This window comes from Aneurinibacillus uraniidurans, from assembly GCF_028471905.1.
In the GTDB taxonomy this organism is placed as follows: Bacteria; Bacillota; Bacilli; order Aneurinibacillales; family Aneurinibacillaceae; genus Aneurinibacillus; species Aneurinibacillus uraniidurans.
In genome coordinates, this window is the sequence record NZ_CP116902.1 from 2,490,396 (window position 1) to 2,548,066 (window position 57,671).

Sequence of the window (57,671 nt, forward strand, 5' to 3'; positions counted from 1 at the left end):
ATAAAATGATGAGCAGCCAGAAAAAACATATGATTCTCATCACCTTCTGTATTCTTTTGCTTGCTCTTATTATCACCTATCTTGCTGCTCGTCTCATTGTTCGCCCGCTTCGTCTTCTGTCTCACACTGTACAGAAGATTCGTACGGGAGATTTGACCGCACATTTTGTTCATACAAGTAAAGATGAAATCGGGCAGCTTGCCCATGCATTCGAGGAAATGGTATCCGATCTGAACACGATGATCGGCGGAATCCATAACAGTTCACGTCAGCTAACTGACGCATCTGGTGAGCTAAATGTAAGTAAAGAAGCCGCCGTCAATACAAGTGAACGCATGGTGGAACAAGTAGAGCACCTAAAGCACGGTGCCGATGAACAGCTCCACATCATTCAAGATGTCAATCATACTGTACGGGCGATCTTTCAAGAAATTGAAAGCATTGCAACTCATTCAGAAAGCGTACACCAGCGTTCTGAGTCTGCTGCAGCTCTCGCCCGTCAGGGACATACAGATATTACAGGCGCAGTTGAACAGATGCGAGCCATTCAGACGTTACAAGCATCCCTTGAAGTAGACATTAGTCATCTCGGCCGACGCTCTCAAGAAATCGATGAAATCGTTGTGACAATCAGTCAAATCGCCGAACAAACGAATCTGCTCGCTCTGAATGCCGCCATTGAGGCCGCACGCGCCGGGGAAGCTGGCAAAGGGTTTGCTGTCGTTGCGGACGAGGTGCGCAAACTCGCAGAACAGTCTGGTAAAGCTGCTAGCCGCATTACCTATTTGATTGAGGAAATCCAGACACATACGTCACATGTTGTTGAACAGATGAGCACCTCTACTGGACAAATCGACAGCGGAGCTGTTGTAATTGAACGATCCGGCAGCGCCTTCACTGCCATTCTGGATGCCATTCATATCGTTACACAGCAAATTGAAGAAGTCACTGGATTCACACGTCAACTGGCCGTAAATAGCCGGGCTATTACACACTCGGTTGGCGATGTAGAAGCGATCGCCTCTCGTACATCAGCGGCGACAGCTACCTTCGGAATACTGACAGATGAACAGCAGGCAGTCATTGAAGAATTTACTGCGTCCATTGATGAGTTAACACAGATGTCACACCGGCTGCATGCCCTGATTGGAAAGTTCAAAGTGGAACAAGAGTAAAGAAACCAAAGACAAAATAAAGGCTGTCCCATGAGATAAGGGACAGCCTTTTTGTCGACGATTGTGATATTTATTCGCCTTCTACGAACTTTTTAATACGAGCCAGGCCTTTTTGAAGCTGTTCAAGCGATGTAGCATACGAAATACGAATGTGGTTCGGCGCACCAAAGCCGCTACCTGGAATCAGAGCCACATATTCTTTTGCCAGCAGTGCTTCTGCCCATGCATCTACATCTGAATAGCCGCCTTTTTTCATTGCTTCGCTTACGTTTGCAAACAGGTAGAATGCACCCTTCGGCGCCACACAGTGAATGCCCTCAATGTCATTCATCAGTTCTACTACTGCTTTGCGGCGCTTGTCGAATTCAACACGCATCATCTCAAGCGCTTCCTGTGAACCTTCGAGTGCTGCAAGTGCACCGTATTGAGCAAATGTTGTTGGGTTAGATGTACTGTGGCTTGACAGGTTCGTCATCGCTTTAATAAGCTCTTCGTTCCCTGCCGCATAGCCAATTCGCCAGCCTGTCATAGAGTATGGTTTGGACATACCGTTAATGACAATCGTACGATCATATACTTCTTGTCCAAGGCTTGCGATGCTTACATGTTCAGCACCATCATATACAAGCTTCTCATAAATTTCATCTGATACGATCAGGATGTCTTTCTCCACACATATATCTGCAAGCGCCTGCAGATCTTCACGGCTGTAGATGCTGCCTGTCGGATTGCTTGGGGAGTTGATTACAACCGCACGTGTTTTGTCAGTAATCGCATCACGCAGTTGTTGCGGCGTGATTTTGAATTCGTTCTCTTCCGCACCCTCTACGAATACAGGAACGCCATCCGCAAGTGTAACCATTTCCGGGTAGCTTACCCAGTACGGAATCGGTACGATTACTTCATCACCTGGATCAAGAATCGCTTGGAACAAGTTATATAATGCATGCTTCGCACCGTTGCATACAACGATCTGCGATGGCTTATATGTCAGGTTATTATCGCGCTGAAGTTTATCGCAGATTGCCTGCTTTAATTCCACAATTCCAGACGCTGCTGTGTATTTTGTCAGGCCTTGCTCCATCGCTTTAACAGCCGCATCAATAATATGCTGCGGAGTATTAAAGTCCGGTTCACCGGCACCAAGACCTACTACATCATAACCCTGGCTTTTCAGTTCTTTCGCTTTTGCCGTGATGGCAAGCGTCTTGGATGGAGTAATCTGCGCTACGCGCTGTGCTAACTTCATTACAGGGACCTCCTCAATCAAATCAAAAGTATGTACTATTTTGTAAATTCATAGCTCCTGTTCATTGTACCCTTAATACGTAAAAAAAGAAAGAAGCAACCCGAACTGGCTGCTTCTTTTTTAACAACATGTATGCTGTTCCTATGCCCGTAGCATATGTGAGTCGAGCTCTTCTACATTGTTTTTCTTCGGCAAGCGGCGGGCTTCTTCCAGCATAGCCCGGAATTCCTCGCCATTGAGCACTTCTTCACGCAATAGATGATCAAGCGCATGCGTAAATACCGGGAAATATTCACGAAGCACAGCGCGAGTGCGGTCTAATAGTTCGTTGAGAATCCGCTGACGCTCTTCATGCAACGCTTCCTTGCTCACCATATCAAGCTTCACAATACCCAGGTCAGACAAGCCGGTATCAATAATTGTATTTGCCAGATGCAGCGCCTGCTCGAAGTCGTTACGTGAGCCGGTACTGCGTCCACCGTACAGCATCTCTTCCGCAACCGCACCACCAAGTGCGATCATGATCTGCTGTTCAAGGTTTTCAAGCGTATACAAGTAGCGATCCTGCTGCGGGCTCTGGCGCACATAGCCAAGCGCCTGACCGCGCGGACGCAGTGATACTTGGGACACCGATTTCGGACGAACAACTTCCGATACAATCGCATGCCCTAACTCATGATTCGCCACACGTTCACGCTCTTCTGCTGTCGATTCACGATCTGTCTGCTCACCCATCATAACTTTGTCAATCGCCTGAGCGAAGTGACGCTGCGTAATATCAGAACTCTTATCACGGAATGCATAGATAGCCGCTTCATTCGTTACACTCTCCAGCTGCGCACCAGAAAAATTAAACGTATCACGCGCAATCGCTTCAAGATCAACATCGTCAGCGAGCGGCTTATTCTTCGTATGAATCTTAAGAATCTGTTTGCGGGCTTTCATATCGGGCAGATCGACGACAATCTGACGATCAAAGCGGCCCGGACGCAGCAGTGCATCATCGAGCATATCAGCACGGTTTGTGGCCGCAATCATCAAAATACGTGGACTTTCAGACGTCGTAATCCCGTCCATTTCCGTCAGGAGCTGGTTAAGCGTCTGATCATACTCACGATGCTGATTGCCTTCACGTTTGCCGCCGAGCACATCGATTTCATCAATAAAAATAATCGCGCTATCCTGATTATTTTTCTCTGCTTTTTGCTTCGCTTCTTTAAAAAGATCACGAACACGCTGAGCTCCGACCCCGACATACATCTCCACAAACTGTGAACCAGATGCAGCCACAAAGGCAGAATTCGTGTAATTCGCTGCTGCTTTGGCCATCAGCGTTTTTCCCGTTCCTGGCGGTCCCGTTAACAGCATGCCTTTGAGCGGGCGGATGCCGTACTGTTTCAACGAATCTTTATGAATTAGAAAGTCGAGCGCTTCCTTCAATTCCTGCTTGGCACGCTCCTGCCCGCCAATTTCGCCAAACTGGGTCGTTGTTTGGGGTACTTCTACTGTTTGTTTTTTCTGTGTTAAACTCATCCCGCCTTGTTTAGACAGAAGAAACGCCAAAATACCAAACACAAGCACCGCAATGATGAATGGTGCAATGTTCACACCGATAAACACGAGAAACGCCAGAAGGACCGGGATCACACCAATGATTATCTCTTTACCCATTATTGCGGATCACCTCTTTATAGCGCGGAAGCACCGTATAATATGGATGTTTGCCATCGTTTAAATAAATGTACACATTCTGATCGTCCATATACGAGCTTGCATTTTTCAGATTGTGCTGTTGTTTCATGGTAGCGAGTACAGATGGAATTCGTGAGTACGTATGCAAGTCCATCGCCTCTGCAATCGAAAACTCATACTGCTGCCATACATTCTTCAGTGCATTATTCTCACCGTTCAGTTCAATATCTGCTTTCTTACCGTTCGTTTGTTCTTTTACAACCTTCTGTACTGCTTTATATTGCTCCGCAAATTTATCAGGGTCACTGAACTTCAGTTCAAGTTTAACCGCATCACGTCCCATTGTGATATGGTCAACCTTCACACCCTTCATGGCGGAGATTTCTTCGACAATTGGTTTTTTCACAAACTGATTTTGAAAGATGTACCAGCCACCGAACAAGAGCACACTGCTCACGATAACTGATAAGAATATAGGCATTGCACGAAACTTCATTTCTCCACCCCTCTCTCCAGAAGTGATATATCATTTGTATATCAAACAGTATAGCATACCTGTATCATGCTGGGGAATTATTTTTCCTGCCAAAAAAGAGAGAGTTTGTGTGTTTTGTGGAATGGCGTAACTTTGGTGGGGGAAGGAGAGAAGAGAGAAGCCGTTCGCTCGGGTACGCTTGGCAGGGATGTATGGACTGGCCGCTTCAGGAGCCCAGCGAACGTGCCCGCAAAGAAAAGCACAGGATGTTTTTTCATGGAAGGATTGCGGGCAAAGGCTCGTTGGCCGATCTCCTTCCGCTGGGGGAAAAGCGTACAGACGCTCTCTTGCTTCTCTCTTCTCTCCCTCCCAACAATGTTTCGATTCACAAAAACAAAACTTAGAGTGTACGGCAAAGCCGTACTAAAATCAGTGCTTGATGAGTGACGGATGAACTGAGCGGAGAAGGGAGGCAGCTCGGAACGCCTGTACGCGCGTTGCTCAGCGGAAGGGTTCTGGTGCACGGGCTTTTGCCCACAATTCTTCTACGAAATATCTTCATCGCCCTTTTGTGGGCGAGTGCACCGGGGCCCTGGAGCGGACAGTTCATACATCCCTGCCAAGCGTACCGAAGTGACAGATGCCTCCCTTCCCCGCTCCTCCACTGCACGTTGGACAGATCGATCCATCCCAGCTCTTCAAATGCAAAAAGGAGCGGCCTCATTCGCCACAGTATGGCTTTTGAGATCGCTCCGTTGTTATGTATGGCAGATTGATGGGGGGAAGATCAGAAAATGCTAAACATACGCCCCTGCTGCACGGAGATACTAAAGTCAAGCGCAGGAGGAGGTGAGCGTGTGCAGCAACCGCACCTTGCGCAGTGGATGAATGAGCTGCCGGAAGACGTACGCAAGCTGGTAAGTGAACAATGGACGCCGTCCTGGATGATGCTATCGTCGCCATTTCGTAGCGGACGAGAAGATCGTTCGTTTGCCGCTTTCCGCCAGCCAAACCTTCATGCCTGGGTTACACTTGAAGAACCCGGTTAAGAGCATTTTATTCTGATTTCATTCCCCTACCTACCCGACATTCCCTGCCGCACGATTGGGCAGGGCTTTTTATTTCTTTTCAAGCGTTGCAAACATGCGATTCGCATTCTCGATTACAGCAGTTTCATCCATGGTCAGACACTGGCCATCCTTCACCACTTGTACACCCTGCACGTATACGTCTTTCACATCGCGTCCGCTGGCCGCATAGACGACGTGAGAGATCGGATCATGCGCTGGCTGGAAAAACACTTGCTTCGAATCGATCACAATAAAGTCAGCCTCTTTCCCCACTTCCAGTGAACCGATGCGATCTTCCATAAAGATTGCTTCTGCGCCGCAAATCGTCGCCATGCGCAGCGCCTCTGTCGCTGGAACAGCTACCGGGTCCTTGCGTACACCTTTGTGCAGGAGTGCTACCATTTTCATTTCTTCAAACAGATCGAGGTTATTGTTGCTTGCTGAGCTGTCTGTTCCAAGTGATACACAAATGCCTTTTTCAAGCATTTCTGGTACACGGGCTACCCCGCTGCCCAATTTGAGATTGCTGATTGGATTATGGGATACTTTCACATCATATTTCTGCATAATGTCAAGCTCTTCATCCGTCAAATGCACAGCATGCGCAACGAGTGTTGGACGATTGAATACGCCAAGCTTCTCCAGATGCTCAACTGGACGCGAGCCGTAATCGTTCACATTTTGCTGCACTTCCCATTCTGTTTCAGACATATGAATATGAAGCGGCAGATCAAGTTCATACGCACGGGCTACAATGCGTTCAATATAATCTGGCGGGCATGTATACGCCCCATGCGGCGACATCATCGTCGTGATTCGACCACCAGCAGCTCCGTTCCATTTCGCAGCAAATGCGCTTGCCTCTTCGAGCTTTTGCGTTTGCACATCCGGCGGGCACAGCCCGATTACACCACGGCACAGACGGGCACGCATACCAGATTCGGCTACAAGCTCAGCAACGGTATCCATATGATCATACATATCAACAAACGTTGTCGTGCCTGTTTTTAGCATTTCTACGATTGACAAGGATGTGCCCCAGCGTACATGTTCTGCTGTGAACTGCGCTTCGAGCGGCCACATTTTAGTCTCCAGCCATTCTTGCAGCGGCAGATCGTCCGCATAGCCGCGCAGCAGAGACATCGCTGTATGGCCGTGTGTGTTTACAAGGCCCGGCATAACGATTCGGCCTTTTGCATCGATAACTTCTTCGTAGTCAGACAAATTGTCCGGCGTTGGTCCGACGTACGTAATCCGGCCATTCTCAAACGCAATAGCTCCGTCATATACTACGTCATTTTTTTCATTAACCGTCAACACTGTCGCATGAATGATAATTTTTTTCATAAAGTCCTCCTGTTGTATCTGCCTACAAATAATAGGCAAGACTGTGCAGCTCCATCGTGACATCTGCATCGTGCACGCGAACCCCTTCGATCACTCTAAGGTTTACGGGGGCGAAATTTAGAATGCCAGTTATGCCGCACCGCATCAATTCATCCGCTACGTTCTGTGCAGCTTCTGCTGGCACCGCGATAATGGCGATGCGAATGTTCATCTCTTTGACCGTTTCCGGAAGCGTAGATAACGCCTGAATGGTCAGTCCAGCGATTTTTTTACCGACTTTGTTGGGATCGGCATCAAAAATCGCCGTGATGCGCATGTTATCTTTTAGATAGGCATTATAATTACTAATCGCATGGCCAAGATGACCGGCTCCAATTAGCACGACATTAATTTTTTGATCAAGCTTTAGGATGCTTTTAATTTTTTCGATCAGATAATTCACTTCATAGCCGATCCCTTTGCGGCCAAATTCCCCGAAACAGGCAAGATCTTTACGAATCTGCGCCGGATTCAAGTCAAGTGCTTCCCCGAGCTGCTGGGAAGAAACCGTTCGTACATGCAGGTCCTGCAAGCTATCTAAATAGCGCAAGTATACGGGAAGCCGCCGTACGACGGCTTCCGAAATTCTCGGAACTTTCACCTTACGTCCTCTCCTTCTTACCGCGTTCCTTTTCCCTATGTAGTGGCCAGATTACGGTTTGTCCAGCCAATCTGCAATATCATCAAGCAGTTCTGTGGTGGGTTTCGTTAATACGGTCGTTTCCGGAAGTGACTGTAGGAACAGCCGCCCGTAGCGTGCCTCAACAATGCGGCGGTCATACACCAGTACGACACCACGGTCAGTACTCGTACGAATCAGACGCCCAAATCCTTGTTTGAAACGAATAACAGCTTGCGGAACTGAAAGCTGCATAAAAGCATTTTTCCGCTCTGCCTCAAGCTGCTGATTGCGTGCTTCCGTGAGCGGGTGATTAGGCGGCACGAACGGCAGGCGAACGATCGCCACACAGGACAGGTCCTCTCCTGGAATATCGATACCTTCCCAGAAGCTACTTGTACCGAGCAGCACACACGCCTCAAGCGTTCGGAACTGCTTTGTCAGCTTCGTTCGACTTCCTCCATCGACCCCGTGGCCAAGCACACTAATGTCAGCTTCTTTGAGCCGTTCCTTAAGCGGTTCGTACACGACCTTTAGCATCGAATACGATGTAAATAGTACAAGCATCCGCCCGCGTGTCGTAATAGCTACTTGTGCAAGCGAGTCAATCAGCGCCTGGACAAACTGTGCTTCTGACGAACCTTTGATGCTTGGAATATCGCTTGGAATACAAACAAGTGTCTGCTCTTTATAATGAAAAGGAGAAGCAAGCATAGCTGTGTCCATGCTGCCTTCTGCCAGCAAGTCCGCAAGCCCGAGCCGATCTGACGCATAACGAAACGATGACTGAACGCTCAAAGTAGCGGATGTTAACACAACACTTTCCTTTTTATCAAAAAACAGTTCACGCAGCGTGCCGGATACATCAATCGGTACGCGGTGCAAATATATGCCGCGTCGGGTACTGCTGCGCACATCCAGTTCAATCCAGTATACATACTCGTCATCGTTCTGCAATACCATATTGTGCAGCAGTTCTGCATACGACTGGCAGTCTTTGCATACACCGCCCAGGTCTGTCAGCAGCCCGCGCATGTCAGACGGCGCATCATCGCCATGAATCCCGGCATAAATCAGTTCTAGCTTACGCCCGACATCAAGCAGCATATCGACGCCGTTGCGCACCGCCGATACAGCAGCGCGTCCAAAGCGGCTATTCAAATCATCCGGCTTGTAGCGCATAACCGTATGACCGACTTCCTCCGCTTCTCTGGCACGCTGATACGACCACTGGTACAGCATCTGATACATCTCACGCATCGTATCCTTTGCTTCACGCACAAGCTGGTATGCCGTCTCAATCGCATGTTTGCTTTCTTCATAACTTCCTTGATCCCACGCTTGAACCGCTATCTCCACTTCTTCAAGCAGGCCCACTCCTTTATCAGGATGGAGGCGGGCAAGCATGCCCTCTACCTGATAGGAAGATACCATGTCCCCAAGATGATGGCTTGCCACTTCTTCAAAATGATGGGCCTCATCAATCACAGCATACCCATACGCCGGCAAAATCCGGTGCTCAGCGTGCATATCTGTAAACAACAACGAGTGATTCGTAACGATAACCTCAGCCTGCTGAGCCCGTCGCCGTGCCTGATGATAATAGCAACGGGAAAACCATTGGCACTGGCGGTTCAAACACGAGTTCGAATCGCTCTGCACCTGCTTCCAGTACACTTGCCCACCAGATGGCAGGCTAATTCCCTCCGCATCCCCGGTTTCCGTCTCTGTCAGCCATACAAGCATCTGCGATTTACTTAGCTGCACGTCATAATTATCTTGCGTCTCCTCTAGGCTGTGTGCAAATTTGCGCATACATACGTAGTTGTTCCGCCCTTTGAGCACCGAGATGCGTGGTGCATCCTCGCCAAAAATCGCTGTCAAAATCGGCAAATCCCGGTCATACATCTGTTCTTGCAACTGAATCGTATGCGTAGAGATAACGACTTTTTCCTGCTGCTGTTTCGCCCAGTATACAGCAGGGATTAAATACGCCAGTGATTTTCCTGTACCCGTGCCCGCTTCAACAAGCAGATGCCGCCCTGATTCAAACGATTCATACACTTGTTTCATCATCGTCACCTGTGCCGGACGCAGTTCGAATCCGGGCATGTACGCAGCAAGTGCTCCATCTTCCCCAAACAATCCATCCACAAACGAAAGAAAATCACCATCTAAGGCAAGCGGACTATCCGTTAGGCGCTCGGTCCCCAGTCTGCGCTTCAGACAAATCTGATGAACGGCTTCCAGCATCTCCCCTGGTTCATATTCTCCCGCTCTCACTTTGGCCTGCTCTACATCAGCAAGCAAACTCTCGATATCTGAATGGAAAGATCGACTCATCTGACGGAGCCGCTGAATGGTTAGAAGTGGCAAGCTTCTGAGTTTTTTAAGTAAATGTAGCAAAATATACGCCGTTGCTTCCGCATCAGAATCCGCCTGATGAGGTCGATCGTGCATAATATCAAGACCCACCGCCAAGTCGGACAGCCGATATCCCTCTTGTGCCGGCAGCAAAAGCCGAGAGAGCTCGACGGTATCGAGTAAAGGGCCTGTGAATGAACGATAGCCTGCATCGGCCAATGCATTCTGTAGAAAGGAAAGATCGAAGAAAACATTATGGGCGACAAACACCGCCCCATCAAGCATTTTTAACAGCTGTGGAAGCACGTCTTCGATACGCGGTGCATCTGCCACCATCTCATCTGTAATTCCTGTCAGCTTTTCAATAAAAGGAGAAATGGTCACTTCCGGATTGACAAGCGAAGCAAACCGGTCGACAATCTCGCCGTCTCGTACAAGTACCGCCCCGATCTGAATAATTCGATCTCCTTCTTTCGGACGATTACCTGTCGTTTCAAAATCGACCACCGCAAAAGTATTCAAACGTTTCACCTCTACCTCTTGTTCCCTTATTATTTTCTATTACTTAAAGCAGAAGTGCAATAAAAAGAAGCAGGAAACTTGCCTCTTATGACCAAAATTGCCATGCTTCCTGCTGTTTTCCGCTTGTATAATGAACAAATCCAGCATACAATTCACTCTCTGGAATCATCCCGCTCTCTTTGCTGGCGGTAAAATGACGCAGCGCATCCGCCCCCCGTCCTTCGGCAAGCGCAATGCGACCAAGATGATAATGTCCAAGCGAACGCACATCCTCGTCTTCGTGTTCAAGCAATGCTTCACTCATTGCAAGCGCCTCCTTCATCCGGTGCGCCCGCAATAACAGCTCGATGCGTCCGGCCCGTGCGAGTGGATAGGCATACTCCTGCTCAATCCGCTGAAAAATACGGTCGGCCCGTTCGTAATCTCCATTCTCAAGTAAAACCCATGCATACGAACAAGCATAATCTGGCCGCTTAGGCGCAAGTGTAAGCGCATACTGTAAATACAGGGCAGCCTGTACCTCACGCTTCTCCTGCCAGAGCGACCAGCCAAGCCCGTGCCATACATCGGCGTCATCCCGTCGTCTTGTAAGAAGTTCCCGATAGCAGCGCACCGCATCCGTATACCGATGCAGCTGTTCATACATATGGGCAATATCATCCTGCTGGTCTGCCGCAAGTGTAAGCGACTCAGCCAAACCAAGCAGCTCAGCCGCACGATCCGGCTGCTTCTCTTCCACATAACAAGTCGCAAGAAGCAGGAGAACATCCGCATCCGGATCAGCTTCATCAAGCAATGGTTTCGCTGCTTCTACTGCATCCCGGAAACGACCAGCGTGGGCCAGTACAAGGGCATAATTATACCGGGCATCTGCAAAAGCCGGATACGTTGCCAACGCCTGCTCGAACAGCACAAGACTTTGCTCGATTTGCCCATCCAATGCGGCCATACAACCGAGCGCACTTGCGGAAGCCGCTTGAATAAAAGCATGACTGCTCGTCTGGAGTAACAGGCGGAACTGCGCAGCTGCCACATCCTGATGACGAGACAACCAAAAGCCAAAGGCAAGATACAGACGTGCTATCTCCATATCAGGCGCCTCCTCGACTACACCAGCAAACGACTGTACAGCCTGCTCATACATCGACAATGTAAAATACCCCTGTCCCTGGCGAAACCGCATAGCAAGTGGACGAGACAAATAAATTTCGCTATGTGAGCTAGAAGGAGACTCTCTCTCATCGATTGCTCCTGCTTCACCCGATGCAAAGTACACTTCCTCGTTTTCCTCCTGTTCAAAAGCCCGCTGCACACCGACCAACTTCTCCTCAAACCGGAGCCATTCCTCCACAATCCGGTCACTTGCCGCACGCAAATGTAATACTTCTAAATACAGCGCCTGTCTGCACTCGGAGTTTGCTTGTTTCATCGCTCCTTCAATTTTGACAAGCTGTTCGATTAGCGTAGAAAAATAATGGGTAAGCAGCATACAGATACCACCTTTCGCATTCACTTGTGAATACTTTCAGTGTGTCTCCTAGAAGAGAAGGTATGCGCTTATAAGCAAAAGGGACTGTCCCATTTAGACAGCCCCTCTTCGTAGAACGTATTTACTTACAGCACAGTCGCATGAATTTCTTCACCGATCATCTGAGAAATTCGATTATTTTCATCCATGATCGCTACTTTCGGCTTATACGCGCGAGCATCCACATCCGTCATCATCGCGTATGCAATGATAATCACAATATCACCTGGCTGTACAAGACGGGCCGCTGCACCATTCAGACAGATCACGCCACTGCCGCGTTCGCCTTCGATTACATACGTTTCCAGGCGAGCACCATTGTTGTTGTTCACGATCTGCACTTTCTCATTCGGCAAAATGTCAACCGCATCCATAATATCACGGTCAATCGTAATACTACCTACATAGTTTAAATTTGCCTCTGTAACAGTAGCACGGTGAATTTTAGATTTCATCATCGTACGGAACATACGCTTTCCTCCTTCGCAACCTCAACCAGTATGTTATCAATGAGACGGGTAGTTCCAAACCGGACCGCCAGCGCAATTAGACAGGTGCCTTCGAGTTCATCCGTAAGCTGCAAATCCGGATACGTCCGCAGCTCGATATAATCAATTTCAGCAAGCGAGCTTGTGCTAATTACCGCCTCCATCGCCTGACGCAATACCGCTGTATTACGTTCACCGTCTGCAAGCAATTGTCGTGCTTCTGTAAGAGCACGGGACAATACAAGCGCCTGCGTGCGTGCTTCTTCCGAGAGATATACATTACGTGAGCTTAAGGCTAATCCATCTGCTTCCCGCACAATCGGACACGGAATCACTTCCACCTGCATATTGAGATCACGTACCATCTGCATAATAACCGCAACTTGCTGTGCATCTTTCATACCGAAAAATGCATAATCCGGATTTACAATGTTCAACAACTTCATCACAACCGTTGCCACACCATCAAAGTGCCCAGGGCGAGAAGCTCCGCACAGCGCATCCGTAATCTCGTGCACGGATACGATCGTGCGGCTCCCTGTCGGATACATCTCTTCAACCGACGGGAAGAACAACAAATCCACACCTGCCTCGGCTGCCAGCTGGCTGTCACGCTCTAAATCGCGCGGATAACTGTCAAGATCTTCATTCGGACCAAATTGAAGCGGATTTACAAAAATACTCATCACCACAAAATCAGCTGTCTCTCGTGCCTTTTTGACAAGGCTGATATGACCTTCATGCAAGTACCCCATCGTCGGAACGAAACCGATTTTGTTCGGGCGAATATTTTTCAGCGCTGTGCGCAGTTCCTGAATGGTTGAGACCGTTCTCATTGTTTGACACCTTCTCCGTATAATTGTTCAATCACTTCTTCTTTGATCGTAAATGTATGCTCGGCTGCCGGAAACGCCCGGGTACGTACTTCATGCGCATACTGTGCAATCGCCTGATGTATGATGGCCCCTGCTTCACCGTACCGCTTCACAAACTTCGGCACATGGCCTCCACCATACCCGAGAATATCATGATAAACAAGCACCTGGCCATCACAACCCACACCCGCTCCAATCCCAATGGTTGGAATAGAGAGCTGCTTCGAAATGAGTGTCGCAAGCTGCTCAGGTACGCATTCCATCACAAGTGCGAACACCCCTGCTTCTTCCAACGCTTTCGCATCGTCAAGTAATTTTTGGGCAGCTTCTGGTGTTTTGCCCTGTACTTTATAGCCGCCAAGCTGATGAACCGATTGTGGCGTTAATCCAATATGACCAACAACCGGGATACCTGCCTGTGTACAGCGGCGAATGAGTGGTGCAAGCTCTGCACCGCCTTCAATTTTAACGGCTTTCGCCAGACCTTCCTGCATGATGCGGCCCGCATTGCGCAGCGTCTCTTCTATCGTGCCGTGGTATGTCAAAAACGGGAGATCCGTAACAACAAATGCCCGACTAGCCCCACGGGTAACCGCTTTCGTATGATGAATCATGTCATCAAGTGTAACAGGAATCGTCGAGTCATAGCCGAGGACGACCATTCCAAGCGAGTCACCCACTAGAATCATATCTACCCCCGCTTCTTCTGCTATCTTCGCGGACGGATAGTCGTACGCTGTCAGCATAACGATCTTCTCACCATTCTTTTTTTGTTCTTTCAGTGATGCCGTTGTTATAGGCTTTGTGCTTGCCATTCATTCATTCCTCCTTGTACAATGTGAGCGATGAAGGGAGGTCAACATGCACCCATATAAAAAGCGCCTTCCGCACAGGAAGACGCATCATATCCACATTCGTCATGGGCATGCTTGTCCTCTGTCTCGGTCCTTATCGGCTCAGAGCAGATTTGCATTACGTATTTATAAATGATTCCAAAAATAAAAAAAGGCATGCCTGGTGCCGTTCATATGATACAGCCCTGACATCCCCATTATAAAACAACTTCAAAATAAACCGCAATGCTTTTGCGTTCAACTCAAGCGTGTACTTCTACATCCGCTGCGTACACGTTAGTCAGTTCACCATCATCTTTTCGCACCAGCAATACGCCCGAATCATCAATACCTTCCGCCACACCTGTAAACGAACCGTGCAGCGTACGAATGGTAACTCGCTTGCCGATTGTAATGGCACATGCTTCCCAGCGCTTGCGAATCGGCGCAAACCCTTCAGCTATATACAGATCGTACAACTCTTCTAAACGGCGCAGCACCTCCTGAATGAGCGGCACACGACGCAGCGGTTCTCCTTTCACGATACGAAGCGATGTTGCTACTCCCAATACATCTTCTGGAAACTGTTCCGGCAGCGTATTTACATTAATCCCCATCCCGATGATCAGCCAGTTGATGCGGTCCGCTTCGGCATTAAGTTCTGTCAAAATGCCGCAGATTTTTTTTCCATCTATGAGCACATCGTTCGGCCACTTAATCTCAGCTGGAATCCCATAAGTCGCACGAACCGCTTCGACAATCGCTACCGCCGCCAGAAGAGTCAGCTGTGGGCAGCGCTGCAGTTCAAGCTCCGGGCGTAACAGCAAACTCATCGAGATGCTTGTACCTGGCGGTGAATGCCACACGCGTCCGAGGCGTCCCTTGCCACCTGTCTGGGTGTCTGCGACAACAAGCGTTCCCTCAGGCGCTCCTTCTTTAGCCAGCTCCTGGCACCGATTCTGCGTGGAATCAATCTCAGTATAGTAATGAATATGCTGGCCGAAAACTTGTGTGGCAAGCCCGACTTTAATTTCTTCTGCAATCATCACATCCGGTGTCGATAGCAGACGATATCCTGCACGACGCACCGCTTCAAATACATAGCCTTCCTGACGCAGCTCCTCGATATGCTTCCATACAGCGGTGCGCGAAACGCCCAACTGTTTACTAATCTCTTCTCCGGAAATAAACGCATCCCCGCTCTGTTTCAATAGCGCTAGCATTTTTTCACGTATTGACATCCACAATCTCCTTTGCCCGGATCAGAAGTCCCGCTCTTTCATTTGACCTCTGTCCCTCGTTTACTTCTTCCGCAAGCGCCATGAGCGTCTCTCGAATCCACGGTCCACCCCTGCGGGCAAGTTCTCGCTGCAGATCTGCTCCACTTACAGCAAGCTCGGTCAGCGTGTGGATGGCCATCTGCTCATATTGTCTGCGCACTTCATCTACTAGAACGGCTTGTCCATTCAATACGTCTGCGACCGTTGCGGCACGCTCGACGACTGCAAGGCCGTTTTCGACAAGCAGCTTGCCAATCTCACGCTGATCAGGGCGGGTGCGCAGCACCTGCGCAATGCGCACGATCGATCCACACATCTGAATGAGTTTTTTCTCACACCGCAGCGCCCGAAGCACCGCAGACACTCGCTCTGTTTTTTCTACGCTCAAAAATAAATACGCCCAGCGCTCGGCTAACCCGGACAGACGCGTAATCGCGACAGGCTTCCAGTCTGTCGAACAAGTGACCAAAAGCTCATCAATCCCCGGCATATGTGCTGCAAGCCCTGTCGTAAGCACATCCTGAACGGCGCGAGACGCACCCGAAGCAGCAAGCGCCTTGTTCCATTCTGTCTGAATGCGCTCCACTGCTACATGACGAAGTGTCTCCGCCTGTTTACATACAGCTTTAAATGTCGATTCATCAATCACAAACGCTAACTGGCTAGCAAACCGGATACAACGAAGCATACGAAGCGCATCCTCTGCAAACCGCTCCTCAGGACGTCCGACTGCTCGAATTACACCGCGTTGCAAATCCTCCTGTCCGCCAAACGGGTCGATTACTTCACCACGCAGCCCAAGCGCCATCGCATTCACCGTAAAATCCCGCCGGGCCAGATCTTCTTCAATCTGATCCACAAACGCTACGCTATCCGGTCTCCTGTGATCGGCATAGCCGCTTTCGGTCCGATATGTGGTTACCTCAATGGGCACATCATCAATTAGCACCGTAACGGTACCATGCTGCATGCCAGTTGGCACCGTACGGGCAAACAGGCGAATTACGTCTTCCGGGTGCGCTGACGTGGCGACATCGAGATCATGGACCTCTCGTCCTAAAATCGTGTCACGCACATAGCCGCCCACAAAATATGCCGTATATCCCGCTTTCTCAAGCGCTGTCAGCACCTGCTTCCCCGCTGTGAGCACTCGCTCGTCCATCAGCTTACGCCTCCCGCTGAGTTGTCCTGCTTCAGCACCCGTCGATAAATCGCTTCGTACTGCTCTGTAATCGTAGTATGGCAGAATGTATGATACGCCCGCTCAATCGACTGACGAGCAAACTTCTCATACATACCTGGATCAGATACAAGCTGAATCGCCCGAGCCGCCATACCATCTACATCCCCTATCGGCAGCACAAAGCCTGTTTCTCCATCCAACACAACTTCAGGAAGGCCGCCCGCATTACTTGAAATGACCGGCTTGCCGCACGCCATCGCTTCCAGCGCAACAAGTCCGAAGCTTTCCTGCGCAGACGGAAGCAGCAGCACATCTGCCATGGATAGCACACAGGCGATATCTTCCTGCTTACCCAGGTAAATAACGTCTTCATGTAAGCCAAGTGTATCACTTAGATTACGGACGACCGGCAGCTCTGGCCCTTCCCCAATCATCAACAACTTAGCCGGGATGCGCTTCCGGATGCGATGGAACGTATGAATCACGTCTTCAGGACGCTTCACCGACCGGAAATTAGAAATATGAATGAACACTTTTTCCCCGTTTGGTGCATACTCGTTCCGCACCTCACACATATCACGCGGATAATATTCTCGCTTATCGATGAAGTTGTACACAAGATCAATCGGCTTCTCGACCTGAAGAACTTCCCGCGTCTGCTTGATGAGACTATTCGATACAGCCGTCACCGCATCACTATGCTCAATGCCAAAGCGGATCATATCTTTTAATGTATGATCATATCCAAGCACAGTAATATCCGTTCCATGCAACGTCGTGACCACTTTTAACTGATCGCCGACCATTTGCTTGGCCAAATACGCAGAGATCGCATGCGGTACCGCATAATGTACATGCAGAAGATCAAGCTTTTCCATCTTCGCCACCTCTGCCATCCGACTTGCCAGCGTCAAGTCATAAGGAGGGTATTGAAACACCGAATAACTGCTTACATCTACTTCATGAAAATAAATATTCCGGTAATACTTACCGAGGCGGAACGGCATCCCTGATGTAATAAAATGCACAATATGTCCGCGTTCAGCCAGCAGTTTTCCAAGCTCGGTTGCCAGAATACCGGAGCCGCCTACAGACGGATAGCATGTAATTCCAATTCTCATAATCGTTTGTCGTCCTTCCCCGTTTACAAAAAGCTCGGAAGCAACAGCGGTGTCCGGCTTACGTATCCTTCTGCGTATGCCACACCTACATTCTGCCCAAACCCATACTCACGCGCCCGTACCCGCTCAAGATAGCCTGTTGTCAGCGGAGTTGCCACCGAACCTTCTTCCATCTCAAACTGCGAACGGTACGCGCCAAGCGCAGACATTTTCGCTTCCATCTCTTCACTAATATCAAGCAAAAACTGCGGCTCTGTCTGACCGTTAATAAAATAAGCGAGATCATGTTCGACTTTATGAGTCGGCAGCGATACGGATTCGTTTGTTTCGTATTTGCGGATGCGTGCATTAAAGATCGCTTCCCGTACAAGCATGCTGCACATGCCATGATCAGGATGACGATCCTCCCAATATGGAGAAAGCACAACACGCGGTCGGTACAGTCGGATAACATGGGCAATCGCCCGGATTTGCTCCGGTACGAGCGCAAGCCCCCGATCTGGCAGTCCAAGTGTTAAACGGACATGCAGCCCGAGCGTACGGGCTGCTTCCGCTGCTTCCTGCTGTCTACGTTCTGGCGTTCCGTTTGATGACAATTCGGCATATGTCAGATCACAAATGCCGACTTTCTTTCCTTCTTTCGCCCATTTATGTAGAAGTCCTCCGGCGCCGATCTCCACATCATCGGGATGTGCGCCAAATGCGAGGGCATGGAGCGGTTCCTGGTGCTGATTATTCATGCTCGTGCATCCCCTTTATACTTGTGCACAATATCGCGCCATGCAAAATTCCCCCGTTCGAGCGCATGAATAAGCATCTCGCCCGTCGCAATATTTGTCGCAAGCGGAATGCTATGTACATCACACAGGCGCAAAAGTGCCGTTACATCCGGTTCATGCGGCTGCGCCGTCAGCGGGTCGCGCAGAAAAATGACCAGATCCATTTCGTTCTGGGCAATAAGCGCCCCGATCTGCTGATCTCCTCCAAGCGGACCAGATAAAACACGGTGGATGGTGAGTCCAGTCGCGTCTGCAATGCGCGAGCCCGTTGTTCCGGTTGCGTATACAGTATGTTCTGCCAGTACATTCCGGTAGGCAATCGCAAAATTCACCATCTCATTTTTCTTGTTATCATGAGCAATGAGCGCAATATTCATCGGGTAGGTTTCTCCTAAAACATAATGTTTTCCAGCCCATAGACGAGCCCGGTATATTCCATAACTTTCTTAACAGACAGATTAATGCCTGGCATAAATGATTCTCGGTTAATCGAGTCATGGCGAATCGTCAGTGTCTGGCCAACCGCACCGAAAATTACTTCCTGATGTGCGACTAGACCTGGCAGACGTACGCTATGGATACGGAAGCCACCATAGTAGCCACCGCGTGCCCCATCAATCGTTTCTTTCTCATCCGGGTGACCCTGGCGCAGCTCCTCACGCACGGCCTGAATCATCTCAGCCGTTTTCACAGCCGTTCCAGATGGCGCATCCAGCTTCTGGTCATGATGCTGTTCAATGATTTCAACATGCGGCATGTATTTGGCTGCTTCCTGAGCGAAACGCATCATCAGCACCGCCCCAATTGCGAAGTTCGGAGCGATGATCGCGCCCACATTATTTGCATGACAAAGTTTGTCCAGTTCCTCAATATCCTCTGGCGTAAATCCAGTTGTACCTACTACCGGACGAACTCCCATCTCAATTGCAATTCGCATATTCTGCTTCACAACGTGCGGCGTTGTCAGATCGACGAGCACGTCTGGTTTATGTACGGCAAGCGCCTCACGAAGATCTGCGACGAAAGGAGCCCCAATTTCTCCGATTCCGATGGTCACCCCAACATCTCCCCCGTTGTATTTCGGGTCAATCCCGCACACGAACTCTAAATGCTCACTATCTTTTATAATCATTTTTACCGCTTCTGCCCCCATGCGGCCACGCGGTCCTGCTACTGCAACTTTAATTTTTGTCATGTTCCAAATCCCTCTTTCTCGTTTTCTCTCGCGTTATTTCTTTTCGCCAATTATATTGTAAATCCCTTGCATCGCCACACTTTGTAGCAAGCTTATGATATATGTATACTAGTTTTCAGCCGTATCGATTTTTGTCCATCGGTCTTTATCACGCGTATTAAACTTATGCATCATCGCATGGAACGCTTCTTCGAGATCAATGTTTAACGAGTTGGCGAAACAAATCAAAATAAACAGACAGTCCGCAAGCTCCATATCAATTGTATTCTCCGCTTCGTCTTTGCGCTTCGGTTTCTCTCCATAGTAATGATTTACTTCTCGCGCCAGCTCACCTGCTTCTTCTGTCAGACGTGCCATCAAGGCAAGCGGAGAGAAATAGCCTTCTTTAAATTGCCCGATATAGCGATCGACCACCGCCTGCATCTCCTGCATGGTCATCGACTGTTTCTCCTGCGCCATACTTGTACCTCCTTCCGTATTTGTTCTTAGTTTCTATGTTACCGCACAGGTGGAAGATTGACAAATTTATGGCTATAATAAAAGCGATATGGAACACATTCTGGGAGGACATGCATGAACTACCATATTCGCAATATTACAGCAATCCTGATCGGCTCTGCCATCATGGGTTTTGGCATTAATTACTTTAATATCGCAAATCGACTATCGGAAGGCGGCATAACCGGGATTTGTCTCCTTCTCAAGTATGTATTGAACTGGGACCCGGGTGTAATGAACTTGCTTCTAAACATCCCCCTGCTGTTCATCGGCTGGAAACTTCTCGGGCGTCAGACAGCGATTTATACCATTATTGGAACGATCGCCGTTTCTGTATTTTTGACCGCCTTCGCACCCTTCCGCCACCCGATTGAAAACGATAAACTTCTGGCCGCCCTTTATGCAGGTGTCACCGTCGGGATCGGCTTAGGCATCGTATTCCGGTTCGGCGGCACGACAGGCGGCGTCGACATTGTCGCACGATTGTTTCATAAATATTTTGGCTGGAGCATTGGACGAACGATGTTTATTTTTGATATTGGCGTTATTTCGTTATCGCTGTACTACCTGAATCTCGATCTGGCAATGTATACGCTTGTCGCACTCTTCCTATCAGCACGCGTTGTAGATTTTGTTCAGGAAGGGGCGTATGCCGCTAAAGCGATTATGATTGTTTCTGATCATGCGGAGGACATCTCGCAAAAAATTATGCAGGAAATGGGACGTGGCGCTACCCTTCTAAAAGGGCGCGGTGGTTATACAGGGCTTGATAAGGAAGTGTTATACTGTGTGGTCAGCCGTAATGAGCTCGTTCGGTTTAAAAATATCGTGCATAAAACTGACCCTCATGCCTTTATCACTGTTAACGATGTGCATGAAGTGTTCGGAGAAGGCTTTACGCTGGATGAGAAGAAGCAGCCGCTTGCGCGTTGATGGATGGATGGTGGTTTCTCCAAAGTGTGGTGGAGGAGCGGGATCGGGTGGGACCTCGTCACTTTGGTACGCTCGCTAAGGAGTAAGAGCTGTCCGCTCCAGGTGCTAGGTAAACTCGCCCACAAAAGAGAGCCCACGATGTATTCGCATCGAAGTATTGTGGGCAAAAGCCCGTTCACCTAGCCCCTTCCGCTGGGGATCGCGTACAGGTGTTCCGTTGCCCCACCCGATCCCGCTCCTAACACGCTTTGGATAAACACCATCAAGCAATATCAAGATGCTTAGCTTTGCTATGTAGGTAAAAAATAAGGAAGCCTTCTCTGGAGAAGTCAGTGGTGATCGAGCAAATACGTTCTGGCGTGCATGTTTTTTGTAAATCAAAACGTTGTGCGGGGAGTGGGAGAAGGGAGGAGCAAGAGAGTGCCTGTACGCGCCTACTCAGCGGAGGGAGAACGGTGAACGAGCTTTTGCCCGCAATCCTTCACTGAATCAACATCGTAGGCTCTTCTTTGCGGGCACGTTCGCCTTTCTTCCGAAGCGGACAGTCATCGCTTCCCTGCAAACGCGTACGGAAACGAACGGCTCCTCCCTTCTCCTACTCCCTCACCACTACACGTTGTCGATATCACAAAAAGCTATCAGCATCTCTATATACGCTGTAATTTATCCGGGTTCCGCACAAAATAAAGACTCGCAATTGCATCATTCTCTACATGGATGAGCACCACAGTCTGGATCACACCTGCTGCTCGAATGACCAACCCGGTTTGACCATTCAGCTGGGCCAGCTCGATTTGAATACCTTCTTCATAATAAGAGACCTTTTGAATCAAACCAAAGAGGAAGTGAGCCACACGCTCAGACGTTTCGATCGGATGAACTGCAGCGGATGCTTTTCCACCACCGTCCGATACAAGTACAACATCCTCAGCAAGCAAAGACAGTACGGAATTGATGTTGTTTTGCGTAAGTGCTGCAATGAACTTCTGTACCCATTCTTCTCCCGCTGCCTCAGCTCTAATCAGTTCTTCTTCAGAAAACCCCATTTTCCCCCGAGCACGGCTCATCAACTTGCGGCAGTTCACCTCGCTTTTATTAACAAATTCAGCAATGACCGGGTAATCAAAGCAAAGTGCTTCTCGCAGAACAAATATCGTTCGCTCGGCTGGAGATAATCGCTCAAGCAGCACAAGCATGGCATACGACAACAAATCGCTGCGAACGACGGACTCAAATCCATCTCCATCCGGGGTTGCTATCGGCTCAGGGAGCCACGGACCCACATACTGTTCCCTCCGTCTTCGTGCCGATTTAAGTAGATCGAAACAGCGATTCGTTACCATTTTGCACAAATACGCTTTCGGTTCCTCGAGATGGTCAAGATGCAGCTTGTAAACTTTCATAAATACGTCTTGAACTACATCCTCCGCGTCAGCAACCGAACCTGTCAATTGATAGGCAAGCGTAAACAGCAGAGCCTTATATTTCTCGTAAAGTTCTGTCATCCCCATTAGTTAATCCTTTCCCCTCCTAACAACTCTCCCTTCTACTGTACTAAACTTGCAGAATCCCAGGTAAACTTTCTGATTTTTAAACCAAGTTTCCCTGTGAGTACAAAGTCTAGTCCCCATTGACGAGCCCATACCAGTCCCTGTTCCGGACCCAAACCGATGCAGAAGAGTTCCATATACGCCTGATGAGCAGGGGCCGGGCGATTGCTCAAATCTGCTACGATCACTTTTGCTAGTCGATTTGCTTGCGGAATTGCTTCCTTACACGTCATCCGATCCGCTCGACCACTCACCGGATCTGTAATGTGGGCACAGTCTCCGATACTGTAAATTCCTTGTGTTCCTTTGACACGATAACTAGCATCCACAGCGATCTGACCATCGGGTGTGAGTGGCAGTCCGAAGCTGCGAAGTTCAGGATTAGGCAGCAGACCGAGCGTCCAGATACATAAGCCGATAGGAATTGCTTTACCATCAGCCAGCAACAGCAGACCATCCTTCTCTTGCACGGCTTTACATCGATGAAGAACTGTGACTCCATTGCGTGTAAGAACACGTTCTAGTTTTCGACCTACCTTGGCAGGACCTTCTGGAAACAGCCTATCCTGCGCATTAATAAGGAAAATTCGGATGTCTGCCGGATCAAGCTGTAGAGCTGCTGCTTCCTGCCGCATGACGTAAGCTAACTCAGCGGACGTCTCAATCCCGCTAATACCCGCTCCCGCAACCGCGGCAGTCAGCAACCGTTGGCGTTCAATCTTATCCGTTTCCTTAACTGCCGCAAGCAAATTCTCCTGCCAGCGCTGTCGAATGCTAGCCGCAGTATGCAAGTCTGTGAGAGCCATTCCACCCTGCTCAGAGGACGGCTGTCGGATCACGCTACCGACTGCAACAACCAGAATATCATAGCTTATATCGTGTAAAATCCCTTCAGTATCTTCATATTGCAGTTGTTTTTCCTGGCTTTTAATCATCGTTACCGCACCTTGAAGGAAGGAAACTCCTTCTGAAAATATTTCTGACCAAGGAATCGTAATCGTTACATCTTCGGCAGCCGATTTAAATAACAGTACTTTTCTCAGATGGTAAGGCTGTTTATCAATTAGAATAACCCGCAGCGGGATCCCGTGCGTAGTTTTTCTAATGGCGTTAATCGCATTAATCCCGGCGTATCCGCCGCCAATAATGATGCATGTTCGTTCTTTCATACAAATCCACTCCTTTTAGCTGATTTGCACATATAACGACATGCCCACTCAATTTGTGACATGGACGAGAGAAAGTAGTCTACCTTTTTAAACAATAGGCTCTGTTAAAGGATAATGTTGAAAAAAGTTTATTTTGGGAGGAATTATATGAAAAAATTTCGTGGAAAAAAGCGTTACTTTAGGAATCTTTGGAGGGATGTATCGAATTTTAAATTAAACCTCGACAGCGATTGCTGGTTTGATTTTTGGCATATACATTTGGATTTCATGAGGAGAGGTAATGATAGTTTAAAAGTACGGAGAGAGCACATAAAAGCTCATCTCGCTCTTTATAGCCATTTATTAAATAGACTTGAAAAATTTAAAAAACCTTACCAATCTTGGGTTTGTATTCACGAAGAAGACACAGGAGCAGATGCTGTATATATTCATACACCAAACCCAAACGATGATTACTTTCCTCATAGGGTACAACATATTAAATGGAACTGTGAAATTCCAATTTCGTTCACGGATTTAATAGACAAAGACAAATATAATGTCGGATACTTGAAATCAGAATACGAAGAATTATTTTTTATTCAATCCAAGTTGAATGGAATTCCATTAGAAAATGGGAACTTATAATGATTTTACAGTTCCCATTTATATGGCTAAAAATCAACAATAAAAAAGCAGTTTCATTGTCATTTTGACTATGAAACCGCCCTTGTTCGTTTTTTAACTATCCCGCTCCCGCTTTCGCCCCTCATTCTCGGCCCGGTACTTCTTCCAGGCGAAATATCCCAATCCGCTGACAATGCACGAGGCAAAGAGGGCAATAATCAAAATCGGTGACTGCGGTGGAATCCCAAGCCCAAATGTAGATTGCTCTTTACCAAGGAAAATAATCTGCGTCTGCCGATTTAGCTCCTCCAGCGCATTCGTAATGCCTTCCCAATTGTATTCCTGCTTCCGCGTCTCCTGAATCAGAAAGCTATAAATCGAATACAACGTCTCCATATTTTGTACCGGAGTATGAATGCTCATCGCTGGCTTCAATGTCTGGTATAACTGCAAATTTTGCGTAAAGGCGCGGGCGAACTCATTTTGCTTGCGGCTCGCCACAAGCAGCATCATTTTATTGACATGTTCCTGATACGGATTGTAATAGTTTTTCCAGAGCGGCTCGGATTCGTGCGTTAGGCTATCAATCGTCAGCCGTACTTGCAAGGCATGCCAGATCAAGCGATTCGGCTCTGCTTCCACCGCAGCAAATGCACGCTTCGCTTTTACCACTGTATCTGTTAATGCATTAACCGCCTCTAGCGACAATCCTCGTGGGGGCTTAGTACTCGCTACAAGTGTTCCAAGCTCAGCGAGCTGTTTTTTCGCTTCGTTATATTTCCCCTCTTTGGCAAGCCTGTACACATCCTCGGACAATACATCCATCTTCTGATAGACTGACTGTGCCTGCTCAGTAACGGGAGGCGGAGATTTCGCTGCCCGCATAGTAGTTCCCATATACAACGCCGCTCCTAGGCAGGCGATTATGACAACGAGTACCAGTGCTCTTTTCACGTCTCGTCCTCCCCCCTCTTATCCTCATATGTATGGGGATAGGGACAAGGATATGCGCGTAATTATGTACGAGTCCGATAAAAGCGCACCAGACGATAAATAAGTGCCATGCTTACCAAACTCAAGCCAACAGTTGCTACGCCAACGATATGATCGTACGGCTCCAACTCTTCTGCCAGCCATGGATGAATATCAAGCGTATAATCAAGCAAGTCATTAAGCAATGTCCAGACAGCAACATACCCAATATGCCGCAAACGAATGGTGTAGAAGCGAGCATACAATAGTGATTCTACGGCCATCCCGCCATGCGAGATCATCAGCATATAGTGCTGCCAAGTAAGCGTACTGCCACAAGCGGCCCCGGCGATAATAACAGAGACTGCCCACACGCCATATTTAAAATTCGTAACAGAAGCAAACGCCTCTAGCGCCGGGATACTACGCCCGAGCGCGTATGTAAGAAGCACAAGCGTAAACAGTGTGCTTGCTGTCGGGCTGTCCGGAACAAATATACGTAACCATGCCGGATGTGTGTCCGCCAGCTGGTCCCCATACCAGATAAATCCGTACACGGAACCAAGTCCATTAATAACAATCATCGTCCACAAAAACCACGGTGCACGCAGCTGGTGGACAAACCAACTCCAGAGAAGCATCATCTTCATCCTTTGCGAAATGTAGTAGAATCCACGAAAAAAGGAGCTTGCTCGATTGTCATAATCGACGTTGAGACAGCTCCTCTTTATCATACTTGACTGTTTTCGAATACTCAATCACGGAATTCAGCAGCTGCTACTTGCTTCTCTGACAGCCCTAAAGAACGGAACGAGATGCCTGAATTTGTTTTAATTCAGTGGTTAGTTGATTAAAGCTTGCTTCATCTTTGTTCTCAAGCGCCTCGTCAATCCGTTTATATAAACTTTCTATGCGGTACTTGTAAATTGCCTCGTCTAAAACCATTTCAGCTAGTAAGCTCAGCATTGAAGGATTAAGAATGCTCGGTTTTTGCTTTTCCATTACGTTCCCTCCATTTCACAATTACACGCTGTGATTCGCCCTGCTTCATTTGGAACCTGGCGCTGCTAGTTTGCGTTCTATAATAGTTACAATTTTCTGAATAATTTATGGTAAGAGATTCGTTCTTCGTAAAGAAACGAATCATTGTCTTTCTTTATCATATTCTCGTCCGGCTATTGTGTACGCTATATTTTACAATTTTATGTCTTTATTTAGTATGGTACGCCCCCACTCGGTTACGGAATAAGCGCAGCTTCCTGATGGCAAGATTCCTCTGCGAAGCAGCCCGAGATGAGTCATCATCGAAAGCATTCTACGGCGAATTACAATTTCCTGTGTATCGTAATAAAACCCATGTGTCCAGTTCGAAAGCACCTGCACCAGCTTCTCTTCTTCCAGCCAGCTTTCCATGCAAACACAGGCAATCAACATCCAAAGACTTTCTATGGCAGGAATCGCCTTTTTATAAGACAAGATCCAGAAATGCACAAGACGCGCTGCCATCTCCTCTCTTCCCCACTCCTGCTGTGCGATGCGCTGTACGCCGTCTTCTGTCACATACAGCCCAATGTCTCCCTCCTGTACCCATCTCTCATAGTGTGCATAATCGTATAAAAGTGCCAGCCGATCTGGATATACACGAAACATTCTGCCATAGCCGAAACGCCATTCCCTCCCTGTCAGAAGCGGCTCAGATACCGCAAGTAACTCCATCAGCTTCAGCTGATGCTTACGGTACATCGCTCCCTCCTTCGAAAGCGGAACGCTCTCGCGGTGTATATACGCAAGAAATGTGTACACATCTGAGGCAAGCGCGAACGTATCATCACGATACTTATCAGGTATCGTATAATAACCATATGCAGCATCCCGTACTTCTTTAACAAAAATCTCGCGCCAACGTACACGAAGATCATCCGGCATCGCATATGTTACCATGCCGTTCACATTCTTCATCCGAAACAACCAACCGGCAGCAAGCGCTCGCTCAATCAACCGATCATATCCGCCATCCTCACCGCATGCACGCCTTGCTTTACTCATAAGTCCTTCTCGCGTATACTGTGTCTTTTTTTCATACACCAGCATGAGCAGAAATCGTTTCTCCGCCCAGGTAAGAGCCGTATACGATTCATTCAAAAATAGCCGAGATGTAAAACGGCTGTACAAACTTTGAATGAGTTCATGTTTGGAATTCCGGTTGCACTCAAGTTCATAGACACGCGCTAGTTGGTGCAGCTGCGCAATGTCTGCATATCCAAGTGTTTCGGCCAGATTCATGCGTATGTCACCTCTTTTCCCCATTATTAACCGAAAAAAGGGGCTGATATACAGGCCGGCTGTCAAAAATATGCTTGTGATTTTTGTGGAATGACGTAACTTTGGTGGGGAAGGGGGAGAAGAGAGAAGCCGTTCGCTCGGGTACGCTTGGCAGGGATGTATGAGCTGTCCGCTCCAGGAACCCGGCGAACGTGCCCGCAAAGAAAAGCACAGGATGTTTTTTCATCGAAGGATTGCGGGCAAAGGCTCGTTCGCCGATCTCCTTCCGCTGGGGGACAAGCGTACAGGCGCTCTCTTGCTTCTCTCTTCTCTCCATCCCAACAATGTTTCGATTCACAAAAACAAAACTTAGAGTGTACAGCAAAGCCGTACTAAAATCTGTGCTTGATGAGTGACGGATGAACTGCCCAACTGGCGGTAGGAGCGGACAGTTCACGCATCCCTGCCAAGCGTACCGAAGTGACAGATGCCTCCCTTCTCCGTTCCTCCACTGCACGTTGGACAGATTCATCCATCCCCTCAAGCCCTCACAGACAAAAAAGGAGCGGTCTTAGCCACACGCTAAGATCGCTCCTTTTTATCTTATAAACGACTGACCGACAGCTGCTCGTATCGATCTCGCACATCATATACACTTTCGCCTTCTGCCATCGCCTCTTCATAGCAGGCAAGTGCTTCTTCTGTATCACCAACACCTTCCGCAGCACGGCCTTTCCAGTACCAGTAGGCGGGATTGTCTTCATCAATCTCACGCAGCCGACTCGCCAGCGTATCAATCTTGCGCCATTGTTCTACTTCCGCAAGCAGTGGCAAATAGCCATCTAAGAGTTTCTCTTCTTCAATATGTAATCCGAGCGCCTGCTCATATACAGCCAGTGCCTGCTCTTGCATGCCAAGCTGCCAAAGAGCGTCTGCAAGCAACGGATAAGCGGCCATATACTCTGCGTCCAGGTCAATCAGCCGCGCGAGGTGTCGGATCGCTGCCTGCCACTGTCCAAGCTGGCTGCGCATCACACCCGCCCCATACAACGCTTCGGTCTGTTCATTCTGCTCGGCTGCCTGTTCAAACAGCGCAGCCGCTTTCTCGAATTCTCCACTCTGCGCAGCCAGCCGTGCGATTTCGAGTCCGATCTGCTCATCCTCTTCAAAGTTTTCAAGCTGTTGCCACTTTTCAAGCGCCCGATCTCCTGCGCCCTGTTCAGCGTACAAGCGCCCGAGTAGATAACTGATCTCCTCGTTGTCCGGGTCGAGTTCTTCAGCACGCTCCAAATAGCGAATCGCCACCTCTTCCAACCCTTCCATCAAATACAGTTCACCCAGCAGCGCAAACACTCGTGGATCATCCGGGTGCTCCTCTTTCATATCCATCAGCATAGAAGCCGATTCTTCCAGCCGGTCCATGTCCATATATAGCGACACGCGATACAACTCCATGTTGAATCGTGTTTCCGGGTCCAGACGATCGCTCTGTCGATCAAATTCTTCGACGATGGATAGCGCTTCTTCTCCGTGCCCAAGCTCATGATACACACTGATTAGCTCAAGCATTAGCTCTGCATCATGTTTATATTCACCGCGTACACTAGCAAGTTCAGTCAACCCATTCTCAATATCGCCTGCTTCTAGTAACATCATCGCTCGCTCTACTTTTGTATATCCGTCCGTATTCATATTCACGCCTCCCGCTTACTTATAGTCTTTGTAAAAGAAAAAACCGTTCCAGTTCGAACGGTTGGTCACTTTCGTTTGTCTTTCAATCTGGACAGCCAGCCCATGCCTACCACAATAACCAGTATACCAAAAATAGCACTGAGTAAACCATAGTTTACAGACGTACCACTTTCACTCGATACATCCCGGTACAAAATCGGGTTCCGAGCACTGGCAATCACCCCATATGTCATGCTGGACTCATCTACCTTTTGCGACTGCTTGGAACCTTGGGGCAGCAGGAATTGGTCACTCGACGCAATGCGATCAGTCGCCGCCATTTCCGAAGACGACGATGGCGGTGGGGTGGATCCCTTCTCACCCGTTAATACCGGAATCATAAATAAAACGAATAGAACCGCCGCTAGCATTAGAATGATCCGACGCCGCAGGGTAGACACACCAACATCCTGCTTTGGAGCCGGTGATGCCCATTTGTTTTCTTCGAGTATGCGTGCCATTACCCGATCTGAAACCGAGACTCCTTGATACTCGGTAGGAAGTGCCGGGGAATGAATAAAAGATGCGGTTTCTTCATAGAATTGAAGCTCCTGACGGCATGCCGGACACTGCTCCAGGTGTCTGGCAATACGAGCCTCCATCTCCTCCGGTAGAACCCCTTCTGCATACTCAGGGAGCAGGGGGATCATCATATCACACTCTTTCAAGACTACTGCATCCCTTCCGCCTCTTCTAAATGCGAGTCAAATATGTATGGTTCAAGCTGCTGTTTAACACCATTTCGCGCCCGGAATAAGAGAGATTTAACAGAACTAACTGTTGAATCAAGAGTATCAGCGATTTCTTTATAATCAAGCTGTTCATATTCACGTAGAATAAGTGCCGTCCGCTGCTTCTCTGGCAGGCGGTTAATCGCTTCCCGAACAAGATGAACTCGCTCTGTCCGCAATAACTCCGCCTCGGGTAAACGCATGTCTGCTACCCGACCAGGTTGTTCATTGCTATCTTCAAGATACACTTCTGAGTTGCGGCTCTTCCGCAATTCGCTTACTACCGTGTTACGAGCAATGGTGTACAACCAGGTAGAAAATGTCGCTTCTGCATCCCGAAATGAATGCAGGCTGCGAAACGCCTTATAAAACGTTTCCTGTGTTAAATCTTCTGCTAGATTTTCCATATGATAGCTTTTGAGCATATGTATGATAAATGCAAGAATACGCCGTTCATAGCGTTGGATTATTTCCGCATAACAATCAACCCGGCCATCTTTAATTTCACGAATTAACTGAGAGTCAGTAAGCAATGTTTTGTTCCCCCCTTGCTAGTTCCTGACCTTTTCCGACAAATTTCATTGTAGAAAAACAAGCGTTCATCTCTCTGTATACGTAGACGAAGAAACACTACGAAAAGGTTGCAAGAATTTACGACATTTTTTGCGAAAAAAATGCAGGCGCACGATCCGCCTGCTCTACATTTATGGTAAGCGCAAACAGCAAAAAAGTAAAACACCATTTTCTTACTTCCGATTCTCCCAAAAAAAGAAAAAGTCATCCATTTCTGTACGTAATCCACGCCCGATCCACACGAGCAATAAGCTAAGCGTAACCGCAATCACATCCGTCCATGGATACACAAAAAACAGCAGGCGGATTGGCTCGGCAATCAGGGAACACCACCCTTCCGCAAATTGATACAGCGGTGTCATCATATGCGGACTCACACTCATCATCTTCAGCCAGCCATGCAAAAAAAACGGGAGTTGCAGCATAAGCACGCACGCAAGCTGGTGCCTTCTTCCCAAACGAAAACGGTATTTCCCGATATGACCCAGCAGCACATACATAATGAGCGCAGTCGAGCCCAGTACGAGAATCCCCATCTCATAGAGCAATGCTCCTAAATCCCCAATCGCAAGCATACGATGAAGCATATAAGGAAATAACCAGACCTTACAGACTACCAGAATCGCAATCACACTACTGCAAAGCCCGCCATAACGAAGCATCCAATCCCCCCCTTTGCCAACCTGTCCGCTCTCTCCTGCTTATAACGTAAGACTATGAATTAAAATATGAAATATGCCGACAAATCTATGTTACAATTTGTCGACTAAATGGGGCTTTTCTGGCAGACTTTAGCATATTACAATGAATCATGTACTTGTTAAGGAGGAGTGGCCAATGGAGGAGAAACGATTGATTCAGTTAATCAAAGAAAAGCAAGGCGTAATGCATACTACCTATTTGCATGCGGGGAGAAACCTACGAGACGAGAAAGTATTGGCCGCAAGCGAAGAAATCGATCATTTAATCAATGCCATTATGCGCAGACAAATATTCACACATAAAATGCGGATTAAGGAAAGAAAAGAGACTTATCTCCCTCTTACAGTTGGACCATAATCGTATGAAGGAGAAGCATGAAAGAGAGAAAAAATAATTAAAAGGCGGGAAAGGTCTTCCATCTTTTCTCGCCTCGTCCCTCTTCTCAACACTTTTTATATAAATTTCCGCAAAAAAAGCCGCTTTGGCATCATTGCACAAAGCGGAATGGGATACTCCCATATATGGATAGGAGTGGAGAGAAACCATACTATGATAATAATTATATATAGTTTCTAGCAAATGTCAATAGATAATTTTATATTTATGATTTATCCGATAGCTGAATCGTCTGAATCAACTCAAAAAAGCCTGGGAAGGAGACGTTTACTGCTTCCGTCTGCGTAATTCCTGTCGTACCGTCTGCAACAAGCCCTGCAATCGCCATCGCCATCCCAATCCGATGATCGCCATGGCTGTCACATACCGCACCGGACAACGCCGTTCGTCCTTGAATGCGCATGCCATCTTCCGTTGGTTCGATAACGGCTCCGAGCTTACGCAGTTCCGCTACAACGGTGTCAATTCGATTCGTTTCCTTCACTTTCAGCTCAGCTGCATCCCGGATGATTGTTGTGCCTTCCACCTGTGTCGCCAGTACCGCAATAACAGGCACCTCATCTATCAAGCGCGGAATCATAGCGCCCCCAATCTCCACTGCCGTAAGCGGAGCATACTTGATCTCAATGTCTGCGACCGGCTCCCCGTTCACTTCTCGCTCATTATGCAGGATAAGGTTCGCTCCCATCTGCTTGAGCACATCAATGATGCCGGTGCGGGTCGGATTAACACCTACATTCCGAATCATCAGATGGCTATCTGGCACAATTGCTGCCGCCGCAAGTAGAAAGGCAGCGGATGAGATATCCCCTGGTACATGAACGTCTCCCGGTGATACAAGCTGCTGTCCACCTCGCACACGAACCCCACCAGCAAATGATTCCACCTCTACTCCGAACGAGCGCAGCATCCGCTCCGTATGATCACGAGATAGCTCTGGTTCATATACAACCGTCTCACCCTCAGCCTGCAATCCAGCCAACAGTACAGCGGACTTGACCTGGGCGCTGCTTACCGGGGAGTGGTACTCCATTCCATTCAGTTTCCCCCCACGTATCGACAGCGGCGTATACTCACCATTCTGTCGCCCTGCAATATCAGCTCCCATCTGACGAAGCGGCCCGGTAACTCGCTTCATCGGGCGGCGGGCAATCGACTCGTCTCCGATCAGCACACTATGAAATGGTTGTGTAGAAAGAATTCCCATCATTAATCGAATGGTCGTTCCCGAGTTTCCAATATCCAAAATATCCTGCGGCTCCGTCAACCCGAACCAGCCTTTTCCCTGCACGGTTACATTCTCGCCATCCTGCTCAATGTCAATGCCGAGCCGGCGGAAACACGAAATCGTGCTTAAGCAGTCCGCACCCGCAAGAAATCCGTCAATCCGTGTCGTACCTGTCGCCAGCGCCCCAAACATGACTGCACGATGTGAAATGGACTTATCACCTGGCACACGTACATCTCCATGAATACGCCCGGCACGTTTTACCGTTTGCATGCTTATCCCTCCTATTCTCTCTGATAGACCGTATAGCCACGCTCCTGTAAGAGCGCAATCGCCCGCTCCACATCCTCCTGGCTGCGGAATGAAAGACGCAGCACCCCGAGGATATCCTCGCGTGTCTCCAGGATTCGGACATTGGTCAGGTTGATCGTATGTTCTCCCAAAAGCGTGGTCACTTTCCCGATAACACCTGGCTCGTCCGGAATATCAAGATACAACTCGAAGTACGCGGCAATCGCACCTTTCTGCTTCTCTGGCAGGCCATCTCGATACTCCCGCGCGGATGCAAAAAACTGCTCAATTCCAGAGCCGTCTGCTTTCTCAATGAGCTCAATCATCGAGTCGAGCACCGTACGCCAATCTTGCGCAAGCTGCTTCATAACAGGACGATTGCTTAACAAAATATCACGCCACATGCGCGGATTGCTCGAGGCAATACGGGTAATATCCCGAAAACCACCCGCGGCCAGCTTACGATACCAGCTTTGCTCATCCTCACAATTTGCGACAAGATTTACAAGCGAAGCGGCGATAATGTGTGGAAAGTGGCTGATTGCCCCAACGACCTCATCATGCTTCTGGGCATCCATTACGACAACTTTAGCGTTAGTCGGAGCTAGCAAAGTTTTCATGCCAGCCACCACTTCCTCCGGTGTTCCCTCCGCAGGCGTTAATACAAAATATGCATTTTCAAACAATCGGTCATGAGAGGCCTCTACGCCAGACTTATGTGAGCCGGCCATCGGATGCCCACCAATAAAATGCACGCCCCGCTCCGCAAACCCATGCGACAGCTCCATTACCTCTACTTTCGTGCTGCCTGTATCGGTAATAACTGCCCCCGGCTTGAGCGGAGTGTAACGCAAGAATGAAATCAGCTCCTGCAGTTTTCCTACAGGGGCACATAAAAAAATAAAATCTGCTTCCGCCACTGCCTCAGCTAGCTGACTCGTTCCCCGATCCAGCACACCAAGTGACAGCGCCATCCGCAAATTATCTTCGATCACATCAAAGCCTGTAATATGTACGTCTTTATTTTTTTTAAGAGAGAGGGCTAATGAACCGCCAATTAGCCCCACTCCGAGAATTGCTACCTCTGTCATTGTATGACTCTCCTCTATCTTGTCTACACCGGTGTCAGAACGGATTTAAGCGCGGCAATCATTTTCTCGTTCTCATCCCGACTGCCGATCGTTACCCGAATCGCCTGCGGGAACGCCCGAATAATGACGCCTTTACGCATCATTGCCTCAAAAATCTCACGCGGATTTTGCTCCGGTAACATATACACAAAGTTCGTCTCAGACGGATAGTAGGCAATTCCCATCTCATCAAGTGCTGCATACACTTGTGCCAACCCTTCTGTATTCGCCTGCTTGCATTTAGCTACAAATTCTTGATCCGCCAGTGCAGCAAGCGCTGCTTTTTGCGCTAGACTGTTCACATTAAACGGTTCACGCACACGGTTGAGCTTATCAATGATACTTTCATCTGCGATTCCGTATCCAACACGAAGCGCAGCAATGCCGTAAATTTTAGAGAACGTGCGGAGAACGATGAGATTTTTGTATTCCTTCATCAGCTCAAGCGCATTCGGGAAGTCAGCGCTTTTCACATACTCTACATATGCTTCATCAAGCACAACGAGCACACGCTCCGGCACTTGTTTCAGGAAAGCTGTAAGCTTGTCTTTATTGATAGACTTGCCCGTTGGATTATTCGGATTACAAATCCATAGTACACGTGTCTGTTCGTTAATGCTTGCTAACATACCGTCGAGGTCGTGATCCCCATCGATACACGGCACTTCAATGACATCAGCACCTTCAATCGTCGCATTTGTTTTATATACGCTAAACGTTGGCGTTGCCATTACTGTATTCGTACCCGGCTGTAAGTACGCACGAGTAATGAGCATAACAATCTCATCGGAGCCATTGCCGAACATAAGCTGATCTTCTGCTACATGTAAGTGACTCGCCACAGCTGCACGCAGCTCCAGGCAGGCGCCGTCCGGATAAATCGATAGACTATCAAGCTGTGCAGTAATCGCTTCTTTTACTTTTGGCGAACAGCCGAACGGATTCTCGTTCGATGCAAGCTTAATGACCTCAGTAAGACCGAGTTCACGCTTTACATCCTCGATCGGCTTGCCAGGTTCATACACAGGAAGAGTTACAATCTGGGATTTCGGAATCATAGTGTCACCTCAATAATGAATAGTTTACGCTCCATTCATCATACCCCAGATTGCAGAAGTTTTACAAATTTTTTTACAACAGTAAGGCCCTCCTGCTTCGTCTCTGCCTGACTGAGCAGCACTTCTGCCTGGCGAATCGTGTTCAGCAAGGCGCTGCCGACAATTACCCCATCACAGTGCGGCGCAAGTGCTGCCACTTGATCGGGTCCAGAAATCCCAAATCCGACTGCCACTGGTACGCGTGCATAGCGCCGTACAGCTTCTAGGAAATCGGTAATGTCCTCTCGCAGCTCACTACGGACCCCTGTAACGCCAAGAGACGATACACAATAAACGAATCCTTGAGCTTGCTCAGCAATCATCTTCACCCGCTGTGCGGACGTAGGAGCGACCAGTGAAATGAGCGGGCGGCCGTATTTTTTCGCCAATGCGTTTATCTCCCCTGCTTCTTCAAATGGCAGGTCTGGAATAAGAATGCCGTCAACTTCTGCGGCTTCCATTGCTTTGTACAACCGCTCTGGACCGAAGCGCAGTACTGGATTGATATACGTAAATAAAATGATTGGAATGTGCACACCGGCTGTGCGCATGTCCCGTGCCAGTTCAAGCGCACGTTCCATCGTTACACCATGCGCAAGCGCCTGAGCAGATGCGTTCTGAATCGTCGGACCATCCGCAAGCGGGTCCGAATAAGGTACCCCAAGTTCAAGAATTGCAGCGCCTTCCTCTTGAAGTGCCAGAGCTAAGTCAACCGTATGTTCCGGCGCTGGATAACCTGCTGTCATAAATGGGATGAATGCTGGCTTCTCCGTATTAAATGCAGCTGCGATGCGTGCCGCACCGCTCCCGGTTTCTAGATTCATGCTCATTACTGTGCGCCCCCTTCTCGTTCGTAAATCTGCGTTACATCTTTATCTCCGCGTCCAGAAAGACAGACAACGAGTATCGTATCTGCGCTTACTGTAGGAGCAAGCTTCACCACTTCGGCAATCGCATGTGCGCTCTCAAGCGCCGGGATAATGCCTTCAGTCGTACATAACAAACGAAGTGCCTCAAGTGCTTCATCGTCGGTTACCGCATGATACGCTGCCCGACCGCTATCATGTAAATACGCATGTTCTGGTCCAACACCCGGATAGTCAAGACCTGCCGATACGGAATACGGCTCGATGATTTGCCCATTCTCATCCTGTAGCAAATATGTCATCATGCCGTGCAGTACGCCCCGGCTGCCTTTGGCGATCGTTGCCGCATGCTTATCTGTGTCTACCCCTTGACCGGCCGCTTCGACCCCAATTAACTTCACATCAACATCATCCAAGAACGGGTAAAACATTCCCATCGCATTGCTTCCGCCGCCAACACAGGCGACAACATAATCTGGCAGCCGCTCTTCCATCCGCATGATCTGCTCACGTGTCTCATCCCCGATCACCCGTTGGAAATCACGTACCATCTGCGGATACGGATACGGACCGACAACCGAACCAATCACATAAAACGTCCGATCTACGCTGCTGACCCAGGCACGAATCGCTTCGCTTGTCGCATCTTTCAGTGTGCCTGTACCCGATTTAACCGGCACAACTTCTGCTCCGAGCAGCTGCATGCGGAATACGTTAAGCTGCTGACGTCTCATGTCTTCTTCACCCATGTATACTTTGCATGACAGTCCAAGACGTGCAGCAACTGTCGCTGACGCAACCCCGTGCTGGCCCGCGCCTGTCTCTGCGATGATCTCCGTTTTTCCCATTCGCTTTGCCAGTAACCCTTGCGCAAGTGCATTGTTAATTTTGTGTGCACCCGTATGGTTCAAGTCTTCTCGCTTCAAATAAATGCGAGCCCCTCCAAGCTTTTCTGTCAGACGTTCCGCATAATAAAGCGGGGTCGGGCGGCCCGAATATTCGCGCAGCAAATACTGCAATTCTTCGAGAAATGCTGGGTCACCTATCGCTTCCTGATACGCTTTCTCCAGTTCATCCAGTGCATTTACAATTGTTTCTGGCACATAACGTCCACCGTGTGCGCCGAATCGTCCTTTACTTTTATAAGCTGTCTCTGTATTCATATGCGTCCATCCTTTCGATCAACGTGCGAATTTTGTCTATATCCTTCCGTCCATCCGTCTCGACTCCACTGGAGAGATCAATGCCGTCTGGCTTATGTCCAGCAAGCAATTCGACTACATTGCCTGCATGAATGCCTCCTGCCACGAACAGTTCAATCCCGTGCTCATCGCACCAGTCACGATACGGTGCGATGCGCTCCCAGTCAAAGGTGCGGCCTGTGCCACCCGATTGTCCGGATAAAGCCGTATCTAATAGCAACAAGTCAACACTTTCCCTATATGGTGCAAGCTTAGCGATGTCGTCTTTCCCTTCAGTAGATAGCCCAACTGCTTTCGTAATACGACAGTGAAACTTATCTTTGACCTCTTTACAGAAGGCAGCCGACTCCGTTCCATGCAGCTGTACGATTGCAAGCGGCTGTTCACGAAACACCGCATCGATTTCCTCCAGAGAAGGATTAACAAACACCCCTGCTGCCAGGGCACCTGCCGGAATATACCCGGCAAGTATCCCCCACTGTTCCGGCTTAATCTGGCGGCGGCTTGGCGCGAAGACGAATCCGATCTGATCCGGTACGAGCTGTTCTGCTGCCATTTGCTGAAGAGTGGATACTTCTGTAATGCCGCAAATTTTCAGTTTCGCTTTCACAATCCGTCTGCCCCCACATGAGAAGGTGTCTGACCGACTAAATGCACAACCGCCTCTGTCACATCAGCCTGCCGCATAAAATGTTCGCCTACAAGCACACCATCTACGCCTGCTGCTGCCAGTTCAGCGATTTGCTCTGGTGCATAAATCCCCGACTCACTAATCTTCACAACCGAATCTGGAATATCGGCCAGCAGATCAAATGTCGTTGTAAGCGAAGTCGTAAACGTTCGTAAATCACGGTTATTTACACCGAGTAAATCCGGCTTAATCGCCCCAAGCACCATATCCAGTTCTGATGCCGTATGCACTTCCACCAGCACTTCCATGTCGAGTGCCCGCGCTTCTTTTGTCATCTCTATCATCTCGGCCCGCGTTAGAATCGCCGCAATCAACAGCACCACATCCGCCCCATTCGTCCGCGCTTCGTACAGCTGGAACGGATCAATATGGAAATCTTTTCGTAAAAGCGGCGTCGTATGTGCCACTTCCTCGCGAATGCGGTGCAAATACGACAAGTGCCCTTGAAAAAAATCTTCATCCGTCAGAACTGACATCGCTTCAACTCCTGCCGCCGTATACGCCTGTGCGATCGCAAGCGGATCAAAATCTGGTCGAATGAGCCCCTTCGATGGCGACGCCTTTTTCACTTCAGCAATCACTCCAACTGAACGGGTACGCTCTGTAAACCGCGCCTTCATCGATCGGCACGGCGACATCGTAGCAATTACACGCTCTAGCTCTGCCTGCGTTGTTTCCTGTTTGCGCTGTGCGATTTCTTCTTGTTTTCTCGCTGTAATCTTACGAAGCATGGCTAACTCCTCCTGTTACTTCAATGATCTGTTCAAGCTTCTGCTGTACCAATCCAGAATCAAGCAGATCAGCCGCCAGTGCTACCCCTTCATAGATCGATCCAGCGCGACTACTTACATATAAAGCAGCCCCCGCATTCAGCACGACAATATCGCGATACGCTCCTGGCTCTCCTGCCAGTACGCGGCGAATAATCTCTGCATTTACTTCAGCACTGCCACCTGCAACCGCCTGTATCGGATAAACAGAGAGTCCGAATTCTTCCGGATGAATGGTACGTGAGAAAATCTCACCATTGCACACTTCCACCACATGAGTCGGCCCACTAATGCTAATCTCATCAAGTCCATCCGCCCCGGTTACAACAAGCGCATGTTGAATCCCAAGCTCGCACAAAGCACGCGCCGCACTTTTTCCCATCTGTCTATCATATACACCCATGAGCTGTCGGTCAGCGCCAGCTGGATTCGTCAGCGGCCCGAGCAGATTGAATACGGTACGAATGCCCAGCTCACGCCGCACACCGGCCGCATATTTCATCGCCTTATGATAATTCGGCGCAAATAAAAAGCAGACATCTGTTTCCTTTAAGCATTCTGCTGCCGCTTCCGGCGTCCCGGTAATGGTAACACCGAGCGCTTCAAGCACATCGGCACTTCCACTTTTGCTTGAGACCGCCCGGTTACCATGCTTAGCAACACGTGCGCCGCCTGCTGCTGCCACAAGAGCCGCCGCTGTAGAAATGTTAAAGGAAATCCCCCCATCTCCCCCGGTTCCACACGTATCGACTAGCCCTTTGCCCATATCCGGGAAGGAAATTGCCTTGCCGCGCATCGCCCGTGCAAAGCCAATGATTTCATCCACCATCTCCCCTTTTATCCGCATCGCGGTCAAAAAAGCGGCGATTTGCGCTGACGGTACAACACCGCTCATGATGTTCTCCATCGCGACCTGCGCTTCGATGCTCGAAAGTGATTCTCCTCTCATTACCTGCTCCAGTACGTGACTAAACATGGCTTCTCAGCTCCTCTGCATGTATCATCTTCTCCGCTAGCGCTAACGCATGAAACATCGCCTGCGCCTTGTTTCTCGTCTCTTCATATTCACTCTCTGGTACGGAATCTGCGACAATCCCGGCTCCAGCCTGCACGTACGCCATCCCGTCCTTACATACAATCGTGCGAATCGTAATGCACGAATCTAAATTGCCACAGAAGCTAAAATACCCGACTGCACCCGCATAAAAACCGCGTGCCTCCCCTTCCAGCTCTGCAATAATTTCCATCGCCCGCAGCTTCGGCGAACCCGATACCGTCCCTGCTGGGAAGCAGGATAAGAGGGCATCGAATGGCTCTTTGTCGGCTGCTAACTCCCCGCATACGTGCGATACGATGTGCATCACGCGCGAATAATACTCCACTTCCATCTGTTGTGTCACTTGCACGCTGCCATATTTCGCCACACGCCCAACATCATTGCGCCCAAGATCAAGCAGCATCAGATGCTCCGCAAGCTCCTTCTGATCAGCTAGCATGTCAGCCGTAAGCGCCGCATCTTCTGCTTCAGTTTTACCGCGCGGCCGCGTCCCGGCAATCGGACGCGTTTCGACTTTATCCCCCGTCACTTTTACAAGCAGCTCCGGTGATGTACCGACAACCGACATCCCGTCTGCTTCAAAATAGTACATATACGGCGACGGATTCGTCAGGCGAAGAATTCGGTAGACAAGCAACGGATCGGCCTGTGACGGTGCTGCAAAGCGCTGAGATAACACAACTTGAAAAATATCCCCTGATGCGATGTATTCCTGCGCACGCTGCACCCGATGAATAAACTGCTCTCTCGTCATGTTACTCGTAATCGAAAGGTCTGCCCCTTCTTGTGGAATCGGACCCATGTGAGAAAGCCTGAGGGAAGAAGCGGCCAGATGCTTCACAATCTGCTCAATGCGGCTGCATACATCCGCATATGCCGCTTGAAGTTCTTCCACCTGTGCGCCATCTGGCACAAGCAAATTCACAATCACACTTACTTCCTGGCGCACATGATCGTACGCGATGACTTCATCAACGAACAGCAAATTCATCGTATCAAGCGCTAACTCGTCATGGGCTGCTTTCGGCAGTGCCTCCACAAATTGGAGCGTATCATATCCAAGAAATCCAACCGCGCCCCCGGTAAAAGGAGGCATATCAGCAAGACGTGGGCTGCGGAACTGATCGATAAGAGCACGCAGCTCCTTAATCGGATTGCCTGGGTATACTGTGCTAGCTTCACCTCGACGATCCACATGCAGCGCACCGTCCCGCACACGGCATTTTAAAAACGGATTTAAGCCAATAAACGAATAGCGCGCCCAGCGCGTACCGCCCTCTACACTTTCTAGCAAAAACGAATCCGGCTTACGCACAGTTTCATATAATTGAATGGGAGTCGCCTGATCAGCGAGAAATGAATACCGAATGGGAATGACATTGTACGTACTGCTATGGCACAGCACCTCTTCAAAAGCTGGAGTGTACATAGGGGGGATCTCTCCTTTTTCTGTTGATTCAGAAAAAGAGGAGGACAGAGGTAGACCTATAAAACTGTATACAAAAAGACCCGGAGCGCATACTCCGGGCCTCAAATCTGTTCCGTTCATACGCAAACAGACGGTCGCCTCTCCGCTCAACTCTTCTCTGCTCTTCTACTATTTACTCGTCTCTTACTCTCATACTTGCTCTCAACTAAACGCTAACCATACTGCTCACTTAATTGTTCTTAAGCATAACCGTTCTTACCTATGCTGTCAATTACTATTTCGCTTCAGCACGCAAATCTGGCCGAAGAGCCGCCGCTCCACCAAGAAACACATGACGAATTTCATGAATAGACTTTTCCGTGTTTACTAACATCATCACACGAACGCACTTAGCAAGACTTCCCGGAACGGGAATCTCATTCGAGCAAAGAAGCGGCACAAGGTCCCATCCTTCAATTGCCCGGATCGCCCGTGCCGGAAATGCTGCATCTAGATCATGCGTGACGGTGATGATCACACTAGCCACGTCATCTGCATGCAATTCGTTGACCGCAATCAACTCGCGCATTAGCTGGTCCGTCGCAGCCAAGATACTGCTTGCTTCATTGGCATCGACGGTAATCGCTCCGCGTATTCCACGTACTGCCATTACGCTTCCCCTCCTTCATACAATTCGGCAAGCACAGCACGTACTTGCTCTTCCTCTATGTTTTTATAAATATCAACTTTCCCAATCGCAGTTGGCAGCACAAACACAAGCTTGCCACCCTCACCCTTCTTGTCACGACGCATGACATCAAGCATCTCGTCTACATCAAGCGGCACCGGGAGTGCAACCGGAAGGCGATACTGCCGCAGTACACGTATCGTCCGCTCGCTTACGTTCTCCGCAAGTCCCAGGCGTTCGGCGAGGCGGGCAGCTGCCACCATGCCAATCGCAACCGCTTCGCCATGATTAATCCCCTTATACCCGGTCAGCGCTTCAAATGCGTGACCAAACGTATGACCAAGATTTAAAATGGCACGCAGCCCCTGTTCACGCTCATCCTGCGATACAACAGCGACCTTCACACTGCAGGCACGCAGCAATGCTTCCTGCAGCAGCTCATGATCGAACGCTTGTAAGCCATCCGCATTTTCCTCGAGCCATGTCACAAATGATTCATCCCAGATCAGTCCATGCTTGATCACTTCTGCGAAACCGGACGCTACTTCACGCGGTGGAAGAGTCGTCAGCGCATTTGTATCATACGCAACGAGCTTCGGCTGATGGAACGCACCGATAATATTTTTACCAAGCGGATGATTCACCGCCACTTTGCCCCCGACGCTGCTATCATGAGCGAGCAGCGTAGTTGGGATTTGCACAAACGCGACACCGCGCATATACGTTGCCGCAACAAAGCCCGTAAGATCACCAACAACTCCGCCTCCAAGTGCTAGGAAGGCGGATTTACGGTCTAATCCGGCTGTGAGCGCTTCTGTCATAATCTGCTCATATATCGCCAGGCTTTTTGCTTCTTCTCCTGCTGGAACAATAAACTGATGGACGGCATAGCCGCCCTTCTCTAGCAGCTGCACGGTATCTTCTAAATACAACGGCGCGATATGTTGATCCGTTACGATAAATAGCGTGCGCCCCGGTGTGATGCCTGCTTGTTGCAACAAATCCGCAAGCTTCTGCCGCACTCCCGGTCCGATCCAGATCGGATATGAACGCTCTCCAAGTTCTACCGTCAGACACTTCATGCTTAAAACTCCTTGATGTGCGACAAGTAAGCAGTATAATTCGCTTTCATCTCTTCTAGCGAATCAGAACCGAACTTCTCGCACAATGCATCCGCAAGTGTAAAGCTAACGACAGCCTCTGCCACTACGCTTGCCGCCGGTACGGCACAGCTATCAGAGCGTTCAATTGTCGCTTCGAATGTTTCTTTTGTATCAATATCTACGCTTTTTAGTGGTTTGTACAGCGTCGGAATCGGCTTCATTACGCCGCGCACAACAACTGGCATTCCATTTGTCATACCGCCTTCAAGGCCACCCGCACGGTTCGTGCTGCGTGCATATCCTTTTTGCTCATCAAGAACAATCTCATCGTGTACTTGCGAGCCTGGACGAGCTGCTGCTTCGAATCCAATACCGATCTCTACTCCTTTAAATGCCTGAATGCTCATCATCGCCTGGGCAAGACGTCCATCAAGCTTGCGATCCCACTGCACATGCGAACCAAGCCCAATCGGCAGTCCATCTGCGATTACTTCCACGATGCCGCCGAGTGAATCACCGTCTGCTTTAGCCTTATCAATTAGGTCCATCATACGTTGACCCGCTTCTTCATCCAGACAGCGTACCGGAGACTCCTCGGTAATTCGGATTAATTCATCTATGCTTACCTGTACCGGCTTCGCTTCCACTTCGCCAATTCGCAATACATGACCGCCGATTGTAATATCAAACTGTTCTAACAATTGACGAGCTACAGCACCGACCGCGACGCGAATCGCTGTTTCCCGCGCACTGGAACGCTCTAAAATATTGCGCATGTCCCGCTGGTTGTATTTCAGCGCACCGTTTAAGTCAGCATGTCCCGGACGTGGACGCGCTACACGGCGTTTTTCTTCGTACTCATCTGGATCAACCGGAGATGGGCTCATAATTTTTTCCCAATGTGTCCAATCTTTATTCTCGACAACGAGACAGATTGGTGCGCCTGTTGTTTTTCCATGACGTACACCTGCTACAATCTGCACTTCATCTTTTTCAATCTGCATACGGCGACCGCGTCCGTGTCCCTTCATACGGCGCAACAGTTGCTCGTTAATTTTTTCAATCGAAAGGGGAACGTTTGCAGGAACACCTTCGATGATGGCCGTCAATTGAGGACCGTGTGATTCCCCTGATGTCAAATAACGCATGTTCTTCCTCCAACCTTACTTATTTTTATCAGCTATTATAGTATAGTGGCGAGAAAAATCATAGTACCGAGCAAGAGGGATATTTATTTTTCTTGCTCGTTGCCCTCCTACAAGGAAGCATACACTGTCCGTAAAACTGTCTCTCCAGGCGGAGTCCATAAAAAAAGCCATGAAGTTTCACACTGGAGCATTATGTCCTCTGATCGCCTTCCGAGCCTGTTTTACTAAGAAGAAGGGCAAAATTCGCCTGAAAAATAAATATCCCTCTTCACTTCCTCACACCACCAAAGCTACGATTCCACATAAACACAAAACACCCCGTGCTCTAAACAGCACGGGGTGAACCATATGTTACATTTTGCGGTAGAAGAAAGTATCTTCCGGCTCGAAGCCATATTGCTGCGGCTGAAAGATCTGCTCCGTACTGCCGACGAACAGCACACCACCCGGGCGAAGAGCGGCGGCAAATTTGTGATACAGTTCGTTTTTCGCTTCCTCTGTGAAGTAAATCATCACATTGCGGCAGATGATAAGATCAAAATTATGATCGAAAGAATCTGCCAACATGTTGTGGCGCTTGAATTTGATCAGTCGCTTGATGTCGTCTGACATTTCATACATGACGCCATCTTTGCGGAAATATTTAGCCACCAAATCTTTCGGTGCATCCTGTAAGGAGCGATCCGTATACACTCCCCGCTTCGCTTTGGCAATGGCACCCTCATCCAAGTCTGTTGCCTGAATATCGATTTCATGCAGCGGCATGAATTTGGATAACAACATCGCCAGCGAGTACGGCTCTTCTCCAGTGGAGCAGGCAGCACTCCAACACTTGATTTTTCCTTTTTCTTTTTGTAGCCGCGGAATGATTTTTGATTCAAGCACTTGCCAGCGGCTCGGATTGCGGAAAAACTCGGACACGTTAATCGTCATGCGATCAAGAAATTCATCAAACAACTCCTGATTTTTCATCATGCCTTCAAAAAACGCATCAAAGCTATTATAGCCGCGCTTTACGCGCAGTGAGGTGAGGCGACGCTTCATTTGTGCCTCTTTATAAAGCGCTAAGTCAATTCCGGTTTTCCGTTTGACATTGGCGATAAATTGTATAAAATCACGATCTTCCATTCTATGATATCCCCTTATCCTGTTTCACTTGCTGGTTTTCATTTCTCTCCCAATCTATATTCATTCGGCAACTCCGGCTTTTTTCCTGCTGTTTACCTATTAAAAAAAGCTCCCATGACGGGAGCTTTTTCTACAAACAGATAACTAGATCCATTTGTTCATTGTTTTTTCATATTCATGCTGCTCTGCTTGAGTGAACCAGAGGCCGATTTCGCGCTCTGCTGTTTCTGGTGCATCAGAACCGTGAATGATGTTCATGCCCATGCTGATACCGAAATCACCACGGATTGTGCCTGGTGCTGCTTCCGCTGGATTTGTTTTACCCATCATGTTACGAGCTGTCGAGATTACATTCTCGCCTTCCCATACCATTGCAAATACCGCGCCAGATGTGATGAAATCAACGAGTTCACCAAAGAACGGCTTTTCTTTATGCTCTGCATAATGCTCTTCTGCCAGTTCGCGTGGCACGTTCATCAGTTTTGCACCAATCAGGTGAAAACCTTTACGCTCAAATCGATTCATAATTTCGCCGATCAGATTGCGTTGAACCGCATCCGGTTTTGCCATAATAAATGTACGTTGCTTTGCCATATATACCTAACCTCCAATTGTTTTGTGAATCCATGAATTATGTATCATGCACATATGCACGCATCGAAAATTGTAGCAAAAGTCCAGGCACTTTGCAAGTTTGTCAAAATTTACGCTCGCCAATAAAGCGAGCAATCTTGCTCAGCGAGTCGCGATCACGCCCAGCCGGAAGCCCGTCAAGCGCAGCCAGTGCCCGATCAAGGTAACGCTCGGCCAGACGCTGTGTAAACGCAAGCCCTTCCCCGTTGCGGACAAGTTCAATCACCCGCTCGATCTGAGTCGGATCTTCTGCCATACGACGGAACTCATCCGCCTGCTTACTTTGCTTATGCATATACAGTGCCGGAAGTGTAATGTTTCCCTGCCGCAGGTCGCTTCCTGCCGGTTTGCCAAGCGTTTTCTCATCGCCGGTAAAATCGAGAATGTCATCTCTAATTTGGAACGCCATCCCGACATTATAGCCATATAAATACAGACTACGTACAGCTGAATCTGGTGCACCCGTAGCAATCGCTCCAAGCTGGCAGCTCACTGCAATAAGCAGGGCTGTCTTACGGCGGATGCGGCGCAAATAATGCCGCAACCCTTGATCCCAATTATTAAAATCCCGAATCTGCTCAATTTCCCCGATGCTCATCTCCACAATCGCCCGCGACAAAATGCGGTGAATGCGCGGGTCAGTCAACTCAGCTGCAATCATAAGCGCCCGGGCAAAAATATAGTCCCCGGTATACATTGCAATCTTGTTGTCCCATTTTGCTTTTACGGTTGGCTTGCCACGGCGCAATTCTGCGTCATCAATGACATCATCATGCACAAGAGACGCCATATGAATGAGTTCAAGCGGCACCGCCACATATTTTAACCGTTCAATGTCATACGTACCAAACTTCCCACCAAGAAGTACAAAGACAGGGCGGATACGCTTCCCCCCTGCTTTGAGCAAATGACTGGCTGTCTTTTGCAATACAGGCTCAGCTGTATCAATTGCACGGTCCAGCTCACGTTCGATTTTGTTCATATCCGCCCGAAACGGAAAAAATATATCTGCTAGTTTCATTACGCTCCACCCATACCCGTACTGTATTGCCTATGCGCACTACACAGCCGACTGGGCCGAATTCGGGTCCCATACTTCTACTTTCGCAGGCTCTGCTAGCAGACCGAGGTTAGCTGCACACGCATAGTAATATTCCAGACCTTTTTTATGTTCTGTCGTAAAATCATAAGACAAATGCCCGGCATAATACTTCTTCCAAAATGACTCCGTTCCACCGAACTCCTCTTTCACCTGACGAATTACTTCGTCTAGTTCGGCCAGTCCTTGTTTCTTACTGCGCAAAAATTCATGATGCACACGGCTGAGAAGTGCCGATTGCTTTTGGACTGCTTCCCGGCGTACCGCCCATACCGCATATGTCATCCACATACCTGTATGGCGATACCACATCTCACCTAAGTCATACATATAATACCTCGAATTATTCCACGATGCCAGCAGTGCATCATCTCCGATCAGAAGCGCTCCATCTGCTTGACTCATCATCACGTCCAGATTGGACGGCATCGTCGTATACATCGGATGTATGCCTTCAAATGTCTGCAAAATAATCCGCAGTAAATTCACCGACGTTGCCGACATATCGGTCAAAGCAATATGCGGTTCAGACAACTCGGCGAGCGGTCGCTTCGTGAACAGAAAGATCGAGCCGACCGGACCGTGTGAACTAATCGATAAATCGGGCAATACATCATACGCTTTATAATTACGGCCATATTCAAAGGACGAAACAGGTCCCGCATCAATCGTTCCCTCTGCCATGCCTTTATTTAGCTGCGCTGGCACCTGCGGGATGAGCTCCACCTGATTGTCGAATTCATCGAGCCGAAAGAAATGATAAATCGGGCGAATGTTTGTAAATGAAATCTTGCTAATTTTCATCCCTGTCATGAAGCTCACTCTCCCCAGCGGCGAAATAAGTCATGCGGCACGTCTAATGTGTCCAAGATTTTGCCAACCATGAAGTTGACGAGATCATCCATTGTCTGAGGCCTGTGATAATATCCCGGCATCGCCGGTACGATGCGTGCTCCTGCTTGCGCTAGCTTCGTCATGTTCTCAAGCTGAATCACATTAAGCGGTGTTTCACGCGGCACAATGACAAGCTTTTTGCCTTCTTTAAGCATAACGTCAGCTGTACGCTCCAGCAAGTTTCCTGATGCACCGTGTGCAATGCCAGACAGCGTGCCCATCGAACACGGCACAATGACCATCGCATCGCTTCGGTATGAACCACTTGCCACCGGTGCAGTAAAATCCCGTAATGTATGATAATGCAGTTCGCCCACTTCTGTTGGAAACTGCTCCGCAATCACACGTGCCCGGTCTGTCGTATCCAGGCCAAGTTCCTCATGAAACACTTGCCAGCCGGCTTCTGTCACGATGAGATGCACTTTATAATCATGACGCAAAAGCTCCTGTGTCAGCCGGACACCGTAAATCGCACCGCTTGCCCCTGTAATGCCAACAACAAAAATCTTCCTCATCTCATCACCAAATCAAGCATCGTAAACGCAAACACAACTACGCTTAGCACCCCATTCATCGTAAAGAACGCTGTGTTCAATTTTGATAGGTCATGCGGAGAAACAAGACGATGCTCATAAATAAGAATAAGTGCAGCAATCACAAGTCCGAGTGCAAACCATACATGCAGCCCGGTGATAAAATAAAGGGCTACAAAACCAATCATCGTAAGAATATGAAATAGACGTGCTAACTTGAGGGCACTGGCAATTCCGAAGTAACTCGGAATGGAATACAGTCCACGTTCACGGTCAAACTCTGCATCTTGACATGCATAAATCACATCAAAGCCGGCTGTCCACAATGCAACGGATACAAATAGGAGAATCCCCATCCAATCCACCCGACCTGTTGTCGCAACCCAACCGCCCAGCGGCGCAAGTCCGATCGCAATGCCCAATACGATATGACATAGCCATGTAAATCGTTTGGTATACGAATAAAACACAAGGAAAAAGACCGCAATCGGCAGCAATTTTACCGCCAGCATGTTCAGCTGGGAAGCCGCTACAAACAGCAGCACAAACGATGCAATAACAAAGAGAACCACTTCTTTTTTCTGTAACAATCCTGCCGGAATTGCACGCATGGCAGTACGCGGGTTCTCGCCGTCAAACTTGTAATCAATTAAACGGTTCAGTGCCATCGCTGCGCTCCGCGCACCAACCATCGCCATAATCACCCAAAAAATCTGCGCCCATGTCGGCCACATTCCGTTCACAACAAAGCTTCCGAGCACCGCTCCCATGAACGCGAACGGAAGCGCAAACAGCGTATGTTCAAACTTGATCATCTCAAGAATGATTCGCAGCTTATTCACGATTCACTCACCTGCTTCTTATGCCCAATATGAAGTGCCGATACGCCACCCACGAACAGCTTCGTCTCTACATTCACAAGCCCAACTTCACGGAATGCATCAGCAAGCTTACGACTGTCAGGAAAATTCGTCAGCGAATTCGGCAGCCAATTATATTCTTCATACTTATTTACTGTCATGCGGGCAATAAGCGGGAGAATATTATAAAAATAAAAATAAAACAGCTTCCGATATGGAGCAAATGGTGGTTTACTAACCTCAAGCGAGACAACTTGTCCACCCGGTTTCACAACCCGCATCATTTCACGGATAACTTGCTTGTAATCCGGCACATTGCGCAGGGCAAAGCCGATGGTGGCATAATCAAACGTATTGTCTGGATATGGAATGTTCATCGCATCTCCATTGACAAGCGTGATCTGGTCTAACTGTTTGGTTTTTATTTTTTGCGCACCAACATCAAGCATGTTCTGGCTAAAATCAAGCCCCACTACTTCTCCTGTCGGTCCGACCGCTTCCGCCAGACTAATCGTCCAATCGCATGTACCACAGCACAAATCGATGGCCTTTTCTCCCTTTGATACACCCATGCGCTTGTTTGTATACTCACGCCAGGCAACGTGCCGTCCAAAACTGATTACGGAATTCATCCGATCGTATTCTTTCGCAATTGATTCAAATACGGAATGAACATACTCCGCCTTTTTGTCCCCCTGTAAGTTCTCTTGCATGACTACCTCTCCTCTGCCCTTGCTTTCTGGCTGTCCAATTCAGTGGCACATCCGTCAATCAACAGCTTTAGTTCTGTACGTACTACATCATCGCTAAGCTGGGAGGCAAACTTACGGCTCTGATGCAATGCTTTGTGAAGCTCAGCTACGAGCTGCTGATGTGCTCCATGCACACCTACTTCCGCGTTCAGGCGAGCTACATACGGTCCAACTTCTTCATCCGTCGCTTGCTTCCGATACTCTCTAAGCAACTCTTCTGCTCGGAGTAACTGGTTGACAAGCCCCTTCCACGTCTCTTTCTGCTTGCTCCATGTCTCTACAAATGAAAGAATAAGCGCCGACTCCATTTTTACTTTGCCGTCTAAATACAGCTCCGCCGCTCCCCCTTTCAGACCATACAGGCGGATCTTCCACTCATTGATCTCCTGAATGCTGCGAGCAAGCTGCGCTACTGTACGCACGTCATCGATTTGAGCCAGCAAATCATAATACCGACTGCTAAAGTAATCTCCTGCAAGAATCGTCAACTGCCGATTCCGAATGCCTGACATCGTACGCTGACGCGCAAGCGTTACCGTCTCATGGCTGTCAAGACCAAGCTGAACGAGCGCTGTTGTCGCCACGTAACGAGCTACCTGTTCTTTCGGCGCGCCGCCTTCGTGTAGCACCAGTTGCAGAAGCCGGATACGAAGATGGGATACAGGCGGGTTTTCGATATAGGTATACAGGAACTGATTCGCTGTATTTCTAGCAATTAGCTCCATGATTGCTTCGGTTTCTCCCTGAAAACCACTTTGTAAAAGATTCATCATCACACGTCCCCCAAACAAACATTCCGCACTCGCTGAAAACATACCTATAAAGTATACCATATCAGCATGTAGACTACACTATTCTTATTATATATTTGTTGTAATACTCTTGTACAGTAAGCCGGTGGAATAACAAAAAACAAGCAGGATAGTCTGCTTGTTCTCCAAAAAGTTTACTCATCAACTAGCGTGTTCATTTCTCCATTGCGAGTTTGAATAACCGCTTTGCCGCGCACTTTGATCGCGGATGTATGTTCTGTAAACTGCGCAATCATCACTTCACCCTTATCGAGCTTCTCGGAATGATGAAAACGAGTGGACTCTCCACGAGTCAAGCCGATCACATTTACTCCATTCTCTAGCGCCTTAATGACGATAAACTCACTGTTTGCTGGTGCGCTCATCTACGCTCCCCCTTTACTGGTTTCGATTACTATGCATGTTTACTATTGCGTAAAAAGGAAACGCTGTCAATCATTTATCGATAGATCCGGAAGAGAATGTATATAAGCGAGAGAATGAGAACAACCCCAGTGAGGATTGACATATAAAATATTTTGGTATTGTTCTTAAATTTTATTTTACTCATCGATTCGTTCACCTCATCCTTAACATGCATCAAAGTAAACGATTTTACTCATTAAAAAGAGCCGTACGAATAATCGCACGGCTCCCCTCACATGCCAGATGATTTGTGTGCATCCGACGGTATGTAGGCCACTATTGAATGTCTTCTTTCAGTGCCTTGCCTGGCTTGAACGCTGGAATCTTGCTTGCTGCAATCTCGATCTCTTCGCCAGTTTGCGGATTACGACCTTTGCGAGCAGCACGCTCACGTACTTCGAAGTTACCGAAGCCGATCAGTTGTACCTTATCTCCACTTTTCAGCGCCTCTGTAATAGCGTCGAAAACAGCTTCCACCGCTTTCGTCGCGTCTTTTTTTGTCAGTTCCGCCACTTCGGATACACGGGTGATTAACTCAGTCTTATTCATGTTCTTCACCTCCTCCCACAGAAGCAGTTTGCTATTCGTTGTGTACGATTTGTAGTATAAATATACGCGAATCCTACAATTTGAAAGGTTAACAAGCTAATAGTAATATAGAAAAGCCAGCAATTCAAGGGGATTGAGCCATATAACGGCATACTTTCTTCATCTGTACAGGAAAAAGGCTTCTTCCTGAGGGGAGAGAAGCCGGTGTTTCCTGGTCATATCTATCTGTTTGTACAGCTACAGAATGATTGCGATAAGTCCACCCGACCCCTCGTTGATGATGCGACCGAGCGTTTCCTGTAGCTTGTAGCGTGCATTGTCTGGCATCATCGCCAGCTTCGCAGAAATACCTTCGTTCACAATCGAATTCAGCGAGCGGCCAAAAATATCGGAGTTCCAGATGCTAAGTGGATTTTCTTCAAAATCCTGCATGAGATAGCGCACAAGCTCCTCGCTCTGCTTCTCGGTGCCGATAATTGGCGCGAATTCTGACTCGACATCGACACGGATCATATGAATGGATGGGGCAGTCGCTTTTAAGCGAACACCGAAGCGAGAGCCGTGGCGGATAATCTCTGGCTCATCAAGCTTCATCTCTTCAAGTGACGGCGGAGCGATGCCATATCCGGTCTGACGAACCATCGTGAGCGCACCCGAGATTTTATCGTATTCTTTCTTCGCATAGCTGAATTCCTGCATGAGCTGCAGCAGATGATCCTTGCCGCGAATTTCCACTCCAACAATTTCCATCAAAATCTGATCGTACAGCTCATCGTGTGCATACAGGTCGATTTCTGCCACACCCTGGCCCATATTCATATCCGCGAGTGCGGCACGCTCGATAAATTCATACTCTCCAAAATAGCCCACTACCCGATCTACATCACGCAGGCGACGAATATCCTTAACCGTATCGCGCACAGCTTCCTCGAAGTTTTTGCGCAGCCAGTGATCTTCGGAAAGTACCATTACCCACGATGGCAGGTTCACGTTAACTTCGTGCACCGGGAATTCAAACAGCACTTCACGCAGAACGGATAGCCCTTCCCGCTCATCTAGCGCATCAACGCTCATTGCAAGCACCGGAACGTCATACTTCTCTTCAAGTGCGGCACGCAGCATCGCGGTATCTGCACTGGTCGGATAAATCGAGTTAATAACAACAACGAACGGTTTGCCCACTTCTTTTAATTCGTTAATAACCCGCTCTTCTGCTTCTGCATAATCCGAACGGGGAATTTCGGCAATCGAGCCATCAGACGTAACCACAACGCCTAATGTAGAGTGTTCTTGAATGACTTTACGCGTGCCGATCTCAGCCGCTTCCTCGAACGGAACCGGTTCTTCATACCATGGTGTAGTGACCATGCGTGGACCATTCTCATCTTCATACCCGCGCGCACCCGGTACAGCGTACCCGACGCAGTCCACAAGCCGTACATTGATGGTTAACCCGTCCGTTACATTGATTTCAACAGCGCTGTTTGGGACGAACTTAGGCTCGGTTGTCATAATCGTCCGGCCAGCAGCACTTTGCGGCAGTTCATCAATCGCACGTAACCGCTCCGCTTCATAAGGAATATTCGGGATGACGATTGATTCCATAAACCGCTTAATAAAAGTCGATTTACCTGTACGTACCGGACCAACTACCCCGATGTAGATATCGCCGCCTGTACGCTCTGCAATGTCTTTAAAAATGTCTACACGTTCCACCTGTACACCCTCCTCGCGTTTGGTTCCCTGCTTCTTGTACAATAAGGACACTACTCATCTTATGAGGGCGGCGGGGAAAATAGACCGCACCCGAGGCTGCCAAGCAAAAAAGCGAGTACCCACTGCGGGCCTCGCTTCCTTTCTTGCCCCGCCCTGTCCTACTTTTTACAACCATATGCAGCGGGGTGTACCAAATATGTCAGTTGTTTTGTGTTTTATCTTGCTCTGTTCTTCTTTCTCGCTGTTCAGCAAGCTGTGCCTGTACAACCGCTGCCAGTTTGCTCTGCGGCAAAGAGATGCGGGTCGATCCTTGAACTTTTGTTTGGCAGGCCAGACGGACACCTTGTGCAAGCTCAGCGCTACTAATCAGGCGCTTCTCGGCTTCACACGGCAGTGAAACTACACTCTCCTTATCAACTCGTACCTTACACATCGTACAAGAACCGTTCCCACGACAGCGCTGCGTAATCGCTACTCGCGCCCGGGACGCCGCACGCAAAACAGTTTCACCCTGCCGTACTTCCACACTACGATTAGATGGAACGAATGTAATTTGGGCCATGATTGATCATCTCCATACTGACTCTATCAGTCATCCCCATTATAGCACAAAAGTAGGTGGGCTGAACCTTCACCAAGACAAACGCATAGGATGATGATGACTACATGACAAAGGAGGCGCAATCATGCTCAGCCAGAAGCGGAAAAATCCGCGCGCACAAGGACCGGCAGGGCGGCGCAAACCAAAACGAAAACCCGCAGCAGCCCAAACACCTAAGGAGCCAAAAGCGACCGAACTTGTGTCTACTGAAACCCCTGAACCATCCCGTACTACACCGTCTGCACTCATGAAAAACTTACCTGATCTTCTGCCAAAGTCTCCAGATGAAATGCGTTTATCTATTAATAATGTCCGCGAATGGTCAAGCCAAATGCGAAGTACGATGCTGCAGGTAGAGCAAACATTAGGCACACTGCACGGGCTCGTCGGCATGTATGAACGCTGGAACTCCGGCAACGAAGCACGACAGGCAGCGCAAATCGCCAGCGGCCAACCCGTGGATCGAAGCCCGCTCTCGTTCGTTCGCTCGCTTCGCAATGTAGACTTCAGCCAAATTCTTTCCTTGCTAAACTCCCCACTCGTGCAAGCACTACTAGAACTTGACGATCTAACGTCAGAAGAGGAAACATCCTCGTCATAATTGATTGATACGTAAAAAGGGGAAATGCTCACAAGCATTCCCCCTCTTTATGTTTCTGTATCCGCAGACCGGTTATGAGAGCCCTGTTTTGCGAATCATGCTATACTGTATGCGCACCTTTTCCCGCCTGTAACAGCTTCTTATGCCTAAATTACGCGCGCTTACAGCTTACCTTTGAGAAGGCCCGTCAATGTCTTCATATCACCGCTTTGAATGTTATGATTTCGAATGTAGCGTACAATACTGTCTTCCTTCTCTTGCGACATTCTGACGTTTGCAATCACCGCAAGTTGACGCAACAGTTGACGAACCTTTTGATCATCAGCCAGATCACTTTTCTTTATGCCACTTGCCAGACTCTCCAGCTTTGATGTGTCCACGTTTTTCCCCTGAAGTTTCTCCAGGAATTTTTTCGGAATTTTTGTCATGCTTATTCCTCCTTCCACTGTACATCCACAGTGTATGAGGAGGGCGGGCAAAAAGTGCAGTCTGACTGGACACTATCTACATCATTGACTTTCGAAATAGCGAAGCGCCATATCTTCCGTTTCGTGGCGGCGCACCCGACCCATTAAATGATTAACCGCTTCACGCGGCTCCTTCCCTTCAAACAGCAGCGCGTGCAGCTCCCGGGTAATCGGCATATCAATCCCGCACTTTTTCGCAAGCTCATTAACCGCTCTCGTCGTCTTAATGCCTTCGACGACCATTCCCATCTGTTCTACAATTTCATCCGGCGTCATGCCCTGTGCGAGCATATTGCCCGCACGCCAGTTGCGGCTGTGACGACTTGTGGCAGTTACCACGAGATCACCAACACCCGCTAGGCCGGAGAATGTCAGAGGATTGGCTCCAAGCTTCACGCCAAGGCGCGTAATTTCTGCCAGGCCGCGTGTTAACAGGGCGGCTTTTGCATTGTCACCGAACTGCAGGCCATCGCTTACCCCTGCTCCGAGTGCAATAATATTTTTAAGCGCCCCGCCTATTTCTACTCCGATTACATCTGGGTTGGTATAAACACGGAATCGGTTCGTCATAAGTGCATCCTGTACGATTTGCGCCACCTTTCGATCTTCCGCAGCTGCAACAACAGTTGTCGGGGCTTTCACTCCAACTTCTTCGGCATGGCTTGGGCCAGATAGCACCGCGATGCGAGAGCGAAAGCTCGCAGGAAGCTCTTCGGCAATCACTTCACTCATCCGTTTCAAAGTGTCAAGCTCCATCCCTTTCGTTGCATGCACCACGACCGCATCAGGGTGAAGGTGTGGCGCTAACGCCCGTACAGTTTCCCGCATCGCATGAGAAGGCACGACAAGCAGCACAAACACACACCCAGCCACCGCTTCTTCTAGCGATGAATATGCCGTAATCGCATCAGCAAGCTGAATGTCTGGCAAATATTTCTCATTCGTTCTCGTTTGATTGATCGCGTCAGCAAGTTCGGCGCGGCGAGCCCAGAGAGAAACATCGCTATAGTTTTCTGCCAGTACGGTTGAAAGCGCGGTTCCAAAACTCCCGGCTCCGATGACAGCAGCCCTATTTTCCATCGCGTTTCCCCTCCTGCTTCTTCTGACCAAGCTTGCGTTCTGTTCCCTTTATCAGACGACGGATGTTTTCCACATGGCGAATAAACCCAAGCAAACCGACAAACGCGGCTCCTGCGATATAGACGCCCGGCTCATGATATATGTACATCAAAAACGGTACAAGCACAAAGAATACAAGCGACCCAAGCGATACATAACGAGTCAATGCAATGACTACAATCGTAATTCCGACCCCAATGAGTGCCGGAATTGGCGTAAGCGCAAGTAGCGTCCCGATCGTTGTCGCGACGCCCTTGCCTCCTTTGAATCCGAAAAATACCGGCCAGTTATGCCCGAGGACAGCGGCAACTGCTGCGCCGACAATTGCCCACTCTGGTACACCAAGCAGACGGGCAATCGTAATCGCAATTGCGCCTTTCGCTGCATCAAGCAAAAGAACAGTAATTCCCGGCCCTTTGCCGAGCATACGGAGTGTATTCGTCGCTCCAGCATTGCCGCTGCCGTGTTCCCGAATATCAATTCCAGCAATCAGCTTCGCAATCACAATGCTGAAGCTAATGGAACCGAGCAAATACGACAGCAGAATGACAACTGCTCCCCCCATATGGTTCTACTCTCCTCTACTCTGTTGATTTATTACGGACGAGAATCCGTATTGGCGTTCCTTCCATTGGGAACGCTTCTCTTATTTTATTCTCTAGATAGCGCTGATAGGAGAAGTGCATAAGTTCGGTATCATTCACAAACAACACGAACGTTGGCGGCTTCACTGCAACCTGGGTTGCATAGTTAATGCGCAGACGACGCCCTTTATCTGTTGGTGGTGGCGTTACCGTTGTCGCTTCATGAATAAGATCATTCAGAATTGGTGTTGCAATTCGCAACGAATGCTGCTCAGCTACTTG

Annotated in this window: 62 protein-coding genes (2 of these 62 cut by a window edge); 7 read left to right on the plus strand and 55 right to left on the minus strand. The window is 48.8% G+C overall.

The genetic code is table 11. The features are described 5' to 3' along the window. A protein-coding gene (locus tag PO771_RS12380) for a methyl-accepting chemotaxis protein (protein ID WP_272559989.1) crosses the window boundary here: on the plus strand, positions 1-1,175 show its 3' portion. The gene continues 580 nt to the left of window position 1, outside the view; only the last 1,175 of its 1,755 coding nucleotides appear in the window; its start codon lies off the left edge, out of view; its stop codon occupies positions 1,173-1,175. A gap of 70 nt (positions 1,176-1,245) precedes the next feature. Here PO771_RS12380 and PO771_RS12385 read toward each other — a convergent pair whose 3' ends face one another. The 3 genes from PO771_RS12385 to PO771_RS12395 all read right to left on the minus strand — a co-directional run bounded on the left by PO771_RS12385 (position 1,246) and on the right by PO771_RS12395 (position 4,612). Continuing rightward, positions 1,246-2,424, minus strand: a complete 1,179-nt coding sequence (locus PO771_RS12385; protein ID WP_272559990.1) for a pyridoxal phosphate-dependent aminotransferase — start codon at positions 2,422-2,424, stop codon at positions 1,246-1,248. Positions 2,425-2,565: 141 nt separating this feature from the next. Beyond that, on the minus strand, positions 2,566-4,095 hold the full coding sequence (locus PO771_RS12390; RefSeq protein WP_272559991.1) for an AAA family ATPase: 1,530 nt from the start codon (positions 4,093-4,095) through the stop codon (positions 2,566-2,568). Beyond that, on the minus strand, positions 4,088-4,612 hold the full coding sequence (locus tag PO771_RS12395) for a hypothetical protein (RefSeq protein WP_272559992.1): 525 nt from the start codon (positions 4,610-4,612) through the stop codon (positions 4,088-4,090). The genes PO771_RS12390 and PO771_RS12395 overlap by 8 nt, the downstream gene beginning before the upstream one ends. Positions 4,613-4,867: 255 nt before the next feature. Here PO771_RS12395 and PO771_RS12400 point away from each other — a divergent pair, with 255 nt between their 5' ends. Both PO771_RS12400 and PO771_RS12405 read left to right on the plus strand, forming a co-directional pair. Further along, positions 4,868-5,038, plus strand: coding sequence for a hypothetical protein (locus tag PO771_RS12400; protein WP_272559993.1), 171 nt, complete (start codon positions 4,868-4,870; stop codon positions 5,036-5,038). Positions 5,039-5,448: 410 nt separating this feature from the next. After that, positions 5,449-5,640: a hypothetical protein gene (locus tag PO771_RS12405; RefSeq protein ID WP_272559994.1), complete on the plus strand. Its 192-nt coding sequence runs from the start codon at positions 5,449-5,451 to the stop codon at positions 5,638-5,640. A 69-nt stretch (positions 5,641-5,709) separates the two neighbouring features. On the opposite strand, the gene PO771_RS12410 is transcribed toward PO771_RS12405, so the two are convergent. The 14 genes from PO771_RS12410 to PO771_RS12475 all read right to left on the minus strand — a co-directional run bounded on the left by PO771_RS12410 (position 5,710) and on the right by PO771_RS12475 (position 20,293). Beyond that, on the minus strand, positions 5,710-7,008 hold the full coding sequence (locus tag PO771_RS12410) for an amidohydrolase family protein (protein ID WP_272559995.1): 1,299 nt from the start codon (positions 7,006-7,008) through the stop codon (positions 5,710-5,712). 22 nt (positions 7,009-7,030) lie between these two features. Continuing rightward, positions 7,031-7,687, minus strand: coding sequence for a redox-sensing transcriptional repressor Rex (locus PO771_RS12415; RefSeq protein WP_272563159.1), 657 nt, complete (start codon positions 7,685-7,687; stop codon positions 7,031-7,033). Positions 7,688-7,699: 12 nt separating this feature from the next. After that, complete coding sequence (gene dinG / locus PO771_RS12420) at positions 7,700-10,561, minus strand: ATP-dependent DNA helicase DinG (protein ID WP_272559996.1); 2,862 nt, start codon at positions 10,559-10,561, stop codon at positions 7,700-7,702. 76 nt (positions 10,562-10,637) lie between these two features. Further along, on the minus strand, positions 10,638-12,041 hold the full coding sequence (locus PO771_RS12425; protein ID WP_272559997.1) for a tetratricopeptide repeat protein: 1,404 nt from the start codon (positions 12,039-12,041) through the stop codon (positions 10,638-10,640). A gap of 125 nt (positions 12,042-12,166) precedes the next feature. Beyond that, complete coding sequence (gene panD, locus PO771_RS12430; protein WP_272559999.1) at positions 12,167-12,550, minus strand: aspartate 1-decarboxylase; 384 nt, start codon at positions 12,548-12,550, stop codon at positions 12,167-12,169. Continuing rightward, the gene (gene panC, locus PO771_RS12435) at positions 12,535-13,404 is read right to left on the minus strand and encodes a pantoate--beta-alanine ligase (protein WP_272560000.1); all 870 of its coding nucleotides are present in this window, start codon (positions 13,402-13,404) and stop codon (positions 12,535-12,537) included. The genes panD and panC overlap by 16 nt, the downstream gene beginning before the upstream one ends. Next, on the minus strand, positions 13,401-14,258 hold the full coding sequence (gene panB / locus PO771_RS12440) for a 3-methyl-2-oxobutanoate hydroxymethyltransferase (RefSeq protein ID WP_272560001.1): 858 nt from the start codon (positions 14,256-14,258) through the stop codon (positions 13,401-13,403). Before panB ends, panC begins: the two co-directional genes overlap by 4 nt. Before the next feature lie 281 nt (positions 14,259-14,539). After that, positions 14,540-15,517 carry a biotin--[acetyl-CoA-carboxylase] ligase gene (locus tag PO771_RS12445; RefSeq protein WP_272560002.1) on the minus strand — a complete coding sequence of 326 codons (978 nt, stop codon included), beginning with the start codon at positions 15,515-15,517 and terminating at the stop codon, positions 14,540-14,542. After that, on the minus strand, positions 15,504-16,718 hold the full coding sequence (locus PO771_RS12450; RefSeq protein ID WP_272560004.1) for a CCA tRNA nucleotidyltransferase: 1,215 nt from the start codon (positions 16,716-16,718) through the stop codon (positions 15,504-15,506). Before PO771_RS12450 ends, PO771_RS12445 begins: the two co-directional genes overlap by 14 nt. Further along, a complete protein-coding gene (gene bshA / locus PO771_RS12455) occupies positions 16,718-17,860 on the minus strand; it encodes an N-acetyl-alpha-D-glucosaminyl L-malate synthase BshA (protein ID WP_272560005.1) in 1,143 nt (380 codons plus the stop codon). The genes PO771_RS12450 and bshA overlap by 1 nt, the downstream gene beginning before the upstream one ends. Positions 17,861-17,883: 23 nt before the next feature. After that, complete coding sequence (bshB1, locus tag PO771_RS12460; RefSeq protein ID WP_272560006.1) at positions 17,884-18,600, minus strand: bacillithiol biosynthesis deacetylase BshB1; 717 nt, start codon at positions 18,598-18,600, stop codon at positions 17,884-17,886. After that, positions 18,597-19,016: a methylglyoxal synthase gene (locus PO771_RS12465; RefSeq protein ID WP_272560007.1), complete on the minus strand. Its 420-nt coding sequence runs from the start codon at positions 19,014-19,016 to the stop codon at positions 18,597-18,599. Before PO771_RS12465 ends, bshB1 begins: the two co-directional genes overlap by 4 nt. A gap of 14 nt (positions 19,017-19,030) precedes the next feature. After that, positions 19,031-19,834: a 4-hydroxy-tetrahydrodipicolinate reductase gene (gene dapB / locus PO771_RS12470; protein WP_272560008.1), complete on the minus strand. Its 804-nt coding sequence runs from the start codon at positions 19,832-19,834 to the stop codon at positions 19,031-19,033. Between the two features lie 108 nt (positions 19,835-19,942). Continuing rightward, a complete protein-coding gene (locus PO771_RS12475) occupies positions 19,943-20,293 on the minus strand; it encodes a nucleotide pyrophosphohydrolase (RefSeq protein WP_272560009.1) in 351 nt (116 codons plus the stop codon). Positions 20,294-20,407: 114 nt separating this feature from the next. Here PO771_RS12475 and PO771_RS12480 point away from each other — a divergent pair, with 114 nt between their 5' ends. Then, positions 20,408-21,265, plus strand: coding sequence for a YitT family protein (locus tag PO771_RS12480; protein WP_272560010.1), 858 nt, complete (start codon positions 20,408-20,410; stop codon positions 21,263-21,265). A 647-nt stretch (positions 21,266-21,912) separates the two neighbouring features. Here PO771_RS12480 and PO771_RS12485 read toward each other — a convergent pair. Together PO771_RS12485 and PO771_RS12490 are read right to left on the minus strand one after the other, a co-directional pair. After that, complete coding sequence (locus tag PO771_RS12485; protein WP_272563160.1) at positions 21,913-22,770, minus strand: RNA polymerase sigma-70 factor; 858 nt, start codon at positions 22,768-22,770, stop codon at positions 21,913-21,915. 41 nt (positions 22,771-22,811) lie between these two features. Then, complete coding sequence (locus PO771_RS12490) at positions 22,812-23,984, minus strand: NAD(P)/FAD-dependent oxidoreductase (RefSeq protein WP_272560011.1); 1,173 nt, start codon at positions 23,982-23,984, stop codon at positions 22,812-22,814. Between the two features lie 147 nt (positions 23,985-24,131). Here PO771_RS12490 and PO771_RS12495 point away from each other — a divergent pair, with 147 nt between their 5' ends. Further along, positions 24,132-24,611, plus strand: a complete 480-nt coding sequence (locus PO771_RS12495) for a hypothetical protein (RefSeq protein WP_272560013.1) — start codon at positions 24,132-24,134, stop codon at positions 24,609-24,611. Between the two features lie 93 nt (positions 24,612-24,704). Here PO771_RS12495 and PO771_RS12500 read toward each other — a convergent pair whose 3' ends face one another. From PO771_RS12500 to PO771_RS12535, 8 genes are all read right to left on the minus strand, one after another. Beyond that, positions 24,705-25,544: a sporulation protein YpjB gene (locus PO771_RS12500; protein ID WP_272560014.1), complete on the minus strand. Its 840-nt coding sequence runs from the start codon at positions 25,542-25,544 to the stop codon at positions 24,705-24,707. Positions 25,545-25,606: 62 nt separating this feature from the next. Next, complete coding sequence (locus tag PO771_RS12505; protein WP_272560016.1) at positions 25,607-26,206, minus strand: DUF1405 domain-containing protein; 600 nt, start codon at positions 26,204-26,206, stop codon at positions 25,607-25,609. Between the two features lie 154 nt (positions 26,207-26,360). After that, positions 26,361-26,564, minus strand: a complete 204-nt coding sequence (locus PO771_RS12510; protein ID WP_272560017.1) for an IDEAL domain-containing protein — start codon at positions 26,562-26,564, stop codon at positions 26,361-26,363. Between the two features lie 192 nt (positions 26,565-26,756). Next, positions 26,757-27,845, minus strand: a complete 1,089-nt coding sequence (locus tag PO771_RS12515) for a hypothetical protein (RefSeq protein ID WP_272560019.1) — start codon at positions 27,843-27,845, stop codon at positions 26,757-26,759. 582 nt (positions 27,846-28,427) lie between these two features. Beyond that, positions 28,428-29,516, minus strand: coding sequence for a tetratricopeptide repeat protein (locus PO771_RS12520; protein ID WP_272560020.1), 1,089 nt, complete (start codon positions 29,514-29,516; stop codon positions 28,428-28,430). A gap of 65 nt (positions 29,517-29,581) precedes the next feature. Next, positions 29,582-30,223 carry an anti-sigma factor family protein gene (locus tag PO771_RS12525; RefSeq protein WP_272560021.1) on the minus strand — a complete coding sequence of 214 codons (642 nt, stop codon included), beginning with the start codon at positions 30,221-30,223 and terminating at the stop codon, positions 29,582-29,584. 2 nt (positions 30,224-30,225) lie between these two features. Continuing rightward, positions 30,226-30,819, minus strand: a complete 594-nt coding sequence (locus tag PO771_RS12530; protein ID WP_272560022.1) for an RNA polymerase sigma factor — start codon at positions 30,817-30,819, stop codon at positions 30,226-30,228. Positions 30,820-31,032: 213 nt separating this feature from the next. Further along, positions 31,033-31,521: a hypothetical protein gene (locus PO771_RS12535; protein WP_272560023.1), complete on the minus strand. Its 489-nt coding sequence runs from the start codon at positions 31,519-31,521 to the stop codon at positions 31,033-31,035. 175 nt (positions 31,522-31,696) lie between these two features. On the opposite strand from PO771_RS12535, the gene PO771_RS12540 reads away from it, so the two are divergent. Continuing rightward, positions 31,697-31,918, plus strand: a complete 222-nt coding sequence (locus PO771_RS12540) for an aspartyl-phosphate phosphatase Spo0E family protein (RefSeq protein ID WP_272560024.1) — start codon at positions 31,697-31,699, stop codon at positions 31,916-31,918. 244 nt (positions 31,919-32,162) lie between these two features. Here PO771_RS12540 and aroA read toward each other — a convergent pair whose 3' ends face one another. The 24 genes from aroA to PO771_RS12660 all read right to left on the minus strand — a co-directional run bounded on the left by aroA (position 32,163) and on the right by PO771_RS12660 (position 54,579). Further along, the gene (gene aroA, locus PO771_RS12545) at positions 32,163-33,458 is read right to left on the minus strand and encodes a 3-phosphoshikimate 1-carboxyvinyltransferase (RefSeq protein WP_272560025.1); all 1,296 of its coding nucleotides are present in this window, start codon (positions 33,456-33,458) and stop codon (positions 32,163-32,165) included. 11 nt (positions 33,459-33,469) lie between these two features. Beyond that, positions 33,470-34,567: a prephenate dehydrogenase gene (locus PO771_RS12550; protein ID WP_272560026.1), complete on the minus strand. Its 1,098-nt coding sequence runs from the start codon at positions 34,565-34,567 to the stop codon at positions 33,470-33,472. Positions 34,568-34,590: 23 nt separating this feature from the next. After that, positions 34,591-35,664 carry a histidinol-phosphate transaminase gene (gene hisC / locus PO771_RS12555; RefSeq protein ID WP_272560027.1) on the minus strand — a complete coding sequence of 358 codons (1,074 nt, stop codon included), beginning with the start codon at positions 35,662-35,664 and terminating at the stop codon, positions 34,591-34,593. 38 nt (positions 35,665-35,702) lie between these two features. After that, entirely contained in the window at positions 35,703-36,527 is an 825-nt protein-coding gene (gene trpA / locus PO771_RS12560) for a tryptophan synthase subunit alpha (protein WP_272563161.1), read from the minus strand. Between the two features lie 5 nt (positions 36,528-36,532). Next, positions 36,533-37,732: a tryptophan synthase subunit beta gene (gene trpB, locus PO771_RS12565; protein ID WP_272560028.1), complete on the minus strand. Its 1,200-nt coding sequence runs from the start codon at positions 37,730-37,732 to the stop codon at positions 36,533-36,535. Next, on the minus strand, positions 37,710-38,381 hold the full coding sequence (locus PO771_RS12570; protein ID WP_272560029.1) for a phosphoribosylanthranilate isomerase: 672 nt from the start codon (positions 38,379-38,381) through the stop codon (positions 37,710-37,712). Before PO771_RS12570 ends, trpB begins: the two co-directional genes overlap by 23 nt. Next, entirely contained in the window at positions 38,378-39,193 is an 816-nt protein-coding gene (gene trpC / locus PO771_RS12575) for an indole-3-glycerol phosphate synthase TrpC (RefSeq protein ID WP_272560031.1), read from the minus strand. The genes PO771_RS12570 and trpC overlap by 4 nt, the downstream gene beginning before the upstream one ends. Then, positions 39,183-40,208: an anthranilate phosphoribosyltransferase gene (gene trpD, locus PO771_RS12580; RefSeq protein WP_272560033.1), complete on the minus strand. Its 1,026-nt coding sequence runs from the start codon at positions 40,206-40,208 to the stop codon at positions 39,183-39,185. Before trpD ends, trpC begins: the two co-directional genes overlap by 11 nt. After that, a complete protein-coding gene (gene trpE, locus PO771_RS12585; RefSeq protein WP_272560034.1) occupies positions 40,201-41,718 on the minus strand; it encodes an anthranilate synthase component I in 1,518 nt (505 codons plus the stop codon). The genes trpD and trpE overlap by 8 nt, the downstream gene beginning before the upstream one ends. A 274-nt stretch (positions 41,719-41,992) precedes the next feature. Next, positions 41,993-42,367 (minus strand): chorismate mutase, encoded by a 375-nt coding sequence (gene aroH / locus PO771_RS12590; RefSeq protein ID WP_272560035.1) that lies wholly within the window; start codon positions 42,365-42,367, stop codon positions 41,993-41,995. Beyond that, positions 42,367-43,467 carry a 3-dehydroquinate synthase gene (aroB, locus tag PO771_RS12595; RefSeq protein ID WP_272560036.1) on the minus strand — a complete coding sequence of 367 codons (1,101 nt, stop codon included), beginning with the start codon at positions 43,465-43,467 and terminating at the stop codon, positions 42,367-42,369. The genes aroH and aroB overlap by 1 nt, the downstream gene beginning before the upstream one ends. Positions 43,468-43,469: 2 nt before the next feature. Continuing rightward, complete coding sequence (aroC, locus tag PO771_RS12600) at positions 43,470-44,636, minus strand: chorismate synthase (RefSeq protein WP_272560038.1); 1,167 nt, start codon at positions 44,634-44,636, stop codon at positions 43,470-43,472. 351 nt (positions 44,637-44,987) lie between these two features. Continuing rightward, positions 44,988-45,764: a CheR family methyltransferase gene (locus tag PO771_RS12605; protein ID WP_272560040.1), complete on the minus strand. Its 777-nt coding sequence runs from the start codon at positions 45,762-45,764 to the stop codon at positions 44,988-44,990. A gap of 144 nt (positions 45,765-45,908) precedes the next feature. Next, positions 45,909-46,358: a nucleoside-diphosphate kinase gene (ndk, locus tag PO771_RS12610; protein ID WP_272560041.1), complete on the minus strand. Its 450-nt coding sequence runs from the start codon at positions 46,356-46,358 to the stop codon at positions 45,909-45,911. A 103-nt stretch (positions 46,359-46,461) separates the two neighbouring features. Further along, a complete protein-coding gene (gene hepT / locus PO771_RS12615; protein WP_272560042.1) occupies positions 46,462-47,418 on the minus strand; it encodes a heptaprenyl diphosphate synthase component II in 957 nt (318 codons plus the stop codon). A gap of 39 nt (positions 47,419-47,457) precedes the next feature. Next, complete coding sequence (locus PO771_RS12620; RefSeq protein WP_272560043.1) at positions 47,458-48,309, minus strand: menaquinone biosynthetic enzyme MqnA/MqnD family protein; 852 nt, start codon at positions 48,307-48,309, stop codon at positions 47,458-47,460. Positions 48,310-48,314: 5 nt separating this feature from the next. Beyond that, positions 48,315-48,905 (minus strand): UbiX family flavin prenyltransferase, encoded by a 591-nt coding sequence (locus PO771_RS12625; protein ID WP_272560046.1) that lies wholly within the window; start codon positions 48,903-48,905, stop codon positions 48,315-48,317. Next, entirely contained in the window at positions 48,902-49,738 is an 837-nt protein-coding gene (locus PO771_RS12630) for a UbiA-like polyprenyltransferase (protein WP_422665006.1), read from the minus strand. The genes PO771_RS12625 and PO771_RS12630 overlap by 4 nt, the downstream gene beginning before the upstream one ends. A gap of 23 nt (positions 49,739-49,761) precedes the next feature. Beyond that, a complete protein-coding gene (locus PO771_RS12635) occupies positions 49,762-50,496 on the minus strand; it encodes a demethylmenaquinone methyltransferase (protein ID WP_272560047.1) in 735 nt (244 codons plus the stop codon). A gap of 2 nt (positions 50,497-50,498) precedes the next feature. Further along, positions 50,499-51,308 carry a heptaprenyl diphosphate synthase component 1 gene (locus PO771_RS12640; RefSeq protein ID WP_272560048.1) on the minus strand — a complete coding sequence of 270 codons (810 nt, stop codon included), beginning with the start codon at positions 51,306-51,308 and terminating at the stop codon, positions 50,499-50,501. A gap of 173 nt (positions 51,309-51,481) precedes the next feature. Further along, a complete protein-coding gene (mtrB, locus tag PO771_RS12645; protein WP_272560049.1) occupies positions 51,482-51,712 on the minus strand; it encodes a trp RNA-binding attenuation protein MtrB in 231 nt (76 codons plus the stop codon). Between the two features lie 316 nt (positions 51,713-52,028). Then, positions 52,029-52,301, minus strand: a complete 273-nt coding sequence (locus tag PO771_RS12650) for an HU family DNA-binding protein (RefSeq protein ID WP_096466599.1) — start codon at positions 52,299-52,301, stop codon at positions 52,029-52,031. 237 nt (positions 52,302-52,538) lie between these two features. Further along, positions 52,539-54,017, minus strand: a complete 1,479-nt coding sequence (spoIVA, locus tag PO771_RS12655; RefSeq protein WP_272560050.1) for a stage IV sporulation protein A — start codon at positions 54,015-54,017, stop codon at positions 52,539-52,541. 199 nt (positions 54,018-54,216) lie between these two features. Next, positions 54,217-54,579, minus strand: coding sequence for a 2Fe-2S iron-sulfur cluster-binding protein (locus PO771_RS12660; protein WP_272560052.1), 363 nt, complete (start codon positions 54,577-54,579; stop codon positions 54,217-54,219). Positions 54,580-54,703: 124 nt separating this feature from the next. Here PO771_RS12660 and PO771_RS12665 point away from each other — a divergent pair, with 124 nt between their 5' ends. After that, positions 54,704-55,219 carry a hypothetical protein gene (locus PO771_RS12665; protein ID WP_272560054.1) on the plus strand — a complete coding sequence of 172 codons (516 nt, stop codon included), beginning with the start codon at positions 54,704-54,706 and terminating at the stop codon, positions 55,217-55,219. A gap of 161 nt (positions 55,220-55,380) precedes the next feature. Here PO771_RS12665 and PO771_RS12670 read toward each other — a convergent pair whose 3' ends face one another. The 4 genes from PO771_RS12670 to der form a co-directional block, all read right to left on the minus strand. Beyond that, positions 55,381-55,647 carry a stage VI sporulation protein F gene (locus PO771_RS12670; RefSeq protein WP_272560055.1) on the minus strand — a complete coding sequence of 89 codons (267 nt, stop codon included), beginning with the start codon at positions 55,645-55,647 and terminating at the stop codon, positions 55,381-55,383. Positions 55,648-55,728: 81 nt separating this feature from the next. Beyond that, on the minus strand, positions 55,729-56,766 hold the full coding sequence (locus PO771_RS12675) for an NAD(P)H-dependent glycerol-3-phosphate dehydrogenase (protein ID WP_272560056.1): 1,038 nt from the start codon (positions 56,764-56,766) through the stop codon (positions 55,729-55,731). Further along, positions 56,756-57,370, minus strand: coding sequence for a glycerol-3-phosphate 1-O-acyltransferase PlsY (gene plsY, locus PO771_RS12680; protein ID WP_272560058.1), 615 nt, complete (start codon positions 57,368-57,370; stop codon positions 56,756-56,758). Before plsY ends, PO771_RS12675 begins: the two co-directional genes overlap by 11 nt. A gap of 16 nt (positions 57,371-57,386) precedes the next feature. Next, on the minus strand, positions 57,387-57,671 hold the 3' portion of the coding sequence (gene der / locus PO771_RS12685; protein ID WP_272560059.1) for a ribosome biogenesis GTPase Der. Its footprint extends 1,035 nt past the window's final position; the window shows 285 of its 1,320 coding nt (coding positions 1,036-1,320); its start codon lies beyond the right edge, outside the window; it ends in the stop codon at positions 57,387-57,389.

Excerpts from the sequence above, each read along its gene's own strand:
- bshA (WP_272560005.1), bottom strand. The coding sequence starts at position 17,860 with ATGAGAATTGGAATTACATGCTATCCGTCTGTAGGCGGCTCCGGTATT.
- PO771_RS12640 (WP_272560048.1), bottom strand. The coding sequence starts at position 51,308 with ATGATGAATCTTTTACAAAGTGGTTTTCAGGGAGAAACCGAAGCAATC.
- trpE (WP_272560034.1), bottom strand. The coding sequence starts at position 41,718 with ATGTACACTCCAGCTTTTGAAGAGGTGCTGTGCCATAGCAGTACGTAC.
- trpD (WP_272560033.1), bottom strand. The coding sequence starts at position 40,208 with ATGTTTAGTCACGTACTGGAGCAGGTAATGAGAGGAGAATCACTTTCG.
- PO771_RS12665 (WP_272560054.1), top strand. The coding sequence starts at position 54,704 with ATGCTCAGCCAGAAGCGGAAAAATCCGCGCGCACAAGGACCGGCAGGG.
- bshB1 (WP_272560006.1), bottom strand. The coding sequence starts at position 18,600 with ATGAATAATCAGCACCAGGAACCGCTCCATGCCCTCGCATTTGGCGCA.
- PO771_RS12535 (WP_272560023.1), bottom strand. The coding sequence starts at position 31,521 with ATGCTTCGTTATGGCGGGCTTTGCAGTAGTGTGATTGCGATTCTGGTA.
- aroH (WP_272560035.1), bottom strand. The coding sequence starts at position 42,367 with ATGGCAGTACGTGGAATACGCGGAGCGATTACCGTCGATGCCAATGAA.
- PO771_RS12445 (WP_272560002.1), bottom strand. The coding sequence starts at position 15,517 with ATGTCAATACGTGAAAAAATGCTAGCGCTATTGAAACAGAGCGGGGAT.
- PO771_RS12475 (WP_272560009.1), bottom strand. The coding sequence starts at position 20,293 with ATGGCGCAGGAGAAACAGTCGATGACCATGCAGGAGATGCAGGCGGTG.
- PO771_RS12625 (WP_272560046.1), bottom strand. The coding sequence starts at position 48,905 with ATGAGGAAGATTTTTGTTGTTGGCATTACAGGGGCAAGCGGTGCGATT.
- aroC (WP_272560038.1), bottom strand. The coding sequence starts at position 44,636 with ATGCGTTATTTGACATCAGGGGAATCACACGGTCCTCAATTGACGGCC.
- panB (WP_272560001.1), bottom strand. The coding sequence starts at position 14,258 with ATGGCAAGCACAAAGCCTATAACAACGGCATCACTGAAAGAACAAAAA.
- PO771_RS12510 (WP_272560017.1), bottom strand. The coding sequence starts at position 26,564 with ATGGAAAAGCAAAAACCGAGCATTCTTAATCCTTCAATGCTGAGCTTA.
- PO771_RS12650 (WP_096466599.1), bottom strand. The coding sequence starts at position 52,301 with ATGAATAAGACTGAGTTAATCACCCGTGTATCCGAAGTGGCGGAACTG.
- trpA (WP_272563161.1), bottom strand. The coding sequence starts at position 36,527 with ATGAATCTAGAAACCGGGAGCGGTGCGGCACGCATCGCAGCTGCATTT.
- PO771_RS12425 (WP_272559997.1), bottom strand. The coding sequence starts at position 12,041 with ATGCTGCTTACCCATTATTTTTCTACGCTAATCGAACAGCTTGTCAAA.
- panC (WP_272560000.1), bottom strand. The coding sequence starts at position 13,404 with ATGAGAACGGTCTCAACCATTCAGGAACTGCGCACAGCGCTGAAAAAT.
- PO771_RS12485 (WP_272563160.1), bottom strand. The coding sequence starts at position 22,770 with ATGACAGAACTTTACGAGAAATATAAGGCTCTGCTGTTTACGCTTGCC.
- PO771_RS12635 (WP_272560047.1), bottom strand. The coding sequence starts at position 50,496 with ATGCAAGAGAACTTACAGGGGGACAAAAAGGCGGAGTATGTTCATTCC.
- PO771_RS12480 (WP_272560010.1), top strand. The coding sequence starts at position 20,408 with ATGAACTACCATATTCGCAATATTACAGCAATCCTGATCGGCTCTGCC.
- aroB (WP_272560036.1), bottom strand. The coding sequence starts at position 43,467 with ATGAAGTGTCTGACGGTAGAACTTGGAGAGCGTTCATATCCGATCTGG.
- mtrB (WP_272560049.1), bottom strand. The coding sequence starts at position 51,712 with ATGAGCGCACCAGCAAACAGTGAGTTTATCGTCATTAAGGCGCTAGAG.
- PO771_RS12675 (WP_272560056.1), bottom strand. The coding sequence starts at position 56,766 with ATGGAAAATAGGGCTGCTGTCATCGGAGCCGGGAGTTTTGGAACCGCG.
- PO771_RS12410 (WP_272559995.1), bottom strand. The coding sequence starts at position 7,008 with ATGAAAAAAATTATCATTCATGCGACAGTGTTGACGGTTAATGAAAAA.
- PO771_RS12630 (WP_422665006.1), bottom strand. The coding sequence starts at position 49,738 with ATGATCAAGTTTGAACATACGCTGTTTGCGCTTCCGTTCGCGTTCATG.
- plsY (WP_272560058.1), bottom strand. The coding sequence starts at position 57,370 with ATGGGGGGAGCAGTTGTCATTCTGCTGTCGTATTTGCTCGGTTCCATT.
- PO771_RS12660 (WP_272560052.1), bottom strand. The coding sequence starts at position 54,579 with ATGGCCCAAATTACATTCGTTCCATCTAATCGTAGTGTGGAAGTACGG.
- PO771_RS12670 (WP_272560055.1), bottom strand. The coding sequence starts at position 55,647 with ATGACAAAAATTCCGAAAAAATTCCTGGAGAAACTTCAGGGGAAAAAC.
- dapB (WP_272560008.1), bottom strand. The coding sequence starts at position 19,834 with ATGACAAAAATTAAAGTTGCAGTAGCAGGACCGCGTGGCCGCATGGGG.
- aroA (WP_272560025.1), bottom strand. The coding sequence starts at position 33,458 with ATGCAAACGGTAAAACGTGCCGGGCGTATTCATGGAGATGTACGTGTG.
- PO771_RS12495 (WP_272560013.1), top strand. The coding sequence starts at position 24,132 with ATGAAAAAATTTCGTGGAAAAAAGCGTTACTTTAGGAATCTTTGGAGG.
- hisC (WP_272560027.1), bottom strand. The coding sequence starts at position 35,664 with ATGATTCCGAAATCCCAGATTGTAACTCTTCCTGTGTATGAACCTGGC.
- PO771_RS12515 (WP_272560019.1), bottom strand. The coding sequence starts at position 27,845 with ATGAATCTGGCCGAAACACTTGGATATGCAGACATTGCGCAGCTGCAC.
- PO771_RS12540 (WP_272560024.1), top strand. The coding sequence starts at position 31,697 with ATGGAGGAGAAACGATTGATTCAGTTAATCAAAGAAAAGCAAGGCGTA.
- PO771_RS12505 (WP_272560016.1), bottom strand. The coding sequence starts at position 26,206 with ATGATGCTTCTCTGGAGTTGGTTTGTCCACCAGCTGCGTGCACCGTGG.
- ndk (WP_272560041.1), bottom strand. The coding sequence starts at position 46,358 with ATGGCAAAGCAACGTACATTTATTATGGCAAAACCGGATGCGGTTCAA.
- PO771_RS12490 (WP_272560011.1), bottom strand. The coding sequence starts at position 23,984 with ATGAAAGAACGAACATGCATCATTATTGGCGGCGGATACGCCGGGATT.
- PO771_RS12520 (WP_272560020.1), bottom strand. The coding sequence starts at position 29,516 with ATGAATACGGACGGATATACAAAAGTAGAGCGAGCGATGATGTTACTA.
- trpC (WP_272560031.1), bottom strand. The coding sequence starts at position 39,193 with ATGCTTCGTAAGATTACAGCGAGAAAACAAGAAGAAATCGCACAGCGC.
- PO771_RS12390 (WP_272559991.1), bottom strand. The coding sequence starts at position 4,095 with ATGGGTAAAGAGATAATCATTGGTGTGATCCCGGTCCTTCTGGCGTTT.
- PO771_RS12385 (WP_272559990.1), bottom strand. The coding sequence starts at position 2,424 with ATGAAGTTAGCACAGCGCGTAGCGCAGATTACTCCATCCAAGACGCTT.
- PO771_RS12465 (WP_272560007.1), bottom strand. The coding sequence starts at position 19,016 with ATGAATATTGCGCTCATTGCTCATGATAACAAGAAAAATGAGATGGTG.
- PO771_RS12550 (WP_272560026.1), bottom strand. The coding sequence starts at position 34,567 with ATGACAGAGGTAGCAATTCTCGGAGTGGGGCTAATTGGCGGTTCATTA.
- PO771_RS12395 (WP_272559992.1), bottom strand. The coding sequence starts at position 4,612 with ATGAAGTTTCGTGCAATGCCTATATTCTTATCAGTTATCGTGAGCAGT.
- trpB (WP_272560028.1), bottom strand. The coding sequence starts at position 37,732 with ATGAATACAGAGACAGCTTATAAAAGTAAAGGACGATTCGGCGCACAC.
- PO771_RS12605 (WP_272560040.1), bottom strand. The coding sequence starts at position 45,764 with ATGGAAGATCGTGATTTTATACAATTTATCGCCAATGTCAAACGGAAA.
- panD (WP_272559999.1), bottom strand. The coding sequence starts at position 12,550 with ATGTTCCGTACGATGATGAAATCTAAAATTCACCGTGCTACTGTTACA.
- PO771_RS12620 (WP_272560043.1), bottom strand. The coding sequence starts at position 48,309 with ATGACAGGGATGAAAATTAGCAAGATTTCATTTACAAACATTCGCCCG.
- hepT (WP_272560042.1), bottom strand. The coding sequence starts at position 47,418 with ATGAAACTAGCAGATATATTTTTTCCGTTTCGGGCGGATATGAACAAA.
- PO771_RS12400 (WP_272559993.1), top strand. The coding sequence starts at position 4,868 with ATGGAAGGATTGCGGGCAAAGGCTCGTTGGCCGATCTCCTTCCGCTGG.
- PO771_RS12450 (WP_272560004.1), bottom strand. The coding sequence starts at position 16,718 with ATGGACGAGCGAGTGCTCACAGCGGGGAAGCAGGTGCTGACAGCGCTT.